Source organism: Microbacterium sp. MYb54 (genome assembly GCF_002979515.1).
Lineage (GTDB): Bacteria > Actinomycetota > Actinomycetes > Actinomycetales > Microbacteriaceae > Microbacterium.
In genome coordinates, this window is record NZ_PCPA01000012.1 from 1 (window position 1) to 57,671 (window position 57,671).

Sequence of the window (57,671 nt, forward strand, 5' to 3'; positions counted from 1 at the left end):
CACCCCGCACATCGCCGACGCCGCCCGCTCCGACTGCAGGGTCCACCCCCGCCGAGCCCGGCTGGACCGCCCCCGGCGACGACACGGCATGATCCGACGGCTCGACGAACTGTTCGTCCCCGATGGGGATGAGGCCCGACGCTGGGCCGAGGAGGAGCTCTCCAATCCGCGCTACGCCGACGCGAAGCCGACGTGGTTCGACCTTCTGGCGCGTGACGTCGGACGCTTCCTTGCCGATCTGTTCAGCTCACAGAACGGGGCGAACGTCGGTCCTTCCGCCCTCATCATCGTCACCGTCGTCATCGTGGCCGCATTGATCGTCGCCCTCATCATCTGGGGCAGACCACGCAGCTCGCGGGCGATCCGACGCGCACGCACCGACCTCCTCGGCGCGAGCGACGACCGAACCGCCGCGCAGCTGAGATCCGACTCCGAGCGGGCCGCGCGTGAAGGCGACTGGGATTCGGCGACCATCCTCCGATACCGTGCCCTCGCGCGCGGTCTGCTGGAGCGCGACCTGATCGATCCGGCCCCCGGCGCCACGGCCCAGTCGATCGCCCGTGAGGCGAGCACGGTGTTCGCAGACGAGGCCGAGGCGATGCGCCGCGCGGCCGTCTCCTTCGACGATGTCCGCTACCTCGCGCATCCTGCGACCCCCGAGAGCTACCGCGACCTCGCCGATACCGATGACCGGCTCCGTGCACGCCGCCCGGAGGCGGTGCCGGTATGACCGTGATCGAACAGGAAAGCCCAGCCCCCTCGACAGCGGAGCATCGCCCGAGCCGCGCGAAGACGATCATCGGCTGGGTGATCGTGGCCGCCCTCGTGCTGATCGTCGCGTTCATCGCCCTCCGGGTCAGTGTGACAGGGCCGGGAGATCGCGGAGCGCTCGACCCCGAAGGCCGAAACGATGCCGGCGCACTCGCGCTCGCGGAGATCCTGCGCGATCAGGGCGTCGACGTCGATGTGTACCGATCTCGGGCCGAGGCGCGCGCGGCGATCGACGAGAACACGACGCTCGTGATGGCCAACCCGTACACGCTGACCGACGAGGCCCTGGAAACCCTGATGGACCCGGCCGAGCGCGTCGTCTTCCTGTCCACGAGCACACACCTGCTGAAGCTGCTCCGAATCGGCGAGAACGCCTCAGGAACGCTCCCCTCCGTGTCCGCTCAGTGCGACGCCGCCGAGTTCGCAGACGTCGGAACGATCCGCGCGGACCGGCTCTTCACCGCCGCAGACGGCGTGAACGCCTGCTTCGGCGGCAGCGAGGGGGCCGCCGTCCTCATGGATGGTCGGACGAGCCCGCTGCACGCGGTCGTCGAAGGCACGCGGCTGTTCAGCAACGAGTACCTCGCCGAGAACGGCAATGCCGCCCTGGCGCTCGCACTGCTCGGACAGACGGACCGTGTCGTCTGGTACGTCCCGAGCTTCGACGACTCGGACATCGAGGCCGAGCCGACCGCGACTCTCGGCAGCCTCACGCCAGCGTGGGTGACCCCGGCGATCCTGCTGCTGATCGTCGCAGGGATCGCGATCTCGATCTCGCGCGGTCAGCGCTTCGGCCCACTCGTCGCCGAGACGCTGCCGGTGACCGTGCGCGCGTCGGAGACCATGCACGGACGCGCGCGTCTGACCGCCAAAGCGGCCGATGCTCCGCACGCCGCACAGGCGCTCCGCGACGGCGCGCAAAGGAGACTCGCCCGCAGGCTCGGGCTCGCTGTGCATGCCGGTGCCGACGAAGTCGCCGACGCGGCATCCGACCGGCTGCGGATCCCGCGCGGCACCCTGCAAGCGCTGCTGGCCGGGCCGCTCCCCGAAGACGATGCCGCGCTGATCGAGCTCGCCAGACGCCTCGATGAACTCGAGAAGGCCGTGGAAGCCGACACCCGCACCGCAAGGGGCGAAGAATGATCGAGCAGGACCGACCACCCATCCCAGAGAAGCCGAGGGAACACGTGACCGTTGAGAACCAACCCACCGACGACGCCGCACTTCGTCTGGCGATGCACCGCGTACGCACCGAGGTCGACAAGGCGGTGGTCGGCCAGGCCGGCACCGTCACCGGTCTGCTCGTATCGCTGCTCGCCAGAGGCCATGTGCTGCTGGAGGGCGTTCCAGGTGTCGCCAAGACGCTGGTCGTACGCTCCTTCGCGCGAGCTCTCGGCCTCGACACCAAGCGCGTCCAGTTCACGCCGGACCTGATGCCAGGCGATGTCACCGGCTCGCTCGTGTACGACGCGCGCACCGGCGAGTTCGACTTCCGCGCCGGACCCGTCTTCACGAACATCCTGCTCGCGGACGAGATCAACCGCACGCCGCCCAAGACTCAGGCGGCACTCCTGGAGGCGATGGAGGAGCGTCAGGTTTCGGCCGACGGCGTCAGCCGCCCCCTGCCCGACCCGTTCCTCGTGGCCGCGACCCAGAACCCGATCGAGCACGAGGGCACGTACACGCTGCCGGAAGCTCAACTGGACCGCTTCCTGATGAAGCTCGTCGTCGGCATGCCGGAACGCGACGCCGAGGTGTCGGTACTGCGCCGGCACGCTGAAGGCTTCTCGCCGCGCGAGCTGACGGGAGTCGAAGCCGTGGTCACCGCAGACGAGATCCGCGCAGCGCAGCAGGCAGCGGCAGCGGTCGAGGTCACCGACGACGTACTCGGATACGTCGTCGACCTCGCTCGCGCGACCCGCCAGTCCCCCTCCGTCGAACTCGGCGCCAGCCCTCGCGCCTCGACCGGTCTGCTCGCGGCCGCGAAGGCGTGGGCCTGGCTCAACTCCTCCTCCGCAGTCACTCCCGACCACGTGCAGACGATGCTGGTTCCGGTGTGGCGCCATCGCCTCCAGCTGCGACCGGACGCTCAGATGGAGGGTGTGTCCGCCGATGCCGTGCTCACCTCGGTGGTGCAGCAGACAAGGGTTCCGATCTAGGTGTTCGTCACCGGTCGACTCGCCGTCGCCCTCGCCGTCGGCATCGTCCCGCTGGTCCTCGCAGGGCTTGCGGGCTATCCGGCGTATGCGGTGCTCGGCGTCTGGATCGCCCTGTGCGTGCTCCTGGTCGCCGTCGACGTCGCTCTCGCCGCGAGTCCACGGACGGTGACGGTGAGCCGCAGAGTGCCCCAGCGCGTCCGCATCGGCGAGCAGGTGCCGGTGAGCGTCGCTGTCCACAACCACGGCACGAGAGTGCTGCATGCGGTGCTCCGCGACGCCTGGCAGCCGACGGCCGGAGCGCCGGTGGAACGACAGCACCTGCGCCTCCCCCCTGGCGAGCGTGGCCGTGTCGCGATCCCGCTCCTGCCCCGCCGACGCGGCGAGCTCGTCAGCGAGTTCGTGATGATCCGCTCGCGCGGCCCGCTCGGCATCGCCGGCAGGCAGGCACGGCATTCCGTCCGCGGAGCGATCCGCGTGCTGCCCGCGTTCTCCTCCCGCAAGCACCTGCCGTCGCGCCTGGCGAGGCTGCGCGAGCTAGATGGCAACACGAGCATCCAGGTGCGCGGTCAGGGCACCGAGTTCGATTCCCTGCGCGAGTACGTGCGCGGCGACGATGTGCGCTCGATCGACTGGCGGGCGACGGCCCGCGCCGGCACGACGATGCTGCGCACCTGGCGCCCCGAGCGCGACCGACACGTCGTCATCATCGTCGACACCGGACGCACTGCCGCGGCCAGGGTAGGAGACGGCACCCGTGTCGACGCCGCGCTCGAAGCCGCACTCCTGCTGGCAGCTCTCGCCTCCCGGGCCGGCGACCACGTGCACCTGTTGATGTACGACCGGGTCGTGCGTGCAAGGGTGACGGGTGTCGACGGCGCAGCGCTCCTGCCAGCCCTGACGGATGCCATGGCACCAGTGCATGCGCGCCTGGTGGACACCGACTGGCACGGGGCGTTCGCCGCAGTCCGCACGCTCACCACGCGGCCCTCGCTGATCGTCGTGCTCACCGCACAGGACGCCGCCGAGTCCGCCCGTGGCTTCCTCGGGGCATTCCCGAACGCCTCTCGAGCGACCACCGTGCTCGTAGGGTCGGTGACCGATGACGGTATCGCCGCCCTCGCACGCCGACGCGACTCGCGAGAAGACGTGTACCTCGCTGCCGCGGCCGAGCGGACTCTCCGTGACGCGGAGAATGTCGCCGACGCGATCCGCAGGGCCGGAGGGGAGGCGATCGCCGCCGACCCCGAAGAGCTGCCCCCGAGGATCGCCGACCGCTACCTGGAGTTGAAGGCCGCCGGTCGGCTCTGATCCCGCGCGCGCGGGCGACCCATGATCAGCCAGCGACGAGGCGAGGGGTGCCCGCCTCATACTCGACGAGATCACCGGTCGCGCCTTGTCGATACGCCCGCCCGCCGACCACCAGCATGTAGATGAGGAAGATCGCGAGGGCGGCGGCGCCGATACCGATCTTGACCGGCCATGGCAATGCCCACCCGGTGACGAACCCTTCGACGAGCCCTGCCAGGAGAAGCGCGAAGATCAACCCCATCGCGACGGTCGCGAGTGCTCGCCCCTCCTCGGCCAATGCTTCGCCGCGCGAACGTCGTCCCGGTGCGACCCAGGCCCAGAAGACGTGCAGGCCTGCGGCGGCCGCGACGAAGATGCAGGTCATCTCGAGCATGCCGTGCGGAAGGATGTAGAGCACCATGAGGTCGGCCTTGTCGTGCGCTGCCATCACTGCGCCCGAGGTCCCGAGCCCGATCGCGTTCTGCACGAGCATGTAGACCGGCCAGATCCCGGTGACGCCGAAGAGCACGCACTGCATCGCGATCCAGGCGTTGTTGGTCCAGACCATGCCCATGAACACGGCGGCGGGATTCTCCGTGTAGTAGCCGGTGAACTTCTCGTCGGCGTACTGTTCGAGCGCGGCAGGCGGGCCGAGGGTCGCCACGAGTGCGGGGTCGCTCGCGATCCAGGCAGCGGTACCGACGGCCACAGCGATGAACGAGATCGCGATGACAAGCGTCGTCCAGCGCAACCGGTATAGCGCGGCCGGAAGCTGAAGCCGGAAGAAGCGTCCGGTCTGGGTCAGAATGCTGTCGGATGCCCCGGTGAGACGAAGCCTTGCGCGAACCAGGATCGTCGACAGGTACGCTCCCTGCGGCGAGTCGCCGACCGAGGTCTTCAGCTCTGCGAGGTCTGCGGAGGCCGCGCGATACCGCACGATCAACTCGTCCACTCCGGCGCCATCGAGACGGGCGCGGCTGAGTTCGTCCAGCCGCTCCCATTCGGCGCGGCGTGCATCAGTCAGCGCATCGGCATCCACCTGATTTACTGTACTCATGTCTGTCCCGATCGACGTCTCCGACGAGGTGCTCTCCGGCGAAGCCGTCGCGATCGACGTGCAGCCCGTTGGCTTCCTGCTGCGGGCACTCGGTGCGGCGATCGACATGCTGCTCGGATACGGCGTCCTCATCCTGTGGATCTTCCTGAGCATCTGGCTCACGGACGCCGGTGTACTCGACGAAGCCACCAGCCGGATCGCCATGGTGGCATCGCTCGTCGTGAGCTTCGTCGTGCTGCCGATCACGATGGAGGTCGCGCTGAAGGGACGCAGCCTCGGCAAGCTCGCGGTCGGGGGGCGCATCGTGCGCGTGGACGGCGGCGCTGCCGGATTCCGCCACGCATTCATCCGTGCGCTTCTGGGAGTGCTCGAGATCTACATGACCTTCGGTGGCATCGCCGTGCTCACGGGCGCCTTCAATGCGCGGTCACAACGACTGGGCGACCTGGTTGCGGGGACGTACAGCCAACGCGTCCGCACGCCCGCGCTCCCCTCGCACGTCCCCGTGCTCCCGCCGGCACTCGCCGGTTGGGCGCAGATCGCCGACGTTGCCCGTCTGCCTGATCGGCTCGCGCGTCGCATCTCGCAGTTCCTTCAGAGCGCACCGCGCATGATCCCCGCCGCGCGAGCCCGCGTCGCGCACGACCTGCTCACCGAGGCGACGCCCTTCGTCTCGCCCCTGCCTCCTACGCCACCTGAGCTGACGTTGATCGGGATCACGGTGCTCCGCCGGGAGCGTGAGCGCAGGGCGCTCGAGAACGCCGATCGGCGCGCCGAGCGACTCACCGGTCGGCGCGTCGGCGTCTGAGACCGCTGACCGGAACCGACGGATCATCGACCGGCCGGCGCCTGGGCGTCATGAACGCCTCCGCGTCACTCAGTAGCGGTAGTGCTCGAGCTTGTAAGGGCCGCCGACCGGTACCCGGATGTACGCCGCCTGCGCCTCGCTGAGAGTGGTCAGCTGCACTCCCAGAGCGCCGAGGTGGAGGCGTGCGACCTTCTCATCGAGGGCCTTGGGCAGGACATGCACGCCGGTCGGGTACGCCGCGATGTTCGTGAACAGCTCCAGCTGCGCGAGCACCTGGTTGGTGAACGATGCACTCATCACGAACGACGGGTGTCCGGTGGCATTGCCGAGGTTCATCAGACGCCCCTCGCTGAGCACCAGGACACTGCGCCCGCCGGGCATGCGCCACTCGTGGACCTGCGGCTTGATCTCGACCTTCTCCACGCCTTCGAGCGCTTCGAGCCCCGCCATGTCGATCTCGTTGTCGAAGTGGCCGACGTTGGCGACGATCGCGAGATGCTTCAGCGCCTGCAGATGCTCGGTCGTCACCACGTCGCGGTTGCCGGTGCCGGTCACCACGATGTCGACCTCGCCGGCGACGTCGATCAGCCGCGCGACCTGGAACCCGTCCATGGCGGCCTGCAGAGCGCAGATCGGGTCGACCTCGCTCACGATGACCCTGGCACCCTGGCCCCGCAGCGCCTCGGCAGCGCCCTTTCCGACATCGCCGTAGCCGCACACGAACGCGACCTTGCCCCCGATGAGCACGTCGGTCGCACGGTTGAGCCCGTCGGGGAGCGAGTGACGGATGCCGTACTTGTTGTCGAACTTGCTCTTGGTCACCGAGTCGTTGACGTTGATCGCGGGGAAGAGCAGATCGCCGGTGGCGGCGAGCTCGTACAGGCGGTGCACACCGGTCGTCGTCTCCTCAGTGACGCCGATGAGGCCGGCTGCGAGCTTCGTCCAGCGATCGGGTGAAGCCGTGAGCGATCCGCGCAGGAGGTCGAGGACGATCGTGTACTCGTGCGTGTCGGCGTCGGTCGCCGTCGGCACCGCACCGGCTTTCTCGAACTCGACGCCCTTGTGCACGAGCAGGGTTGCATCTCCGCCGTCGTCGAGGATCAGGTTGGGGCCGTCGAAGCCCGCCGACGACCAGTCGAAGATGCGATCGGCGCAGGTCCAGTACTCCTCGAGCGTCTCGCCTTTCCAGGCGAAGACGGGAACACCGGCGGGCGCATCGATCGTGCCATCGGGGCCCACGACGACGGCCGCTGCTGCCTCGTCCTGCGTGGAGAAGATATTGCAGCTGGCCCACCGCACCTCGGCGCCGAGTGCCACGAGCGTCTCGATGAGGACCGCGGTCTGCACCGTCATGTGCAGGGAACCCGCGATCCTCGCTCCCCTCAGCGGCTGCGCAGTGCCGAACTCCTCGCGGAGCGCCATGAGTCCCGGCATCTCATTCTCCGCAAGTCGCAGCTGGTGACGGCCGGCTTCGGCGAGAGACAGGTCGGCGATGCGGTGCTCGAGCTCAGGCATCTTGTCATTGTTCCATCCTGTTGACGCCGACACAGCGTGTGTTCAGAAGCGAATCGCGTCGATCACTTTCACTCGCAGCGCGACGAGTGCGGGGATGAATCCCGAAACCGCGCCGACGATCACCGAGGCGATGAGTCCGACCAGCGCAGCCCGCATCGGGAACGGCGGGATGTCCTGGATCCCGTAGAACATCGAGGTGACGACCCACTCCGAACGCAGCACCGCGACGACGATCGCGATCCCGATCACACCGGCGACGGTCGTCGCGACCAGGCTCTCCAGGAACACCGAGAAGAAGACCCGCCCCGAGCTGGCACCGAAGGCTCGTCGGACACCGATCTCCCGCACGCGCTGACGCATCGCGACGAGCTGGATGTTGATCAGACTGAGCGCACCGAGTGCGAGGATCAGCGCGGCGATGCCCCCGGTGACCATCTCGAACGTGGCCTGAGCATCCAGCGCTCCCGGTTGCGCAGCCCAGTCTGATCTGTTCACGGTGACCGTCTGCCCCGCGGGCAGGCCTGCGCGCAGGTCCATCGCCAGCACGGGCGCGATCTGATCCACCTGAGTGGGACCGACCCAGATCTCGTACTGCGTGGTCGAGTCCTTCGGCAGCGCATCGACACGAGCTCGGTACGCGTCGTAGAGCAGGTCGACGCGCAGCTCCTCGTCGCCGAACCCCTGACGCGGGGTGATGCCGATGACCTGGTAGGTCCCCCCGGCCGGGCCGGTGATCGACACGGTCGGATGCTGCGTCAACGGCACTCGACCGAGACGGTCCCAGAGCGCCTCCGTGATCACCACCGGAGGCGCCATCGCTTCGATGTCCGAGTCGAGGAACCAGCGCCCCTCGAGAAGCTGCTCGCGGTGGATCTGCGAGAACGCGGGGTCCATCACCCGCGCCGGAACCTTGGTGATGCCCTCAGGCAGCTGCACATCCAGCACCACGCCCTGCGAGATCCGCGCCGTATGGCTGAACCCGAACCGTTCGGACGCGCGGCTGAAGCGCTCATCGAACTCGTCGGCGTCGACCGGTGTCCCGTCGTCGCTGCTGACGGCCACCACGACCGTGGCCGCTCGCCCACCCCACCGGTCCGACTGCTCGGCCTGGAACTGTCGCTGGTACTCCGAGATGGCGACCACAGCGGTGAGTGCGCCCACCGAGACCGCGATCCCGATCAGGCTGAGCAGTACCCGCAGCTTGTGCACGCGGATCTCCGCCCACGCGTCCGCGAGCGCGCCGAGGAATCCGGTCATGAGACGCCCTCCGGCGACGCCGAGGGCACCGAAGCTGCGAGGGTCGAAGCCTCGAAAGCACGACTGAGGTCGGCGGTCTCCAGCCGACCCGCATCCAGACGGTAGTGCCGGCGCGCGCGAGCGGCGACGTGGAGATCATGGGTGATGGTGACCAGCGCGGCATCCGTCTCGGTGGCGACCTCGTCGAGGAGGGACATGACGGATGCTCCGGTGTCGATGTCGAGCGCGCCCGTCGGCTCATCCGCGAGGATCAGGACGGGCTTGCGCACCAGAGCCCGCGCGATCGCGACACGCTGCTGCTCACCGCCGGAGAGCTTGTCGGCGATCTGCTCGACTCGATGCCCGAGGCCGACACGGCCCAGCATGTCTGCGGCGATCTGGCGCCGGTTCCAGAACATGCGTCCCTTGGCGTGGCCGAGCGGCATCATCACGTTGTCGAGCGCCGTGCGCCCCGGCAGCAGGTTGAACTGCTGGAACACGAAGCCGACGTTGTCTCCACGCAGACGATCGAGACGCCCTGACCGCATCCGGCGCACCTCACGCCCCTCGAAGGCGACCGTTCCCGAGGTGGGCGCATCCAGCATCCCGAGGATGTTGAGCAGGGTCGACTTGCCGGATCCCGAGCGTCCTACGATCGAGACGTGATCTCCTGCGCCGACCTCTAGGGTGACGCCGCGGAGGATCTCCAGCCGGGAGTCGTCGGCCAGGAGGACGCTCTTGGAGACGTCCTCGAGCGCGACGAGGCTCACCAGCTCATCCCGCTGTCACATTGCTCCACGCCAGGGGACACCTCGTAGCAGAATTCCTCGACCGGAGCGACGAACCCCGGAACGAACTGACGGATGCTGTCGCCCTCGGCCAGTCCCTCCGTCACCTCGACCATGACGCCGTCGTTCACGCCGAGCGTGACCGCCCGCTCCTCCGGGTCGGTGCCGTCCCCGGCATCCACCCAGACCTTGCCCGAACCCGCACCGCCCTGGACCGCGGTGACCGGGATCACGAGTGCATCGTCGACCTGACCGAGAGCCAGATCCATCGTCGCGGGGAGACCGGCGAAGACGGTCTGATCGGCCGGGATGGCGCAGCGCACGTTCGCTGTGCCCTCCGCGGTCACCTGCACACCCACCCCGGTGCAGGCGAACGGCGCAGGGCCTCCGGTGATCGTGACCGTCGCCTCGGTGGGAGCGTTTACGAGTCGGTACAACTGCACGGGGTCGACGGTCGCGAGCAGGTGGTAGCGCGACGGGGTGAGCTTGTAGGTCTCGGTGCCGACGGTCGTCGCCTGTCCCTTGACGATCGCGAACTCCGAGACGTCGCCTGCCTCGGGGGCCAGCACATCGATGTCCTTGCGCGGGTCGTCCTGACGGACCGTGTAGAGCTTCTGGCCCGCGGCCACCGTCGCGCCCTCCCCCACATGCACCGCGAGAACCGCGCCGTTGAGCTCGCTGCGAACGGTGTAGGCCTCGTCGCGCGCCACGTTGCCGCTGAGGCTCAGCGCGTTCACCACCTGGCCACGCTCCACCAGCACCGCGGGGTCGGTGATGCCCGATTCGGGGCTGACCACGCTCTCCGCGCGATCCGGGAAGAAGGCGATCTTGACGAGTGCGGCGGCGCACGCGCCGAACACCAGTACGAGAAGCAGGGGGAAGATCCAGCGACGCCAGACGATCACGAGTGCCTTTCCGGCCGCGCCGCCCTGGCACGCCTGCGGTCAGCGTATCCAGAGATCGAATTCTCTTCAGGCGCGCGGGACCGCGTGTCGGGGCAAACGCTGTCAGGCGCGGAGTGCCTCGTGACGCACGACGAGCCAACCGGTGGGGACCGAGAGTCGGTCCGCGTGCGGTGAGCACAGATCATGCGCCTGAGGATCGTTCGCGGCGCCGAGCGGGCCGAGCGCCGCCATCTGGTCGCCATAGTCGTAGGTGAGGGTGGCCACGGCCTCTCGCGCGCAGCCGACCTTCGAGCACAGTCGTCCGTCCATCTCCGTCAGCGTACGACGCACACCGGTCGGCACCTCGGAGGCCGCGCCGCGCGAGCCCGGTACCGCCTAGACTTTCGTCATGCCTCGTCGCCGCGCCACTCACGCCTCCGCGGCGCCTCGGCGCGGTGCACGACACGGGCGACACGGGCGTCTAGGCCGCAGCGAGGTCGTGCGTCCACCGCTGGCCCCGCTCGATGGTCGTATCGACAGGTTCGACCTCACGGTCGGCACGGCCGTCGAATTCCTCCGCGGAACCTGGCCCGAGTTGCAGGACGTCAGGTTCGAGATCGGCGCGATTCCTGGATTCGACGCGACCGAGGAGGTGCCGCGCTGGCACCTCGACCGGAAGAACCAGCGCATCGTGCTGTTCCGGCTTCCCATCGAGCGTCTTCTGCCTCCGGGTCACGACGACGCAGCCCACCGTCGGATGGCGATCGAGAGCGCGGTGTTCCGGGCGGCTGCGGAGTACGTCGGCCGTGAGCCGTGGGATCTCGGCCACGACCACTGACTCACCGCCCCTGTGAGCCCGCACGCTCGTCAGGGATAGACCGTGATGGCCTTTTCGACGCCGCCGCTCGCCTGCACCGGCAGCACAGCGAGTGCTCCCTGGGCGGTGAGCGTCACAGCTGCATGCACCGGACCGGTCGTGCGCATCCGGTAGGTCGTGTCGGGCTCCACTTCGATCCCGCCGGATTCTCCTGCCGCCACGACGACCTCCTGCGGCTTGCCACCGTCGAGGGACTCGATCGAGACCGTCGCATCCTGGCCCGAGGTGTTCGCCAGCTGCAGCCTGGCATCAGGCCCGTCGGGCACGGCGAACACGACTTCGGCATCGATCTCCGGCGCCGGCGTCACCCAGGCGAAGTCCGACCCGAGCCCGAACCCATCCTGCTGCCGGATCCCCCCGACGAGCGGGACATCGGATTCGACTTCCACGGTGTACCGGCCGGGCGCCAGGCCGCTGAGCGACACCTGGGTCGGCAGATCGGCATCGACCGGAACCGTGAACTCGTCGACCGCTGCTGTCGAGCCCTCCGCCCGCACGCGCACCTGCACCCGGGCATCAGCACCAGGAGAGAGCACCCGCAGAACGGCCATCTCCGCATCGTCGCCGACGGCGGGGAACGCCTGCACTCCGGTGAAGACGAGCTTCTGCTGCGGACCGGCGACGGCGTCCTGAAGGTCGATGCCTGCGGGGTCCAGCACGCGCACGAGCGAGGACTGGAGGACGGCTCTGACCGGGGCGCCGACCGCGCTCACCTTGACGACGGGGGCCTCGCTGCCTGCGGCGACCGACGTCAGCGCGAGCCCGACCTGCGATCTGGCCGGAACGATCACCGTGCGAGCACTCCGGGCGGTGCCGTATACCGAGAGCGTCACGGTCGAGGGGACCTCTGCCGCGTTCGTCAGGACCACGATGTCTTCGGTGCCGGTGTCGGTGCTCCCACCGACGAGCCACGAGTCCAGTCGCGGCACACCGCAGGGTAATGCGGCATATCCCGCGAGATCGTCCGCGGCGATCATGACGGATTCGACCCCGGCGATCAATGGCGTCTGGCGTCCGTCGACCTCGCCGGTGAGCACCTGGACGTCGTCGCCATCGCCCAGATCCGGTGCAGCCAGGCCCTCGGACTTCGGGGCTCCAGACGTGCCGCCGTCGGTGATGCTCGGCGTCGCCGCGGAGAGCATGTTCAGTGGAGTCGACAGATCGCGACCGAGAGCTCGAAGATCCCCGTTGCAGACGAGAACGCTGTCTCCGGGAACCGGTGTGACCTCGACTTGGGCCGGATCATGGCGGACTGTCGGCCAGGGAGCGTGAACCGCAGTCGCGACGCCGACCACGCAGGCAGCGATGACGGCGACGCCGGTGATGACTCTGGCGCCGGTCGCTGCGACCTTGAATGCGCGTGTCCCGCTCATCGGTCCTCCTCCACACCCGGCTTGGATGACTCGTCATCGTCGTTCGACCGGGCTGCGTCGATCGGCTCGGGTGCGGCATCGATCGCAGGCGAAGACTCGGCGATCGGGGCGAGAGCCTCATCGGTCAGAGCCGGCGTGTCCTGGGGATCCTCCATGGTCCCGACTGAATCCTCCTGGACGGATTCGATGTCTTCCGCGTGCCGAGGAAGAACGATCGGCTCCTCCGGCGCCCGGCCGACGATGCGCGACTGCGCCCGTGCTGCACGACGCGATGCGCGGGTCGGAATCGACAGCAGAAGTGCCGCGAGCACCGCCATCAGCTGAACAGTGACCACGAGGCGGGCGGTGCCCTGCTGGGTCGCGCTCAGCGACGGCGGATCCGCGACATCGGCCTCCAGACGCCAGAGCACGCCGCGATCGGTGGTCCCCGCATGCACGAGTCCGGCGCGCTCATCGATCGAGGCGACCGCTGCGGTGCGGAGCGCGCGAGCCTTGTCTCCTTCACCGGGCACCTGAGCGACCAGGACGTAGCTGATGCCGTTGGCCGCCAGTTCGCCAGGAGCATCGAAGTCACGGGCGGAGAGGAGGTCCACCGACAGGGTGGAGATGTCCGCCCCCTGGGGCTGACCGGCGGTGGAGATCATGGTCGATTGCGAGCCGAGAGTCTCGCTGGCGCCCCACGCCACCTCGGCTGCCAGACCCCCGTCGTTCTGCGGGGTGAGCACGAGAGTCGCGATCGGCTTATCCCCTGCAGCCTGTGCCGCGACGTACGCCGGCAGCGTGGATTCGGGACCGTTCGTGAGGACGGAACGCCCCAAGTGCATCGCGGTGAGCGCGGGAACCGCACAGACCGCCAGAGTGAGGGCCGCCGCGACCGCGGCGAACACGCGCAGCCGCGGCATCGTGAGAGCCGTGTCGAGAGTGACGAGCGCCGCACCGACCACGCCGACCCAGGCCAAGCTGAGACCGGCACCCGGCCAGATCGCCACCGGGGTCCCCTGTGCGAAGCTCACCGTGACGCCGACCGCGAGGAACGCGGTAGCCAGGCCGGCCAGTGCGACCACGAGCAGAGTGATCCCCGCGCGCCACCGCGGTGCGACGGCCGCTCCGAGAGCGAGCACCGCAACCGGAGCGCACAGCAGCGGCGCCCAGGCCGCGACCGGCTCGGGGAAGAACGTCGCCCAGCCGGCGAGATCCGCCGTCGGGAATCCGGTGGCGAGGGCCAGGCGTCCAGCGGCGTCAGCTGCCGCCTGCGGTCCGGCCCAGATCAGGCCGGGGTCGCCGAGCAGTGCGAGCGGAGTGCCGTGCGCGAGCTGCCAGAAGACAAGCGGGGCGAACAGCGCGATCGTCGGCACCGGCAGCCACAGCAAGCGACCTGCGCCTCGGAACTGAGCGGTGCCGAGCACGATACCCAGAGCGATGATCCAGAGCAGCGCGAGCGCGGGCGCCAGAGACGGAGCGCAGGCGACGACGGCGGCGAGGAGCAGTGACGCGCTTCCGGCGGCGCCCCAGGAGCGGTGCGCGACCACGGCGCTGTGGAACAGCCACGGGAGCAGAAGATGCACCAGAACGGCGGCCGGGCGTGCGTCGACGAGCGCCGTGAGGAAGGTCGGGGCGAGTGCCCAGGCCACACCGGCGAAGATCCGCAGACCCTCGCGATCAGTCACGCGGGTCGCGGCGAACCACCCGCCGAGGACCGCGAGCGGAAGAGCGAGAATCCAAAGGAGCACGATCGAAAACGATGGCCCGGCCGGCCAGAGCGATCCCAGCACAGCCACAACAGCGGCGAAGGGATCGGCGGGTCCCACGAGGTCGAGGGCTATCCCGCGCATCCCCCAGGCTGCATCGCCCCAGAGCGCGGCGACAGTCTGGCGAAGGGGCAGCAGGCCACCACCACCGAGCGCCGGCCACGCCAGCAGGCTCGTGAAGGACGCGATGCTGACGATCAGCGCCGCAAGTACTGCCCAGGCTCCGCCTCCGGAGAAGAAGCGCAGTTCGCTGACGGCGCCCCCTTCGCTGCCGTGTCCGTCATCCAGACGCCGTCGCAGGTCCGAGGATGTCACTCGCAGCGGCGCGATACTCGCCCACGTCGAGGTGCGGAACGCCCGGATCCTTGCGCGCGATCGGGCGACCGCCCCCACGCGGAGCATCGCGGCGAGCGCGGCTCCCCATTCGGGGAGGACCGCTTCCGGTCGCTTCCCGACGAGGTGGGTGATCGAACGCCAGAGCGCGAGCGGAAGCAGGCTGAGCCAGTGCAACGGCACGGCGACGGCGACGGCGTATGCGAGGCGCCGGTGCAGCTGAGCGAGACGGGTGACGTACGCTCTGCGCGACCGTCCGGTCGGCAGTGCGGCCGGGCCGCCTGGCGCAGCGGAGATCCGCGCACTCGGGGCGAGGACGACCCGGCCGCCGCCGAGCCGGGCGCGCACGCCGAGGTCGAGTCCCTCATCGGCACCGGCGAGAGCCGGATCGAGGCGCAGAGCATCGCGAACCTCTCCCCGGATGAGGATGCCACGCACATCCGAGCCGAGCGCGTCATCCGAGCGGTCGTGCTGACCCTGATCGAGTTCCCCTGCCGCGAGTTCGACGGAGCGGCCCAGCGCCGTCATGCTGACTCCGAGCGAGACGATCTCACGATCATTGTCGGTGGCTACGAGCTTGGGGGCGATGATCGCTGCAGAGGGCGAACGTTCAAGGGTCGCTCGCAGTCGTTCCAGTGCCCTCGGGTGCGGGGCGGTGTCCTGAGCGAGCAGCCAGATCGCCGATCCCTCCGACACCCGCGGCCTGGCGAGTTCGACTGCCTCGGCGAACGACGTCGTCGCGCGTGCCTCGATGATCCCCTCTACCGTGCTTGCCACTGTCTCGCTGTCGCGCACGGACGACGAATCGCCGCAGATGACCAGCGTCACGGCTTCCGCCGGTGCGGTCTGAGAGCGCACGGCTTCGAGAGTGCTGAGGAGTTGCGCGCGGGACGATGATCCAGTGCGCGCGACGATGATGGCGTGAACTCGGGCTGGCATGACGTCGTCAGCCTATGCGCGTGAAGGTCGGCACTGGAGCACTGGACGCGGCGCGCCCGCGAAGCCATACGGCCTCAGTGGACTCAGCTCGAAACAGCCGACTCAGCTCGCGCGACGCTTGAGCTTGCGGCGTTCGCGTTCGGAGAGCCCGCCCCAGATGCCGAACCGCTCGTCGTTGTTGAGCGCGTACTCGAGGCATTCGCCCCGCACGTCGCAGGTCGTGCAGATCCGCTTCGCATCCCTGGTGGATCCGCCCTTTTCAGGGAAGAACGCCTCAGGGTCTGTCTGCGAGCAGAGCGCATCGCTCTGCCAGGCGAGAGCGTTGTCGTCGTCCGTGGCGTCGGTGCGCCGCACCCCGGGGACACCGAGGTTGATCGGATCGACGAACCAGTTCTCCGGTACGTCTGAACGGTAACCCGTCATCTCGATCTCCAACCCTGTCTCCGCCCCCCGGCGGGCCGTGCTCATGACTAATTACACCCGTGTCATTCGCTCCGGTCAAGTCGCGGATCGTAAACCCTCAAGGGACTCTTTAAAGTTCTTGAGCCGCCATCGGCGTGTCGCGCTCCCCCGACAACGCTGGGCTCAGCGGCCAGGACCGGCGACGAAGACCTCGCCCACACCCGACACCGTGATCGACGACTCCGTCGCATCGGCGAAGGCCACGGCGCCGACCGCGAGTGCGAGCCTCTCGCCCTCGACCGAGGTGACGGTCACCTCGCCGGCGGTCGCGAGCACCATGGTCGGCCCGGAGACCTCGAGCGTGAGCGGTGCACCGTCGAGGACGACCCGCTCGAGCGAGAAGTCGGGCACGGGCACCGGGTAGGTCGTGACCGCTCCATCCCCGGTGGCGCGAAGCACAGGCACCTCCCCGGGAGTGGTGTCCAGAATCGCGAGCAGCTCAGGGACGTCGATGCGCTTGGGAGTGAGACCACCACGCAGCACGTTGTCGCTCGCCGCCATGATCTCGACGCCGAGCCCGGAGAGATACGCATGGAGCAGGCCGGCGCGCAGGAACACTCCCTCGCCCCGCTTCAGCACCACGTGGTTCATGAGCAGGGCGACGACGACACCCGGATCCCCCGGATAGGTCTCGGCCACTCCCGCGATCGCACCGAGGGTCGAGGTCCACTCTCCGGCGCCGGCCTGCTGAGACGCCGCCACGACTGCGGCGATGATGTCGTCGACCTCGCTCTGCGCCTCTCCCCCGAGCAGCCAGCCGATCACGCCCCGGAGCGCGTCTCCGTCGGCGCGCAGCTGCTCCTTCAGCCGTGCGACACCGTCGTTGTCGTCGAGCGCATCGAGCAGCGCGAGCGTGTCGGCGAGGGGACGTAGCCCGCTCAGCGATTCGAATCGCTCACTGAGCGCCACGAGGAGTTCCGGCTTGTGGTTGTCGTCCCGATAGTTGCGCTGCGGATCGTCGGCTTCGAGAGCGCTCTCCCGCGCCCAGCCGGCACGCGCCTGCTCGATCGTCGGGTGCACCTGGATCGAGAGCGGACGACCTGCCGCGAGGAGTTTGAGCAGGTACGGGAGCGTGCCGCCCGTGAACTGGTCGAGGGTGCCACCACCGGCGACATCGGCCGGGTCTCCGGGGTGGTCCCCGAACCAGACCTCCGCCTCCGGCGCACCGGTCGGTGTGCGCCCTTCGAGTCCGGCGAGAAGAGAGTCCGACCCCCAGGCGTAGTCGCGGGGCGTGTTCGTGAGGCTCAGCAGCATGCCACCAGCGTAGAGCCGCACTGCGGCGTTCAGCGACGCTCCGAGCGCAGAGCGGTAGCCTGAACGCGATGGCCCAGTACACGAAGCATCCGGTGTCTGCCCCGCCCACCGCGCCGGAGCGCGAGTCGACGGGGCATCTGATGCTGCGCGGCTATGTGATCCTCGTCCTCTTCGTGACGTTCGCGCATTCCGCGGTGTACAACCTGCTCGGCATCGAAGGCGCCGCGATCACGCTCGCCGTCTTCACCCTCGCCACCCTCGGCATGGGCATCCCGATGCTCGCCCGCAACCGCCCGCAGCCGTTCCGCTGGCGCCGTCTGCCCTGGACAGCTCTCGGTTACGCGGCCTTCGCACTCGTATCGGTCGCGTGGTCGCAATGGCGCGAACCGACGCTCATCACCTGGTTCCTGCTCGCATCCGTCACGGTCAACGGTCTCTTCATCGCCCACGTGCTCACCTGGCATGAGATCGTGCGGGCCCTGTCGTCGGCCTTCAAGTGGATCCTCGGGCTCTCGCTGGCGATCGAGCTCTGGGTCTCACTGGTGCTGCACGGGCCCCTGCTCCCCAACTTCGTCGCCCTCCCCGACGGCAAGATCGACCCGCAGTGGTACTGGGTGCGCGACAACCTGTTCGATGGCGGCCGCATCCAGGGCATCGTCGGAAACGCGAACCTCCTGGCGATCATCTCCCTCTTCGCGATCATCACCTTCGGAGTGCTGTTCGCCGCCAGGGCGCGCTGGCGCACCACTCTCGCCCTGTGGATGCTCCTCGCCGCCTACTTCCTGTTCCGTACGGCATCGGCGACCGCACTCGCGTGCGCAGCAGCGGTCGCCGTGGTCCTCGCAGTCGCCCTGCTGATGCGGCGAGCGCGCACGCCCGGCGCACGCACCCGCATCTACGTGGTCGCGATCGGGGGCACCGTGATCGCGGCTCTCGGGGTCTGGCTACTTCGCGAACCGTTGCTCGGCCTCCTCGGCCGCAGCTCCGACCTCACCGGGCGTTCGGACAAGATCTGGACGAAGGTCCTGGCGCGCGCCGGTGAGCATCCGATCTTCGGCAACGGGTTCTCGAGTCCGTGGATCCCGACCGATCCCGCCTTCGACGAGTGGATCACCGATCACGGCATCACCGTGTTCCACGCCCACAACATGTGGCTGGACGTGCTGCTCCAGCTCGGCGTGGTCGGGGTCGTGCTGATGGCCGTCGTGTACGGCACTCTGCTGTGGCGCTCCTGGTTCTTCGCCGTCGACCGACCCCGATGGGACCTCGACGGCGAGCGGCCGTTCTCGCCGCTCACCCTGCTTCCCAGCCTGTTCACAGTGGTCCTGCTCGTGCAGGGCTTCTCCGAGTCGACGCCGATCATGCTCTGGGGCTGGATGCTGGTGGTGCTCCTGTCGTTCAAACTCAAATCCGTACCGCTGGTCGGCGTCGGTGAGCGCGACCTCCTGTTCGAGCGCGGAGCCCGGCAGCGGCGGGTGCCGTGACGACGGTAGGCCCGATGGTCCGCCTGCTCGGATCGGTGGAGCTCGCTCGGGCATTCACCCTCGCCGTGCTCGCCGCGGTGTTCGGTTCGTATGCGATCCGGCAGATGACATCGTCCGTCACTCTGGCGGCGATCATCACTCTCCTGTGTCTGCTCGGCGCTGCGATCCTCTGGGTGCGCCGGGAAGAGCTCTCGCTGCTTCGGATCGCCCCGTCATCGCTGCTCGCCTTCCTCGCGTGGGCGCTCGTGAGCGTGATCTGGACCACCGACAAGTCCGACACCCTGTCCGGCTGGATGTCGCTGTTCGGCTACGCGTTCCTTGCCATCACCATCGGTCACATACGTGACACACTGCAGACCGTTCGAGCGATCGGAGACACCCTCCGTGTGCTCCTGGCTGCCTCACTCGGCGTGGAGATCCTGTCCGGCATCCTGCTCGACCTGCCGTTCACCTTCCTGGGGATCCAGGGGAACCTCGCAGCAGGCGGTCCGATCCAGGGCATCTTCGGCAGTCGGAACATGCTCGGCTTCATCGCCGTCATCGCGCTGATCACGTTCGTGATCGAATGGCGCACGCAGTCGGTCAAAGCCCCTCTCGCGGTCGTCTCGATCGGGCTGGCCGCGTTCCTCGCGGTACTCTCCGCCTCACCGACGGTAGTCGTTCTCGCCGGCGCCGTCGGTGTCGTCACGGTGGCGCTCACGATCGTGCGCCACGCACCGCCGGAACGGCGCGCACTCGTGCAATGGATGCTCGGCATCGTCGTCGCCCTCGCGCTCTCGGCAGCGTTCGCGCTGCGCCACCAGATCATCGCCATGCTCGATGCGGGCTCCGACTTCTCCCTCCGGGGGTCGCTCTGGAACACGATCCTCGACTTCGTCGCCGTGAAGCCGGTGCAGGGCTGGGGGTGGTTCGGCGACTGGGCGCGCGGCGAGTACCCGTTCACGTACATCAACTTCCAGCTCGACGACCGCCACCAGAGCGCGCTCAACGCTTTCTTCGACGTGCTGCTGCAACTCGGTGCGGCAGGGCTCGTGCTGTTCCTGCTTCTCGGCGGTGTCGCACTGATCCGCTCGTGGCTGGTGGCGAGCATGCGACGATCGGTCGTCTATGCCTGGACGCCGATCATGCTCGTGACGTTGGCCGTCGACTCGATGTTCGAGAGCTTCACGCTCGTGGGCGCCGGCTGGTTCATGCTCGTGCTGTGCGCACTGCGAGCCGGTCAGTCGCGCTCCTGGCGCGAGAACATCGACGCGGCACAAACGGGTGCGATCCCGACGTTGCGTCCGCAGGAGTGACCGACCGTCCGCAGAACCGTGCAGGATCCGCGCCGGCAGCTCAGCGCAGTGAGCTCAGTCTCTCCGCCCAGGTGATCGCGTCACGCACACCGTCGTCGACGGAGCGTTCGGCACGCCAGCCCAGCAGTCCGGCCGCGCGGCCGACGATGGCGAAGGCACCGGCCTGGTCTCCGGGGCGGCGAGCAGTCTCGATCACCGGGAGCGTCTCGCCGGTAACGCGCTCGAACGCCGCGACGAGCTCGCGGACCGTCACGCCGTCTCCCGTACCGATGTTGACCACCTGATAGGGCTCGTCGGGCGTTGCAACCTCGTCGAACCGCTGCACGGCCGCGACATGTGCGAGCGCGAGGTCCCAGACATGGATGTAGTCGCGGAGACCGGAGCCGTCGCGAGTCGGCCAGTCGGTGCCTGTTATCGAGAAGGGCTCACCCGCGGCGTAGGCCTGCATGATCTTCCCGAGTGCATGCGTGGGCACCGGATTCTGCAACCCGGTGCGCAGCTTCGGGTCGGCGCCGATGGGGTTGAAGTAGCGGAGCGCGATCGCCCGGAAATCTCCGTTCGATGCCGAGTCCTTCAGGATCTGCTCGACCATCGCCTTCGTCGTGGCGTACGGGCTGGCAGGCTCCAGGGGGCTGCTCTCGTCGGCGCCCTCTCCGCTCGCCCCCGCGTACACGGCGGCCGACGAGCTGAACACGACGCGGGAGATGCCCGCATCACGCAGCCGCTGCAGCAGCAGGACGGTCTTGCCGACATTGGTTTCGTAGTAACCGAGTGGGTCGGTCACCGATTCGGAGACGACGATTCTGGCGGCGCAGTGCACGACCGCGTCGATGTCCGGGTGGTCTTCCAGCAGACGGTCGAGGACGGCAGCGTCGGCTATGTCGCCGACGTAGAGATCGCGCCCTTCGCCGAACGCGCGAAGGCCCGTCGAGAGGTCGTCGAGGAGCACGACCTCGATGCCCGCCTCGATGCACGCGGTAGCGACCGTGGATCCGATGTACCCGGCGCCGCCGGTGATCAATACCTTCATCGCTGCCAGTCTAGCCATCGGGCATCGGCACCCGAGGTGAGCCTCTCCGCAGATCCGAAGGTCGCCCACGGTAGGCTACTCTCTGCTCGTCGTGCCCGGCGCTGTCCTTCGATAGGACCCGCGGCACCAACATCGGAGAACACCCCAGTGGCATACGTCTTGCAGAACGTCGTCTTCCCGGGTGGCGGCGACCCCGATGTGCTTCCGCTCTACGTCGACCTCGATTCGTGGCCCGTGACCGATGATGCCCCGGCTCGAGACGCCGGTCATCTGAGATCAGAGGACATCCTCGGACGCCACGCGGCACGGATTCCGGCAGGGGGCGCCGTTTCCCTCGGCACGTACTTCAACGGATTCCCCGCTGCCTACTGGCAGCACTGGACGAGTGTCCGCAACGTCGACCTCACCGTCCGCTCCACGGGCCCCGCCACGATACGGGTGCACCGCTCGAACTCCGGCGGCGTCTCCCAGCAGGTCGCCACACGCCAGGTGGACGGCGCGGCGACGACCACCTTCGAACTCGAGCTCGCGCACTACGACGACGGCGGCTGGATCTGGTTCGATGTCATCGCCGGAGATGCGCCGGCTGTCCTCGAGGGCGGAGAGTGGACGACCGCGCAGGCCCCGGTCCGCACGGGCAGAGCATCGCTGGGCATCACGACGTTCGACAAGCCCGACTACTGCGTGGAGACGCTGCGAACGCTTGCAGCGTCTCCAGAGGTGATGTCGTTGGTCGACCGCATCTTCGTCGTCGACCAGGGCAGCAGCCTGGTCACCGCACATGAAGGCTACGAGGCGGTCGCTGAGCGCCTCGGCGACGCCCTCGAAGTGATCCGACAGGACAATCTCGGCGGCTCCGGCGGGTTCGCCCGCGCGATGCAGGAAGCCCTGCGTCGCCCCGAGAGCGAGTTCGTTCAGCTGCTCGACGATGACGTCCGGCTGGAACCCGAGTCGCTGCGCCGCTCCATCGTGTTCGCCCAGTACTCGACGGAACCGCTGCTCGTCGGCGGTCATATGTTCGATCTGCTCCAGCGCTGCACTCTGCACGGCTGGGCCGAAGTGGTCGACGAGGTGCCCTTCGCCTGGGGCGACAGACACCCGGATGAGATGCCGCACGACTTCGCTGTCGACAGCCTCCGTCGCTCGCCGTTGCTGCATGAGCGCATGGATGCCGACTACAACGGCTGGTGGATGTGCCTCATCCCGCTGCAGGCGATCCGCACCGTCGGGCTCGCACTGCCGGCCTTCATCAAATGGGACGACGCCGAGTTCTGTCTTCGCGCCGGAGAAGCGGGCTTCCCCACGGTCTCGATGCCCGGGGTGGCGCTGTGGCATGTGTCGTGGGTGAACAAGGACGACATGATCGACTGGCAGGCCTACTTCCATGCCAGGAATCGGATCGTCGCCGCACTCCTGCACTCGAACGCCCCCCGTGGCGGTCGCCTGCTCGTGCACAGCCGCCGGGTCGACCTCAAGCATCTGATGATGATGCAGTACTACCCCGTGGCACTGCGGGCGAAGGCTCTGCAGGACGTGCTCTCCGGACCGACGCACCTGCAGCGAGATCTTGCGACGTCGATGCCCGCTGCACGCGCGCTCGCCTCCGACTTCCCGGAGACCGTCGTGCACCGTGACGACTCGACCATCCGGTCCCGGACCGGGCGCCGACTGTACGCCCAGGCTCCGTCGAGCCCCACCGGGATGAGGTTGCGGTGGCTGACGCTGTCCACGCTCGTCTCGAACTGGGTCCGTCGGCCGGCATCGGAGAACGTCGCTCGACCGGAAGCGGAGTTCCGCAAGAACGACGCCCTCTGGTGGCGGCTCGGCGCCGTCGACAGCGCGCTCGTGGATACTGCGGACTCTTCGGGGAAGAACCTGTACATCCGTGACCGGCAGAAACACCGGCGGATGCTGCGCGAATCGGCCCGGTTGCACGCCGAGCTGCGCCGCCGCTGGCCCGAACTGCAGAAGCACTACCGTGACGCGCTACCCGAGCTCGTCTCACCATCGTCCTGGCAGCAGATCTTCGAGGAGAAGGCATGACCGCGGCACCCGCTGCATTCGACCCGAGCACGGCGACGATCGTCATCGTCACGTACAACCGATCGCATCTTCTCACCGGGTTGCTCACGAGCATCACCGCGATGGATCCGAAGCCCGGTCGCATCGTGATCATCGACAACGCCTCTGTCGACGACACCACCGACGTGGTGGAGTCGTTCCGGGAAGACATCGGCACCGAGATCGTCTACCGGCGACTGGAGACCAACACCGGTGGTTCCGGCGGCTTCAGCGAAGGAATGCGCACGGCCTACGATCTCGGCGCCGAGTGGATCTGGATGATGGATGACGACGTCGAGGTGCTCCCCGACGGACTCGCCAGGATGGGATTCTGGACTCCGCGCTTCAAGAGCATCCAGGGGCGACGCTACGACTACGACGGCAGCGAGTTCTACTGGCAGTACCGAATCGCCGAGCGCATGGGCATCCCGATCCCGTTCGCGCCCTCCGGATTCGACACCTCCGGATACAAGGAGATGAACAGCGGATGCTTCGAGGGCATGTTCATCCACCGCTCGGTCGTGAAGCAGATCGGTCTCCCCGATCCCCGCTTCTTCATCTACTGGGATGACCAGATGTACGGTTGGCTCGCCTCCCGCAGGACCACGGCCGTGATCGTCGACGAGTTCGCGCTGCGCCGCACTCGAGAGATCAAGCAGTGGGACATGGGAATCCGCCATATGAACGCTTCCAGCAACGCGTACCGGTTCTACATCATGCGCAATCGCGCATACATCAAGAACTACTACCGCGTCCACGGTGTCTACAACCCGGTACTGTTCGGTCTCGGGACGGCGATGACCTTCGGCAAGGAGCTCATCCGCCTCGTGTTCGTGGAGCGCACCGTGCGGGGAACCAGCAACCTCTTCCGCGGGCTCAAGGAAGGCGGTCGACTGGGCCGCGATCGTTCCTGGCAGCCGATGCCTCCTCTGGAAGGATGAGGCTATGACCGATGAACCGCAGCCGGAACTCCGCTGGGCACCCCTCGAGCCGAAGCCGCGCAATCGCGGACGAGTGTGGTTGATCATCGGACTCTCCGTCCTCGCCCTGCTCGTCGTCGCGGCGCTGCTGTTCTTCCTCCTTCCCAGGGATGGGACACCGGCGCCGGGCGCTTCGACGTCTCCGACTGCCACGACGACGCCTACGCAGACGCCGTCCGCGCTTCCGTCCGCGTCCCCGGATCCCACGGCACCGGTCGACACTCCCCCACCCGTGGAGGACCCGTCTCTTCCCGCGTTCCGCGACCGCGTGGGCGTGTGGCTGGAATCGGCGCCGGTCGGGCTGGACATCGTCTCCGAAGGCGAAGGAGACCTCGAATCCGTTCTGAACGCGATGCAGGAGGACGCGCAGCGCCTGGCAGAGTCGCTGCCGCCGTCGTCGATCGCTCAGGAGTGGAGCACGACGACGAGCGAGTACTTGAGCCGACTGGACTCACTGCGCTCCGCCGTGACCTCGGGTTCAGGCGTCGACGGAGCCGTCGATGCCGCCAGAACCACGGCGAACGACCTTCGACGCATCGCAGGCTTCTAGGCGGGAGACGACCGCGACCTCTAGTCGGATTCCGCTTCGAGTCGACGGAGGCGCTCCTCGTAGTGCGAAGCGAGCTCGAGGCGGATACGGGCGCGCTCATGTTCCGCTTGCGCCCGCACGAGGGCGTCTTCGGGGTCTGCGCCCGTGAGATCGAGCTGGTTCCTCAGCCACTCGAACCGTTGCTCCAGTGCAGCGACCTGCGGCGCGATGCGGTCGAACTCGGAACGAAGGTACGAGAAGTCCGCTTGGTTCCCGCCCAAGCGAGCCTCGTAGTCTCGTTGGGCGCGTTCCATGGTCGCCGATGCCTCTTCGATGCGGGCATCCATCCGGGCATCCACTCGGGTCGCGACGGCAGCATCGAAGCGCCGACGGAATCGGTTCAGCATTGTGTCCTCAATCATTCGGGTGATTGGCGATGGTCGGGTATTCAGATCAACGGTGGTAGGAGATGCGACCGGAATCGATCCAGCTGCGCACGAGCAGGGACTCGAGGTCGATACGATGCTCGGCACCGACTGCGGACGGATCGCCGTAGGCGTGGTTCCAAGCCGTCTGATCCGGCGCGTCGACGAACGAGAATCCGGTGGCATCGATCTCGGCATTCGGGAAGAGCCTCGTCGCGATCCACAGCATCACGGTGCCGGTCGTCGCCCACTGCCCGCCTGCGCGGGGGTCGGCGCCCATCGCCTCGCCCAGCGGGAGCACGACCTCGCGGTTGGGCATGGTGACGATCCCGAGGTCGGCGGGCCAGAACTCGGGAAGTTTGGGATTCTCCCAGAGGAGACGCCCCGGCTCGACCATGAGGTACAAACGATCCGTGTAGTCAGCGAAGAACCAGGGCGTTGGCCGCACCCCTCGGTTGAAGACGACGACGTCCACCCTGCGTCCGACGGCGGCAGGCCCGTCGATATCGTCCATGCGGAACCCGTTGACGCGGATGACCAGGTCGGCGGAATCGATCAGCTCTGCACGCTCGGTCGACGCATCCAGCGGCTGATTTCCCACGACCGCGACCCGGCCGATGCCGTCCGCCGAGCCGAAGGATGCCACGAGCGGACGAAGACGATCGTAGAAAGCGGCCTCGCCAGCCGTCGCTTGCTCGTCCGTGACGAGCTTCATTACGCGCCCCATAGATCCTCAGCCTAGGGCAATATGCCGGACGTACTGGAATAACGTTTTTGGCCGAGGAGCGAAGCATCATCCCTGTGCGAACCGCTGCACGCCGAGGCGATGCGTTCGCCTCCTCGAGTTCGGTCGCGTCTAGAGTTGTCGGCGTGACTTCTGCGCAGACCATCGACCTCTCTTCCGCGACGATCGGCACCGGCTCCCCCGTGTTCGCCATCGCCGAGATGTCGGGAAACCACAACGGAGACATCGATCGCGCGCTCGCGATCGTGGATGCCGTGTCCTCCACCGGGGCCAAAGCACTGAAGATCCAGACGTACACGGCGGACACTCTCACGATCGACTCCGACCGTCCCGCGTTCCGGGTGGCCGGCGACCACGACCTCTGGGGTGGCCGCAATCTCTACTCGCTCTATCAGGAGGCACACACACCCTGGGAATGGCACGCGGAGATCTTCGACCGGGCAAGATCACACGGCCTCATCCCGTTCTCCACTCCATTCGATCCGAGCTCGGTCGCCTTCCTCGAAGATCTCGGCGTCGAGCTCTACAAGACGGCGTCGGCGGAGATCATCGATCTGCCGCTGCTGCGCGAGGTCGCCCGCACGGGCAAACCGATGATCGTCTCCACCGGGATGGCGACGCTCTCGGAGATCGACGCGGCGGTGACGGCGGTCCGAGACGCCGGCAATACCCAGCTGGTGCTCCTGGCCTGCACCGCGGCATATCCTGCCGTGCCGGAGGAAGCACGACTCGGCAACATCCGCACGCTCCGCGAGGCCTTCGACGTGCCGATCGGCCTGTCGGATCACACCCTCGGCATCGGGGTCGCCGTCGCTGCGGCGACGCTCGGCGCCGTCGTGATCGAAAAGCACGTGACCCTGGATCGGGGCGACGGGGGCGTCGACGCGGACTTCTCACTCAGCCCGAGCGAGTTCGCCGCGCTGGTCTCGGCCTCCGAGCAGGCCCGAGTCGCCGCAGCCAGCGGAACGGCCTTCGGGCCGACGCCTCAGGAGCAGGCCGTACTCGCACTGCGCCGTTCTCTTTACGTGACCGCCGATGTCCGCGCCGGAGACATCGTCAGCACCGCGAACGTCCGCTCGATCCGGCCCGCGGGAGGACTCGCCCCGGACGACTTCGCCCTGGTCGAGGGGCGCCGCTTCACCCACGATGCGGATCGGGGAACCCCCCTGTCCTGGGATCTGCTGTAGTCAGCGGACCGGGGCGAGACGCCATCTCGCAAACGTCGCGAAGCCTCCGGAATCTACCGGCAGATGCGGCAGGTAGCCTGCCCTCTGGAACAACCTCAGCGACGCCGTGTTCTCGGTGTGCACCGAGGCGATGAGCCGACTCGGCGCGTCAAGGATCAGCGCTCCCTCGGACGCGGCGAGCACAGCGGACGCCAAGCCTTGCCCGCGATGCGATGGCGCCATCGTGATCGACACCTCCCAATCCGTCTCCGAGCGCCGATCCCACCGCGCCGTCGCGACCGGATCCCCGTCGGATTCGACGATCAGCAGGCGTCGATCGCGGTCGAGGAGCGCGCCGCCGAGCCATGCGACATGCGAAGTCCATTCGAGTGGACCGGTCGAGCGCGAGTTGGCGCGAGTGCTCTCGTCGTTGCGCCAGTCGAAGAGCATCGGGGCATCGTCAGCCGTCGCGCTCCGCACGGCCATCGGGCGCGAGGCGCGAGGCGCGTCCTGCCTGGTGTCGACGAGCTGCTCCCAGGAGGCGACGATCCTCCAGGTCCCGAGACCGTCCACCGCATTCCTCAGTGCGGTTGCCTGCGCCGCGAGCTCAGCACGGTCGTGCAGGACGGACTCGAGGGCGATGACCCGTGCCTCCAGATCGGCGTGCGGCGGCTCGCCGAGCGCTGTGGCCAGCCCCTGTGACACCACCTGCTCGTACCCCAGCCGCTGGTTGTCCACCGCACACAGGAGGCCCATGGGAAGTCCCATGCATGCGAAATCCCAGACGGATGTGCCGGCCGCGGTCACCACGAAGTCATGCTCGCGGGCGATCGCGGGCAAGTCGTCGGTGAATCCGATGACACGAGTCTCGTGGGAGGAATCCGCTGCGGCGGCACGTACCTCGTCACGGTCGCGTGGATCCACCACCGTCACTCTGAGCGGATGACGGAAACCGTCCAGCGCTCGCGTGACGCGAGCCGTGAGGCCCTGCGGATCGGAACCCCCCATCACCACGAGCACACGCGGCGAGCTCGTCGTGCGGAGCGGGGCATCACGCCGACGGAGGACCTGATCGCGCACCACTGCGACGTCGAGGCCGACGAGCGCGTTCCGGCTGAGCTCCACGCGTTCGAAGGTCCTCTCCGCCCCGAGGTTCGCGTCGATGGAGAGGTCGGCTGCCCGCGCGCCGTACGGACCATCCTGCATGTTGCTGACGAGCACCTTGGACGACGAGAGGTCAGGAGCGTCCAAATAGCTGTCCAGGTGCACGACGTCCGCGTCGCTCGCCGCATCAGCGAGCGAATCGAGCAGCGCAGCCCCCTGAGAGGAATCGAGCGCGAGGTCGGGCTCCATCCGCCGCGCGATGCTCATCCCGACCTCGTCGATGTCGCCGATGACGGATACCGACCAGCCACGGCGGTGGGCGGCGCCGCCCAGCGCGAGAGTGCGCATGAGGTGGCCCATGCCGTACTCGCCTCCCGCATTGCAGTGGAGGACGGCTCGTCGCTGATTCATGGCTCGCCCTTCATAGCCTGCTTCAGGGCACGCTCGTCCCCACCCGATAGGATAGGCCGGGCGTGATTCAACCCGAGAATCCACGCCAACGACGACGCTGAGGGAGACAGAGTGTCGGTTCTCGAGGGCTCGAGCATCCTCATCACAGGCGGCACCGGATCGTTCGGCAAGGCATTCATCCGCCATGCCCTGACGCACCTCAACCCGCGCCGCCTCGTCATCTTCTCGCGCGACGAACTCAAGCAGTACGAGGTCAGGCAGCAGTTCGGCGACGATCCGCGTCTGCGCTGGTTCATCGGCGACATCCGCGATGAGCGACGTCTCGTGCGCGCACTGCATGGCGTCGACTACGTCGTCCATGCCGCCGCTCTCAAGCAGGTGGACACGGCGGAATACAACCCGTTCGAGTTCGTCAAGACCAACGTGCTCGGCAGTCAGAACGTCATCGAGGCTTCCATCGATGCCGGCGTCAAGCGCGTCGTCGCGCTGTCGACCGACAAGGCCTCCAGCCCGATCAACCTGTACGGCGCGACCAAGCTCACCGCAGACAAGCTCTTCATCACCGGCAACCACTACGCCGCAGCCTACGACACGCGCTTCGCTGTCGTGCGGTATGGGAATGTCATGGGCTCTCGTGGTTCGGTAATCCCCTTCTTCGAAAAGCTCGGCGCAGAGGGCAAACCCCTGCCGATCACCGATCTGCGGTGCACGAGGTTCTTCATCACACTGCCTCAGGCGGTCGAGATGGTCGTCGACACCTTCGAGCTCATGCAGGGTGGTGAGCTGCTGGTTCCCCGCATCCCGTCGATGAAGGTCACCGACCTCGCACACGCCGTCGTTCCGGGTGCCGAACTCGTCGATGTGGGTCTGCGACCAGGCGAGAAGCTGCACGAAGAGATGATCAGCCCCGAAGAAGGGCGCCGCGCAGTGGTCGTCGCGGACGGGAAGTACTTCATCATCCAACCCGATCTCGCCTCGTGGGGCTACCGGGTCCCGCAGGGGGCAGTGCCGGTGCCTGAGGGGTTCGCATACCGGTCCGACAGCAACGACCGGTGGTACTCGCAGTCGGAGATCGCGTCGATCATCAAAGCGGGGATCTGACGATGCTCCCCTATGGGCGCCAGTCCATCTCCGAGGACGACATCCAGGCGGTGGTCGACGTGCTCCGCGGCGATTGGCTCACCACCGGTCCGTTGGTCTCAGCTTTCGAAGCGAAGCTCGGCGAGATCACCGGCGGGCACCGCGCGGTGACGGCGACCTCGGGCACCGCGGCACTGCACATGGCCTATGCGGCGGCGGGTATCTCCTCAGGTGACGTCGTGATCTCGACACCCATGACGTTCATCGCGACGACGTCGACAGCGTCCATGCTCGGCGCGAGAATCGTCTTCGCCGATGTGGAAGAGGACACGGCGCTCATCGATCCCGATGCCGTCGACGCTCTCATCGACGAACGCACCCGGGTCATCGCGGCGGTGGACTACGCCGGCCACCCGGCCGACTACGACCGACTCTCCGACACAGCATCGCGCGTCGGCGCCCTCGTCTTGGATGATGCGGCGCACTCGATAGGAAGCACCTACAAGGGCCGACCGGTCGGCGACCTCGCCGACCTCACGACGCTGTCGTTCTTCCCGACGAAGAACCTCACCACCGGCGAGGGCGGCGCGCTCGTCGCCAAAGATCCACAGCTGGCGCAGCGCGCATACGAGTTCCACAACATCGGTCTCGTGCGAGACGCCGCACGCTTCCAGGTCCCCGGCGAAGGGGCTTGGCATCAGGAAGTCCACGAGTTCGGTGTGAACTATCGACTGACCGACATCGCCTGTGCGCTCGGGCTTTCACAGCTCTCCCGACTCGACGCTTTCAAGCGTCGGCGCGCGGAGATCACGCGGCGCTACGACGACGCACTCGCCGACGTCGACGGCGTGCGGACGCCCATCCAACGAGAAGACGTCGACGCGATGCGTCACCTCTATCCGGTGCGTATCCTCGACGGCCGCCGCCGCGAGGTCTTCGACCGCATGCGTGAGCTCGGTGTGGGCGTACAGGTCAATTACATGCCCGTGTACTGGCATCCGGTGTACGCGGACGCGGGCTACCGACGCGGCATGTGCCCGAATGCGGAGGCGTTCTACAGCGAGGAGCTCTCGCTGCCCATCCATCCCGAGCTGACCGACTCACAGGTCGACCAGGTCGTCGACGCTCTCACCGAGGCGCTCCATTGACGCGTGTCGGCATCATCACGCAGGCACGGATGACCAGTACGCGTCTGCCCGGGAAGGTTCTGCTCCCGGCAGGCGGGCGCTCGCTGCTCGACCATCACATCGACCGACTGCAGAGACTCGGCCTGCCGCTGATCGTCGCCACGACGACGAACGCCGCCGATGACCCGATCGCCGCTCTCGCCCTGACACGCGGCACCGGGGTCTTCCGCGGCAGCGAGTCGGACGTGCTGAGCCGCTTCGCGGGCGCGGCTCGCGAAGCGCGGCTCGACACCGTCGTCCGTGTGACCTCTGACTGCCCCCTCATCGATCCGGCAGTGATCGAAGAGGGAATCCGCCGCTACATCGAGCTGGACGACCCCTCGGCACACGTGTCCAACGTGCTCGAGCGCACATACCCCCGAGGCTTCGATTTCGAGGTGTTCTCCGCCGCAGCGCTCCGGGAGGCCGACGAGCGGTCCTCAGATCCGGTGGACCGCGAGCACGTCACCCCATATCTCTACCGCAACCGCAGCGGGCACGCTGCCCTGCACGCCGTCACGCGTTCTCCCGATGCGTCCCGATACCGTCTGACGGTCGACACGCCTGAGGACCTCGTCGTGGTACGTGCGCTCATCGAGCAGCATGGCGCCGCAGCGCTCGATGCCAGCGGGATCATCGATCTCCTCGAGGAGCATCCCGAACTGGTCGCGATCAACGCGCACGTCGAGCAGAAGAAACTCGGAGCGTAACGTCCGGGTCGGGCGTGCTTAGCGCGCGTTGTAGTCGTCGTTGTAACGGTCGAGGACCTCGGAGATCGGTGCGTCCAGCACCAGTGCTCCCTTGTCGAGATAGAGACCCCTGGTGCAGAAGCGACGCAGGTCGCGTTCGTTGTGGCTGACGAAGAAGAGCGTGCGCCCGTCGGCGAGAAGCTCGTCGATTCGCCGGTAGCACTTCTCGCGGAAGGCCTTGTCACCCACGGCGAGCACCTCGTCGACGAGAAGGATCGGCTCATCGAGCTGCGAGACGACCGCGAACGCGAGCCGTACCTTCATCCCATTCGACAGGTGCTTGTAAGGGGTGTCCTCGAAGCCGGCGAGCTCGGCGAAGGCGATGATGCCGTCATACCGTCGCGATACCTCGTCGCGCGACATCCCATGGAGGCCGGCGGTGAGCCGCACGTTCTCTCGGACGGTGAGATCACCGACGAATCCGCCCGTGATCTCGATGAGCGGGGCGACGCCGCCGTTGACCGTCACGGTGCCCTCGTCGGGAAGCAGCACCTTCGCGACCAGTCGGAGGAGCGTCGATTTCCCCTGACCGTTGCGCCCCACGACCCCGATCGACTCCCCGGCCTGTACCGAGAAGGAGACGTCGCGGAGCGCCCAGAACTCCCCCGGTCTGGATCGGCGCGGCGCTCCGCCGAAGAGATCCTTGAGGGTCCGGCTCCCCCGCCGGTTTCGGCGGAAGCTCACGCCGAGTCCCCGCACTTCGATGGCCGAGGTCATCACAGCTCCTTCAGCACGGGTCGTTCCAGCTTCCGGAAGGTCCACATCCCCAGCGCGAGCACCAGCAGGCTCATCGCGATGCTGATCGTCAAGGTGAATGTGTTCCATTGGTCGGGGAAGAACGGCATGCGGTAGAGCATGAAGATCCCCGCAAGAGGGTTGAACGCGCCGAGCGTCTGGAAGATCCCGGGGAGGTCGGTCACGTTGTAGATGATCGGGGTGGCATAGAACATCGCACGCAGGATCAGAGCCGTCGTGCGCTCCAGGTCGACGAAGAGCACGCAGAGCGGAGCGACCAGCAGCCCGAGGCCGACGAGGAGGATCGTCTGCAGCAGGACCGCGAGCGGGAGCCAGAGGACACCCCAGCCGATCTGTACTGTCCTTTCCGGATCGACCTCCACCAACAGGTTGACGACGATGAACAGCACGAGCACGGGCAGAGAGAACAAGAACTCGATGCCCTTGCTGAGCACGATGCGGTTTACCCAGATCGATCGCGGGATGGCGGTCGAGCGCACCAACCGCGAGTCCTTCTTGAACGCCTTCGTGAAGTCCGAGACAGAACTGTTGAACCACACCCACGGCAGCAGCGCGCTGATCAGGAAGATGATGTAGGGCTCTTCACCGACATCTCGTTTGAACACCTGCGTGAAGACGAACCAGTAGATCATGCTCATGACGAGCGGATCGAGCACCGACCAGAGGTACCCCAGGATGCTCGTGGAGTAGCGGACCTTGAGATCGCGCGCCGACAACAGCCACAGCGAATGAAGATATCGCCGCGGCGTTCCCGGCGCCCCGACAGCAGCGTGACTCACAGTGCCGAGTCTAGGCGAGCTCGTTGTTCCACATAGACAGCGCCGAGCCGATCGCCATGTGCATATCCAGGTACTGATAGGTGCCGAGGCGTCCGCCGAAATGCACGTCCGCCTCCCCCTTCGTCAGGTCGCGATACGCCAGCAGTCCCTCGCGGTCGCCCGGGGTGTTCACCGGGTAGTACGGCTCATCCTCACGCTCGGCGAAGCGCGAGAACTCCCGCATGATGACCGTCTTCTCCTGTGCGTAGATGTCCTTGCGCTCAGGGTGGAAGTGCTTGAACTCGTGGATGCGCGTGTAGGGGACGTCCATGTCGGGGTAGTTCATGACGCTCGTGCCCTGGAAGTCGCCGACGCTGAGGACCTCCTGCTCGAAGTCCAGTGTCCGCCAGCTGAGCGCACCCTCTGTGTAGTCGAAGTACCGGTCGACAGGACCGGTGTAGACGACGGGAACCTGGCCCACGGTCGCCTTCTTGTTCAGCGGCTGCGTGTCGTCGAAGTAGTCGACGTTCAGCTTCACCTCGATGTTGGGGTGATCGGCCATCCGCTCCAGCCACGCGGTGTAGCCGTCGGTGGGGAGCCCCTCCCAGGTGTCGTTGAAGTAGCGGTTGTCGTACGTGTAGCGCACGGGGAGACGGCTGATGATGTCGCCGGAGAGCTTCCGCGGGTCGGTCTGCCACTGCTTGGCGGTGTAGTCACGGAAGAACGCCTCGAACAGCGGGCGACCGACGAGGGCGATGCCCTTCTCCTCGAAGTTCGCCGCGGTCTTCGAGTCGAACTCCCCCGCCTGCTCCTTGACGAGTGCCCGCGCCTGGTCTGGCGTGTATGCCGACTGGAAGAACTGGTTGATCGTGCCGAGGTTCACCGGCATCGGGAAGACCGTGCCCTTGTGCGTGGTGTACACGCGGTGGACGTAGTTCGTGAAGCTCGTGAAGCGGTTGACGTAGTCCCACACCGTCGCGTTCGAGGTGTGGAACAGGTGCGCGCCGTATCGGTGCACCTCGATGCCCGTCTCGGGTTCTGCCTCGCTGTATGCGTTGCCGCCGATGTGGTGGCGACGGTCGATGACCGTGACCTTGCGGCCGGCGTTGGCGGCGCGTTCTGCGATGGTGAGGCCGAAGAAGCCCGATCCGACGACGAGGAGATCCATTTTGCTGCTTTCTGCCCGATGAGGCTCAGATGCGCGCGATCGAGCGCGCGATACACGGCGTCAACTCTACCGGGGCACGCCAGGCGAACCCTGTCAGTCACGCCCGGACGGCAGCACGCCGCCGGCCGCCATCATGGACTGCAGCATCGGCGCGAGCGTGCGTCCGTAAGCATCGGAGAGATGGTTGTCATCGATGTACACGGCGATGTTGCCGATCGCTCCGCTGCAGATGGAATCGGGACACATCCACGGGCGGAAATCCACGGCGGTGATACCTTCGCGCTCTGCGAACGTGTGCAGCGCGACACCCTCATCGAATCCCACCTCGGCGACATCGCAGCTCGCGTTCGAGTCGACGACACAGGCGTACATGTCGAAGTCGAATCGCGGATTGTCGCGCACCGCGATGATCTGGATCCCGTTGTCGAGCAGCACCGATGCGATGTCCTCTATCCCCTCGACCAGCACTTCCGGTGAGGTCGGGCTGGCACGCGTCACCACCAGGTAGACGGCATCGGGCTGCAGACGCAGGGCGTAGTCGAGCGCTGCGGCCCTCCATTCGTCGCAGGCTGCATCGGAGGTCGACGGCGACAGAGCTCCGATCGCCAACGAGCACCCGCCTCTGAGCAACGCGATCAGCTCCCAACTCTCTCCTTCTGCGGAGGCCCTGAGCGGTGCCATCAGCTGCTGCGCATGCGAGTCGCCCATCACGAGCACCCGGCGTGTGTCCGGCTCAGCGGCGCGCGCGGTCTGTGTGCAGGTGCCGTCCAGTGGCGCTTCGACGGGAACCAGGTCACCACTGCATTCCTGCCCCAGGTAGACCCACTCAGCATCCAACGCCGTCGGGTCAGGGATCAGCGGCAGCTCCACGCCCGAGAGGTCGATCGGAGAATCGATCTGGGCTGCGCCCGGATACCCGCGGCTTTCGCCTGCTACGACGGCATTCGTGCGCTGAGCGATGGTGAGCTGCCACGCACCGAGGGGCACGGCGACCACCAGTACCGCGATCGCCAGGACACCGACGCCGAGTCGTCGGGATCGGTCGAGTGCCGTGGCTTCTCGGATCGGTCGTTCGACGAGTCCGGAGAGCAGACGAGCGAGCACGAAGGACACTCCGACGATGCCGAGCCCTGCCAGCACCCCCGGGTCGGACCGGTCGCTCAGAACCATCCAGGTGACGAGCACCGGCCAGTGAACGAGATAAAGAGCGTACGCGTCACGGGAGACGTATCGGAGTGGCCGAGATGCGAGGAACGCAGCCGGCCCACCGGGCGGGCGCTCTCGTCCGGCGACGATGACGAGGCCCGCGCACACGACCGGCCACAGTGCCAGGTAGCCGGGGAATCCTCCTTGCACATCGATGACGAGGCCGCAGAAGACGATTCCGAGCACGCCTGTCCAGCCAAGCACGGCGGCACCACGGGCCGGAACGCGCAGGTACGGCAAAGCCAGCGCCACGAGCGAGCCGGCAGCGAACTCCCACAGCCGAGTGCGCGTGTCGAAGTAGGCGAAGTCCTGCGAGCGAGCCGTCTCCAGGATTGAGAAGGCCAGCGACACGAGGAACACAGCGCCGAATGTCGCGAAAAGTGCCGGAACGATCAGATGACGACGTCGCCGGAGGACGAACCACACCGCACCGATGATCACTGGCCACAGGACGAAGACCTGGCCTTGCACCGACAATGACCAGAAGTGCTGGAACGGGCTCGGTATCTGCGATGCTCGCGCGTAATAGTCGACTTCGGCGAATGCGAGTGTCCAGTTCTCGACGTAGAAAAGACTCGACCACGCCTCCCGCCAGACGCGTGGCCACTCGGTCTGAGGATAGGCGACGAGCGCCACGCCGAGAATGCCGACGATCGTGATCGCCGCGGCGGGAAGGAGCCGCCGAAACCGTCGGAGCCAGAACGAGCCCAGCTGCAGCGGTCGGGCTTCCTGCATCCGACCCACGAAGGAGCCGGTGAGGAAGAATGCGGACACCATCAAGAAGACGTCCACTCCACCGGAGACGCGGCCCAGCCACACATGGTAGACGACGACGAGAAGGATGGCGAGCGCACGGAGACCATCGATGTCGGTCCGACGGGCAGACAGGCTCGTCGAGGCGGAGGCGGAGGCGGGGCCGCGGGGCGGAGACAGGGACGACAGTTTCATGGCAGAGAGGGCACGTCGGCGCTGAGGAGCTGCCGTCAGATCGGGTAGACCGTAGCCGCAGCCAGCCTAACGTGGACTCGGGACCGCTCGCTCACTCCGGTGCTCACGCCTCGGGCGAGGCCGCTGCCGGTTCGAGATGCTCGACGTTGCTCGCGCGGAGCAGGACGGTGGTGCGGTAGATCGCCACGAGCACCGCCGATGCCGCGATCACGCCGACGATACCTATGAGGCCCCAGAGCAGCACCGCAGGGATCATGAGCGGAAGACTGATGACTGCAGCCACCACCGACGACTTCGCGAGCTCCCGTTCCTTGTGCAGGGCGACGAGCCCGGCGAGCCCGACGATCTGCGCCACGCACTCACCGGCGAAGCCGATGCCCGCGATCACAGCGATCTCGAACGGGATGATCGCCTGTCCGACCGTCAGGGGAATCGAGATGGGCGTCGCCAGGAACGCGAAGCAGGCGCCGCCGACCAGGCCGACTCCGAGACCGACCCACAGCGATCCTCGCGCCCGAATGCGCGCCTGACGGGGGCCGGCCTCCGGCACCCAGCCCTGGATGGCTTGCAGGATAGGGGCGAGCACGAGCACGCCGTACCGATAGAGCTTGTCGACGGCCGCGAAGATCGGAAGAACCGGCTTCATGTACACGTCGACGAGCACCACGGGCAGCATCGTCGAGAGGTTCCCGAACAGCACAGTGGCAAGCCCGGGGATCTGCGCTCGCATCGTCGACCCGAGTTCACGCACTCGGGTCCGGGTCAGACGTGCGCCGTCACCTCGACGCAGAGCGAAGAGAAGTCCCCCGGCGACACCGGCGACCGTCGCGATCGCGACCGCGTAGAGGTACGAGTTCAACGACGGGACGATCATCACCGCCACGAGCGCCGCGACCTGGCCGAGGACCGCGGGCAGCGCATCGAAGACGAGCATCGCGACAGGGCGATTGGTTCCGATGAAATACCAGGCCGCCCCGATGCCGGGCACGGAGTACGCGATGGTGGCGAGGATCGCCGCAAGCGGGTCTGCACCGAGCGCAACGCCGAGGATGACCGCGAACGGGCCGACGATGAGAAAGAGCAGTACCCGCGCCACGACCGAATCGGCAAGGAACTGCCTTCTTCGCGTGGCGGGCAGGGCAGAAACGGTGCTGGGACCGGTCGCTCCCCAGCCGAAGGCGATGAAGATCGATGCGAACTGGCCGATGATCTGCAGGACGAACAGACGTGCCCATTCGTCTGTCCCGATCGTGCTGATGAGGAGAGGAATGGAGACGATGCCGACGACGGTGGCCGCAACGATCGAGACCGAGAAGAGCGCACTCCGCCGCAACAGATCGTGTCGGAGCAGCGCTCCCACCTTGCTCACGCTCGGCGACCGAGCCTGCTGAGCAGGTCTTGCCGGATGCGACCGAGCGTCCCACGCCGACCATCGCGCCAACCGGCACGGACGGCCCGCAGCTGCGAAATCCTGTCGGGAGCGAGAACGCTCCCCCACCACACCATCTCCGCCATCTTGCGGTTCCGGCGCCGCATCCATGCTCGATGGTCCGCACCATAGTGGCGCGACAGCCAGACGCTGTTGCGGACCATGTAATAGGTCCGCCACGGGGCGTGATAGAGGACGTGTCGCTGCTTGCCGAACAGGATCAACGGTCGACCGAACACCGAGAGCGGTACAGCCTCGCCCAACGCATGCTCCATGGCGAGATCCTCGTCGACGATGAACTGATAACCAGCCTCGCGGGCCCGCACGGTGAATTCCGAATCCACCGCGTCGATGAACAGATCCGCGCGGAACTCGCCTATCGCCTCGAACGCGCTGGTCGGGATCAGCTGTCCGGACTGGATGGGGTCGAACGGTCCGCCCCCTGGATCGCCCAGCACTGGCGCGCCTCCGACGATGCCCGGAACCGCGGCCGCAACATCGACACCGCGCAACTCTGCCGCGTCGAGGCGGCTCAGCAGCCGCTCCACGTGGTCCTCGGCCAGACTGGAGTCCTGATCCAGGGTCAGGATGTGCGTCGCCCCGAGGGCTCGCGCTCGCTCGATCGCGACATTGAGCGCGGTCGCGATGCCGCGATTCTCCTCGGCGGAGATGGTCTCGGTGCGTTCGGGGAATGACATGGTCTCGACCGACCTCGACCCGTCGTCGACGACGACGACGGAATCGACCTGGCGCAGGATCCCCTCGATCGTGCTCGGCAGATTCTCGGGTGCACGGAACACCGGAATCACGGCGACTATGCGGTGCGGCATCGAGTGCTCCTGTACGGGTCGGAAGGGAACCGGAATGGCGGTCGTCCGCAGCAACGGTGATTCGATCCTACCGAGGTCGACTGGACTCCCCTCTCAGCGAGACGGGCTCCCTGGCGGGTCGAGAGCGCTATTCGTCGGACAGCAGGCCGTCGATCGCGCCCGAGATCTCGGGGGCGAGCATCCGCACGTATTCGAGATTCAGATGATCGGCGTCGTAGTACACAGGGATGCCACCCACGACCGCATAGCACCGCTCCGCATCGCAGAACCGATCCGTCAGGTCCAGCACGGCGATCGAGTCCGAGCGCTCGGCGGCACCGGCCATCGACACGGGGTCCGTCGGCTGCGCCTCGCCTCGTGGTCGCGCGCAGGTCTCGGGATCTCCAGCGTTCAACAGCACACAGTCGACGTCCCGCACCTCACCGTTGTAGGGCGGATCAGCGAGGGCGAGGACATCGATCCCCTCGTCTGCCCATGCTGTCCAGTAGTCGATCAACCCGTCGCTCATCTGCTCGAGGGGAGGATCGCCGCTGCCATCATCCACCAGATCCTGACGGGCTGCCATCGCCGTGATCACCAGGTCGGGTTTCGCCGCACGGATGGTCGCGGAGAGGTCTTCGGACCAGGTGTTGCATCGATCAGCTTCGGCGGGCCCCCAGGGACCCCGGAATCCGAGGAAGGCGACGTCGGCGACCGGACATCCGCCGAGATAGCTGGTCGTGACGATCCAGTTCCTCTCCCTGGCGATGTCGAAGATCGCGCCCTGCCATTGCTGCGCGTGCGAGTCACCCACCAGCCAGACACGCTGGGGGTTCGCCGCACCGCCCGAGAAGTCGCACTCGAGCGTCGTCTGCTTCTCACCGTAGGTCAGGATCGGCAGGAAGGTACCGCATTCGGGTGGTGTGAAGAAGTACTCGTTCTTCGTGGTCATCACCGAATAGTCCGCCGCCCCGAACGGATCCGTGCAGTCCGCCCCGGGTGCGAGCGCCAGCGGGCCCTCGCACGAGGAGGCGACCACCTGTGCGGGCGGACGGTCGGCCTCCACTCTCGTCTGGTACCAGGTGAGCACCCCAGCGACGAGGGCCGCGATGAGGAGCATCCCGGCGAGCATCAGCAGCAGCGCTCTCCGTGTGGAGGTGCGCCAGAAGCTCCAGGTCTGTCCCTTGTCTTCGACGAAGCGCTTCGTCAACGCGGCGAGGACGACGGAGATCAGCAACACACAGACTTTGGATACCGTGCTGGCTTCTCCGCCTATGACGAAGGGAGCCGCGACGATGAGCGGCCAATGCCACAGATACAGCGAGTACGAGATCCCGCCCACCCACTGGACGGGGCGCAGGGCGGTGACGTTCGCGTGCCACAGCTTCGCATGAGAGTTGCCCGCGACGATCACGGCCGCCGTCCCGAGCACGGGGACCAGAGCCGCGTATCCGGGGAACGGAGTCGTGTGATCGAACGCGAGCGCGGAGAAGGCGATGAGCGCGAAACCGAGGATGCTCACGACGTTGGCAGTGATGCGCGAGAGCCGGACGCGTGTGCCGAGCAGAGCCACCGCACCACCCACCGCGAACTCCCAACCTCGCGTGAAGGTCGCGAAGTACGCCTGGGAGGGAGCGAGGACCGTATAGACGACACTCGCCCCCAGAGACAGAATCCCCACTGTCGCGACAACGACGATGAGTGCCTTCGAACCATGTCCTTGCCACCCGCGACGGGTGGAATCACGGCCGAGGCGTGCAGAGATCGCCACCGCCGCGAGCAACAGCAGCGGCCACACGATGTAGAACTGCTCTTCGACGGAGAGAGACCAGTAGTGCTGCACCATACTCGCTGCGTCGTTGAGCGCCGAGTAGTTGACCGACATCGCCGCGAGGTACCAGTTCTCGACGTAGCCGGCGCTCGCTGCGATCTCCCAGGCGTTGCGAGCCCAGCGCGGGTACGGCAGGAAAGCGATCAACAGGACCAGCGACGTCGCGAGCACGACGAACGCTGCCGGCAGCAGACGGCGGATGCGGCGCGCGTAGAACGCGCCGAGACGAACCCCTCCGGTTCGCGTCATCTCCCCCACGAGGTGTCCCGTGATGAGGAACCCCGAGATCACGAAGAAGACGTCGACGCCTACGTACCCGCCGGTGATCCGCACCGGCCAGAGGTGGTTCAGGACGACGAGTCCGATGGCGACCGCGCGAAGCGCCTGGATATCGGTCCGGAAGACGCGCTCGCGACGGCTGGCGGAGGTCGGTGTCGCCGTCCGCAGTGGTGCGCTCACGAACCGAGATACTCCCTCAGCAGATCGTCACCGGCCCGAGGAACGAAGCCTGTCTCGCGTACCCGGGTCAGATCGAGTTCACTGTTGTGCGGTCGTGGTGCGACCGGACCGGATGCCGAAGCGAAGTACTGCTCGGTCGAGACCCCTGTCACGCGCGACGGATCGTGACCCGTCAGCTCATACACGCGGCGCGCGACGTCCGCCCACGTCACGCTCTCGCCTGCCGAGGTCAGGTTGTACACGCCAGGTGCAGGACGCACGGCAAGCAGGTGCCGGATCAGTGCCGCGATCTGCGAAGCGAAGGTCAGGCGACCGTGCTGGTCGTCGACGACCGTCGGTTCGACGCCCTTCGCTGCGAGCGCGGCCATGGTGCGCACGAAGTTGTTACCGGCGCCGATCACCCAGGAGGTTCGAACGATGTAGTGCGACGGTGCCGTCGCCACGGCGAGGTCACCGGCGGCCTTCGACTGCCCGTACACACCCAGCGGGCAGAGAGCATCGTCTTCGCGATACGCGCGATCAGCCGATCCGTCGAAGACGTAGTCGCTCGAGACGTGTACGAGCGTGATCCCGTTCGCGGCTGCGATGCGAGCCAGTGCTGCAGGACCGGCGGCGTTGATCGCCCAGGCGTCGCGTCGGCCCTCCGGTGTTTCGGCCCGATCGACCGCAGTGTAGGCGGCAGCGTTGATGATCGTGTCGTAGTCCCGCCAGCGGCGGGCGGAATCCAGGTCGGCGGTGCCGAGGTCGAACTCGGCCCTAGTGGTCCACTCGACGTTCGTCGCCGCGTCGAACTCTTCGCGCAGCGCGGAGCCGAGCTGGCCGGCCGCACCGATCACCAGGATTCGACGGGGGGCGACGGGCGATACGTCTCCGAGACGCGGGTGCTCCCGGTCCTTCGCCGATACCTCCGCTTCCGAGAGCGGGATCGGCCAGGCGATGGCCGCGGTCTCATCGGCGAGGTTGAGGAACGAGTACGAGGCGTCCGGCGACCAATGGTCGTTCACGAGGTAGGTGTACGCGGTGTCGGGCTCGAGCGTCTGGTACGAGTTTCCGACTCCGCGCGGCACGAAGATCGCCTTCGACGGATCGAGTTCCGCGGTGAAGACGGCGCCGAAAGTGGGGCCCTCGCGGAGGTCGACCCAGGCACCGAAGATCCGCCCCGTCGCCACCGAGACCCACTTGTCCCACGGTTCGGCGTGGATGCCTCGGGTGGTGCCGACCGCGTCGTTGAAGGAGACGTTGTTCTGGACCGGTCCGAAATCCGGCAGACCGAGCGCAGTCATCTTCTCGCGCTGCCAGTTCTCCTTGAACCAGCCCCGGGAATCGCCGTGCACGGGAAGGTCGAAGATCACCAGTCCGGGAATGGCGGTCTCGGCCAGTCCCAGTACCTTGCCGAACTCGATGTCGCTCACGACGCTTACTGTCCCTTCGTCGCGTAGAACGCTTCGGTCTGATCCTTCGACGGAGCCCACCACGCTTCGTTCTCGCGATACCACTGGATGGTCGCCGCGAGGCCCGACTCGAAGTCGGCGTACTCGGGAACCCAGCCGAGCTCTGTGCGGAGCTTGGTCGAGTCGATCGCGTATCGCAGGTCGTGGCCTGCGCGATCGGTCACGTGGTCGTAGGCATCGCGGGGCTGACCCATCTCCTCGAGAATCAGCTCGACGACCTCCTTGTTGTTGCGCTCGCCGTCGGCTCCGATGAGGTAGGTCTCGCCGATCCGCCCCTTCTCGAGGATGGTGAGCACGGCAGAGGAGTGGTCGTTCGCGTGGATCCAGTCGCGCACGTTCTCCCCCGCACCGTAGAGCTTGGGACGAATGCCGCGGATCACGTTCGTGATCTGCCGCGGGATGAACTTCTCGACGTGCTGATACGGACCGTAGTTGTTCGAGCAGTTCGAGATCGTCGCCTGCACACCGAACGAGCGAACCCACGCCCGTACCAGCAGATCGCTGCCTGCCTTGGTCGACGAGTACGGCGACGAGGGGTTGTACGGCGTCTGCTCGGTGAACCGCTCCGGATCGTCGAGTTCGAGATCTCCGTAGACCTCGTCCGTCGAGATGTGGTGGAACCGCGTCTCATGACGACGCGCAGCTTCGAGCAGCGTGTACGTGCCGATGATGTTCGTGTCGAGGAAGGGACGCGGGCTGTGCAGCGAGTTATCGTTGTGCGACTCGGCGGCGTAGTGGACCACCGCATCGGCATCGGCCGTGAGCCGGTCGACCAGCTCTGCATCGGTGATGTCGCCGTGCACGAACCGCACCCGGTCCTCCGGGAGGCCGGCGAGGGATGCTCGGTTGCCCGCGTAGGTGAGCGCGTCCAGCACGGTCACGGTGTGGTCGGTGTTGGCCACCGCATAGTGCACGAAGTTGGATCCGATGAAGCCGGCGCCGCCGGTGACGAGGATGTTCGACATCAACGACCTCTTTCCAGGGTCTCGATCAGGTAGGTGCCGTATCCGGACTTCACGAGCTTCTCCGCACGCCTGCGAAGCTCCTCGTCCGTCAGGAAGCCCTGACGCCACGCGACCTCTTCGGGAACGCCGATACGCAGACCGGTGCGTCGTTCCATCGTGCGGACGTAGTCTCCGGCATCCGACATCTGGTCGAATGTTCCGGTGTCGAGCCATGCCGTGCCTCGCGGCAGCACCTCAACTTGAAGACGCCCGCGCTCGAGATAAGCGCGATTGACATCGGTGATCTCGTACTCACCGCGGGCGCTCGGCTCGAGTGAACGGGCGATCTCGACGACGTCGTTGTCGTAGAAGTACAGGCCGGGCACCGCGTAGTTGCTCTTCGGCACCTGCGGCTTCTCCTCGAGCGACACCGCCCGACCGTCCGCATCGAACTCGACGACCCCGTATGCGCTCGGCTCGGCGACCCAGTAGGCGAAGACGGCGCCTCCGTCCACATCCGTGTACCGCTTGAGCTGGGTCCCGAGTCCTGGACCGTAGAGAAGGTTGTCACCGAGGACGAGGGCGACCTTGTCGTCACCGATGAAGTCGGCCCCGATCACGAAGGCCTGCGCCAGCCCGTCCGGCGACGCCTGCTGCGCGAAGGTCAGATTGACCCCGAACTGCGAACCGTCGCCCAGAAGCCGCTCGAACTGCTCGGCATCATGTGGCGTGGTGATGATCAGAATGTCGCGGATGCCAGCCAGCATCAGAGTCGACAACGGGTAGTAGACCATCGGCTTGTCGTACACCGGGATGAGCTGCTTGGAGATGCCGATCGTGATCGGGTGCAGTCGAGTTCCGGAGCCGCCAGCGAGAATAATGCCTTTCACCCCCATATCGTGCCACATCCCGGCTGGGAGTTGCGGCAGGTCGATATGCTTGCGTCACTTCAACCACACTGGCATCATCTGTATCTTTCCGCCACACTAGGCAAGTGACCAGCTCAGTCTCCCCACGCCTGCGCGCGCTCGTCGCGAGCGCCTCCGCAGTCGTCTTTGCTGCCTCCCTTCTGATCGCGAGTCCGGCGAGCGCTGCCGCCGGGGGTGATCCCGCCAGTGCCGCCGTGGCACCCACGCAATCCGCGCCCGTAGCGACCGACATCGTCAAGACCGCGGACCTGTCCCTCTTCCGGCCGGGGAATATCATCGCCGACGCGGTGTTCTTCAACGCCGCGACGATGAACGCTGGACAGATCGACTCGTTCCTGCGGAGCAAGGGCCCCACCTGCCGTGCGGGCTTCGTCTGCCTCAAGGACTACCGGCAGAACACGCCGAATCGTTCCGCCGACGCCTACTGCAACGGCTACGCCGGTGCCGGCAACGAATCGGCGGCGACCATCATCGACAAGGTCTCCAAGTCGTGCGGCATCAACCCCCAGGTGCTCATCGTGATGCTCCAGAAGGAGCAGAGCCTGGTCACCTACCCCAACCCATCCCCGGGTCGCTACAACATCGCGATGGGTCAGGGATGCCCCGACGGTGCCGCGTGCGACCCTGCGTACAGCGGATTCTTCTACCAGGTCTATTACGCGGCACGGCAGATGAAGATCTACGCCGAGGGCCGCTGGTTCACGTACTACGCTCCCGGTCGCACATGGAACATCCTGTTCAACCCGGAGCCGAAGTTCAACTGCGGGTCCGCACCGGTGTACATCGAGAACATCGCGACGGCGGCGCTGTACTACTACACGCCGTATCAGCCGAACCGCGCTGCGCTCAACGCCGGGTACGGCTCGGGCGACGCATGCTCCGCCTACGGCAATCGGAACTTCTACCAGTACTTCACCGACTGGTTCGGCAGCACGCAGCGGAGCACTTCCGTGATCGTGCGCGGTGACGGCCCCGAGGTGTATCTGTTGTCCGGCGGATACCGCTTCCACATCAGGACGGCTGATGACCTGCGGGCGTTCTCCGCCAAGCTCGGCGCCGTGAGCCAGGTGCCCGCCTCCTACCTCAAGACCATTCCTCTGGGTTCGCAGATCTCGCGCTACGTGCACGACGCCCGCGAGGGGATCCTCTACCTGATCGACCCCGACGGTACTCGCCACCGGTTCGGCAGCGAGAAGCAGATCCTCGATTTCGGGTATGCGTTCAACTCATACGTGAACCTCGAGCCCGCCCTGATCGACGCGTTCCCCCGCGGTGACGATGTGGGAAACCTCTTCCACGTCGGGATCGACAGCCAGATCTTCTACCTCGACAACGGTCAGAAGCGGTATGTCCCGAGTGTCGAGACCTGGCGCTTCCTGTCCGGTGGCGGGCTCGGATACGTCGCCTCGATGGATCCCGCCCCCGCCGCGAAGTTCCCTCAGGGCCGCGTTGTCCTGACGCCTCGTTCGATGGTGCGCGAAGTCGACAAGCCCGCGGTGTATCTGGCGACGGCTGGCACGACACTCATCCACACGCCCAGCCTCGACCTCGGGGCCGCCTTCGGCACGTCGGCCTCGGTGACCGTGCTTCCTGCTGGAGCGCTGAGCGGATACACGCCGGCAGCGACGCCTCTGTCTCCATTCGTCACGTGCGACGGCGCGCCGAACATCATCACCACGAAGGGCCTGCAACGAATCTCCGGGGCCGTGCCGGCCACCCGATTCAACGTCACCGCGCTCAGCGCCGCTGACTGCGCGACCTTCACGCCGAACAACACGCCACTCGCTCAGCCGTTCTTCATCCGCACCGATGAGAGAGGAGAGGTATATCGCCTCCTCGACGGACAGCTGCAGTACATCTCGTCGTACTCCGACCTGCTCGCCCTCTCCGGCGGCACGATCCGTCTCGCCCCGTGGAAGGACAGCACGGTCGGCGTCCTCGGAGTCACGAAACCCCTGATCCCCGCAGGAACGGTCGTGCAGTTCCCCGGAGACGGCCGAGCATTCTTGTGGAACGGGTCGCAGCTCGCGCACATCACGACCTATGCGGCGCTGCTGAAGCTCGGCGGCGGCAAGGCGCCGACCATCGCGAACATCCCCGGGAGGCTCGCAGCAGTGATGCCTGTCGGCGCTCCGATCGCCTAGCGTCGCCGTCCGGGCCGGCTTGGTAGGCTGAGGCATCATGCCAGAAACCACGCTGATCATCGTCCCTGCCTGGAACGAAGCGCAGAATATCCCGACGACGGTTCGCGAGATCTCAGTGGCATGCCCGGCCTACGACGTACTGGTCATCGACGACGGCTCCACCGATGCCACCGGCACCGTCGCCGAAGCCGCCGGAGCACGCGTGGTCCGGCTCCCCTTCAACCTCGGTGTCGGCGGCGCAATGCGCGCGGGGTTCCTGTACGCATCGCGGCACGGGTACAGCCGCGTCATCCAGGTCGATGCCGACGGCCAGCACAACCCGCAGGACATCGAACGGGTGCTCGACGGGCTCGACCACGCAGACATCTCCATCGGTGCGCGCTTCGCCGAGGTCGGCGACTACGTCGCACGTGGGCCCCGGAGATGGGCGATGCGAGTCCTCGCGAGAACGGTCTCTCGTGTCTCCGGCGCGGCGCTGACGGACGTGACCAGCGGATTCCGAGCAGGAAACCGCCGGGCAATCGCCCAGTACCTCACCTACTACCCCGCGGAGTACCTCGGCGACACGCTCGATTCGCTCGTCGCAGCCGTGCACGCGGGCTTGACAGTTACTCAGGTCCCGGTCGCGATGCGCCCTCGCCTGCACGGCAAACCCAGCCAGGGACCGATATCAGCCTCTGTCTATCTGCTGCGGTCGGTCTTCGCCCTGACGCTGGCGATCGTCCGACGTCCGAGCCGACGCTCCACCGTTTCGTCCCCCGTCGTGGCCGCGTAGGAAGGCGCCTCATGGTTGTTCTCGGAGCGCTCGTACTCTCCCTCATCCTGCTGTCCTTCATACTGTGGATGCTGCTGACACGTCGCCTCAGGGAGAAGTACGCGGTACTCTGGCTCCTCATCGGAGTCGCAGCTCTCGTGGCATCCGTGTTCCCGCAACTCCTGTTCTGGCTCACCGGAGTCCTGGGCGTCGAGCTTCCCGCGAACCTCTTCTTCCTGCTCGCGATCCTGCTGCTACTCGGCGTCGCCCTCCACCTGTCGTGGGAGCTGTCGACGTCCGAGGAGGAGATCAGAGTTCTCGCCGAGGAAGCGGGCCTCGCCGAGACGCACATCGCCGAAGTGCAGCAGCGGCTGACGGCGCTCGAGTCCCGGCTCGATGAACTGGGCAAAGGGCCGCAGGTCTGATCGCTAACGTCCGGCGGGAGCGCTTCGCCTCGTCGCCGACCGCAAGAGTCGACGAGCCCGAGCGAGATCCCCGCCGAGGGCGGCGCGGAGCATCTCACTCGCGGCGTTGAGTCTCGAGATGCTGCGGCGCCGGCCGATCCGGGCCGCTCTTGCCCATCCACGAGCCTGCATGCGTGCGGCGTACGCATCGAAGAACGCAGCTTCCTGCTCGAACCGGCTCCCCGACGCAGCGGTGACCGACGACACCGATTGCAGGTGCCGGCGATAGTCGAAGACGACATCGTGAGTCACCAGCATCGATCCGTCTGCCAGCGCGATATCGAGCAGAAGACCGAGGTCGAGCGCGACCGCCCACTGATCATCGAAGCGGTGCGAACGGGCCACCTCGCTCTTCCAGGCGATCGATGGGAAGTACGCCCAGTCCGCCCGGATGAGGCTCTCCGCCATGCGCTGGGCTCTGAGTACGCTGCCGCCCTCCCCCACGCGTGGGCGCACCCAGCGCTTCACTCGATCGGCGAGCGGAAGGACCGACTTCCCTGACTCGTCGATGACGTTCACCCCGGGCTGGAAGACATCGACATCAGGGGCGTTCTCGATGAGTCGTGACAGGACGCGGACGTAATCGGGGTGCATCCGATCGTCATCCCCCATCATCACGAAGTAGGGCGACTCGACGAGATCGAGACAGCGGTTGAAGTTCTTCGCCAGACCCAGATTCTGCTCGTTCCTGACATACACGACCCGGGGATCGCCGAGGGCTTCCAGCCGCTCACGAATCGAATCACCGGGGTAAGCGTCATCCACGCACACGAGCCGCCAGGAACCACTCGTCTGATCGAGGACAGACTGGATGGCCGCCCACGCCGAATCCGGGTGGCTGTAGTACGGCAGCATGACGTCGATCATCACATCGTCGCGCTCAGTCATCGATCTTCCCGGTGCGTCCCGCTCGCGCGTCCCGCCATCCGTTCCAGGCCTCACGAGCGGGAACGTTTCCCGTTCGACGCCATGCCACGATCAGTTCCTCTGCCGCACGCCTGCCGACCGCGAACGTGCTGCGCACCCGCCCCAGTCCGGCCTTGCGCGCGAACAATGCCATGTTCCGCACGCCGAGCCGCAGCGGGTGCGCTCCCGGCTCCTGTGCCGCCCGCACATCGAGCACGACAGTCCGCCATCCGTGCTGCTTGAGCGCCCATCCGGTGTCGACGTCCTCGAAGTACAGGAAGTACATCTCCTCCATGCCCCCGATCTCGCGCAGCGCCTGCGTCCGATACATCACAACGGCACCGTCGACCCAGTCGACGTCACGAAGCCCCGAAGCGGGAACCGAGACATGATGGTAGGCGCGACCACCCTTCGTCAGCACCCCACCCGCCGAGAACACGACCTCCGGCCGTGACACCCAGTACAGCGTCGGCGCCACCGCACCCACATCGGACATGTGCTCGAGCGCGTTCAGCATCCGGGCGCTGAGATTCTGTTCGAACCAGGCATCGTGGGTGAGGACCAGAAGGTTCTCGATCCCCTGTTGCTCACACACCTCGAGAGCGAGGTTGACGGCCGCCCCATACCCGGGGTTGTCGCCGCGCCGGATCAGCACGGGAGTCCGACCGCCCACATCGCTGAGCACGTCTTCGGGAAGGTCACCTCCGTTGTCCACGATGATGACCTGGGCACAGGGAATCACCTGAGAATCCAGTCGCGCGAGCACCTCCCTGACGAGGTCAGGGCGGCGGTAGCCGATGATCAGCGCCGCATAGTCGCTCATTCGCGTGGTTCCTCCTTCAGTCGCCTGAAGGCGACCACGCCTAGGCTAGCTAATATGTCCAGATCGTCCGATTCGCCCGCTCTTCCGTCACTGGTCAGCGTCTCGAAGTATCTTCCCTTCGAGGGTATCCGTCATGCCGGAGGCCAATACGCACTGCAGCACTATCGGGCACTCCGCGATGTGTTCGGGATCCGCATCATCGCGCCATCGACTCGATTGAATCGCGACGCGGCGGAGACTGCGCCCGACCTTGACTACCAGCTGCTGCAGAGTCGCAGTCCGCTGTCGAAGGACACGCTCAAGCCCCTGGCCGACCTCCAGTCGGTGGTCGCGGGGAGCAGCGCGCATCCGTGGTTCCGGCACGCCCTGAAGAGGGACGCCGATGCGCGGACTTCGCTGGCCGCAGCCGACATCATCGAGTACCAGTGGTCGGAGATGTCCAGCCTCAGCCGAGTAGTACGGCGCCTCGCGCCGGAGGCGAAGACCGTCGTCATCGCGCACGACGTCATCTCGCAGCGCTGGGCACGAGCAGCGGGGCAGGCGACGAACCCGCTCAGACGCCTCGCTTTCTCCGCTGCCGCACGCGCGAGCAGACGCCGGGAGCGTCGTTCGTTCGGCGACGTGGATGCGGTGATCACCTTCAGCGAGAAGGATGCGATTCTGGTGCGCGAGCTGGCGAGCTCCGCGGTCCCTGTGGTCGTCCATCCCGGTTTCCCCGTTCCGCCCGAGCATCCTCAGGCGAGCCCGACGACCTCCAGGACGGTGCTCTTCACCGGAGCGATGAACAGGCCGGACAACGACGAAGCGGCACGTTGGTTCCTGGCCGCCGTCTGGCCGCGCGTGATCGAGGCTGTGCCCGATGCACGGTTCCGGATCGCCGGGGCGCATCCCAGTTCAGCTCTTCACGCCGCAGCCTCCGGCTCCATCGGCGTGGAGGTCACCGGTGCAGTCGACTCGTTCGATGCCGTGTATGCGAGCGCGGATGTCTGCGTCGTTCCGCTGCGCAACGGCGCCGGAGTGAAGTTCAAGACGATCGAGGCCATGCTGTGGGGCATCCCGACCGTGGCTACCGAGGTCGGCGCAGAAGGTATCGAGGCAGCGAACATGCTCCATGCCGTCGTCGACGACGCTGAGGGGTTCGCCGACGCGGTGATCAGCGCCCTGCACGGAGACGGGGATCGAACCGCAGCGGCGGCGAGGACCTGGGCCGTTTCGGTCTACGGCCTGGAAGCGTTCCAAGATCGACTCAGAAGCGTCTACACCGGAATCTTGGGCCCGCAGCCTGAGCGGGGAGTCAGTCGCAGCCGGTGATCTCGTAGAGCACGGCATCGCCTTCGGAGTCGATCATCGTGAGGAGGTCGGAGCGCGCCAGTCGTTCCAGACCACGGTACGCGTGCTCGGCTCCGTGGATCTCCTGCGTGCCGAAGTCGAGGACGTAATCGACTCCCGACCTTTCGACGGCCTCGCAGACTTCCCCCGCCGATCCGCTTCGCGAGAGCTCGTCCATGATCTCCTGCTCATCGGGACTCACTCCCATGAGGATGTGCGGCATCACCACCTCGCGGTCGGCGAAGGCATATGCCATGCCGGTGCCCGTCCACGGGGAACCGATGATCAACGCGTCCTCCGGAACCTCGTCGGCGAGCCGCTCGAGCAGGTCCCGCTCGTCCGTCGAGACGAGCGGAGACGTCTCGGTGTACGCATAAGCTGCCGAGGCGGTCTGCATCGCCTGGGCCATGGCCAACGCCTGGCCCCCGACGAGCACGACGGCGACCGCGACGGATCCGACGACCACCGAACGCCGCACGGGCGATTGCCGCATCACGGCGCGTACCTTTGCCACCACCGCGGCGGTTCCGACCGCCGCGATCGGAATCGCGATGATCGGCAGGAGCGCCGCGAGACGCGGCGCATTGTTGTACCACGCAGCCGTGATCAGATCGCGCAGCGGGTGGAACGACAGCGCGCTGGCGACGACGTAGAGCGTGATGACGGCGAGCATGAGCACCAGCGCGACGATATCGCTGCGCCGGCGCCGTCTCACCGCCACGATCACCCCGACGATGAAGAGCACGGCGACCAGCAACGGTATGAGCTCATACCGCGGTGAGAGCGTGAGCGCCTGTCCGAGAGCCTGACTGATCGTCTGCTCGGTCGGCCAACCTCGCGCCTCAGCCGGTGGACGGAGCACGCGCCAGGCGGCGATACTGGCAACGGCCAGCACCCCGAAGGCGATCGATGTGAAGATCAGCCGACGACGCTCGGGCCGGGTGCGAAGGAATCCGATGAAGGCGATGGACACCACGATCATGCCGAGCAAGATCCAGGCGACGAGTGCACCGGGATGCGCCACCGCGATGCCGGGAATCAGTCCCAGGATCACGAGGACGAGCGTCGCGTTCGGAATCACGTCGCTGTCGCCATCGAGTCGGACGAGTTGGATGACTGCGGCCAACCCTGCGGGCACGAGGCTGACGCCGAGCAGATACGGGTACAGCACGCCGTAGTCGATCATCATCAGGGGGAAGGCCGGGAGAAGGCCGCTCAGGAGCACGGCGCTCAGGACGACCGAGAGGCGCTTTCCGAACAGGACCACCGTGAGAAGCACGACGGTTGCCGGCCACACGACAGCCGCCGTCGCGATCGCCACCGCATTCGTCGCGACCATGATCGTCGCTCCGGTGAGCTGCACGACGAGCGCGACGACCGCGTGCCATGCCGCCGGATAGAAGGCTGTGACGCCGGGAGCACTGGTCATCCCGCCGACACTCATCGGAGAGGCGTTCTCGGTGTCGAGAATATAGCGCGCGGCATTCAGGTGGAAGACGTTGTCGAAGGTCTGCGAGATGTTCTCCGGCGACCCCACGACGAGCGCGATCTGGATCCCGAACACGATTGCAGCGAGTGCGAACGCTCCCACAACGGCTGCGGTGCGACGCGAGCGGATGCGGACGATTCGAGCCGCTCTCGGTTCGCGTCCGAACCGCGCAACGACGAGCGCGATGGCCGCGAGAGCCAGGGTGGCGATGAGCACCGGCAGCACGGACCACGGAATTCCCAGCAGGCCCGCGCCGAGTGAGGCCAGGACGATGGCGCTCACCGAGGCCGGAGCTGCAACTCCCCATGCCCAGAGTCCGCGCAGCGACAGCGCTCGCGCGATGACATACCCCGGGAGGACGAGGACTGCTGCCGAGACGAGGATGACAGGTATCGCCTCGAGCCAGCTCACGCCTGGGCCGCCTCGGGGTACTGCACCTTCGGGTTGAAAGTGATCCCTCGAAGCCACTTGCCGAGAAGTCGGGCACGCAGGTCCAGCGGGACGCGTCCACGATGCAGGCTCACGAACAGACGCGCACCGAATTCGAAGTAGTGCAGGATTCCCCGGTGGTGCAGCTGCCACGACGCCTCGTTGCGCACACCGTACGCGAACTTCCACAGGCTCTTCCGGTCGACCATCGCGAAGTTCACACCGCGGTTGTCTCCCATGTCGTGAACCACGGAGCTGTCGAGCACCTGAACCCCGGGGCAACGTCCCGTGAGGCGCAGCGTGTACTCGCGGTCATCGAACCAGATGAAGTACTCCGCGTACGGGAACCCGAACTCGGCGATCGCCCAACGCGGGATAAGCACAGACACGAACGAGCATGCCGTGACCATCACGTTCTGCTGCCCCTTGACCAGGAGCCGGCCCCAGTCCCATGTGGGAACAGGATTGTTCATCTCACAGATGCTGCCATCGGTGAACTCGACCACCGAGCAGGCGAACGGCACGTCAGGACCGAGTTCCGCCACGGCATCGCCGAATCCGGCGATCAGTGCGGCGAGTGCGTCGGGCTTCGGGTAGCAGTCGTCGTCCATGATCCAGACGTGGTCGGCCCCCGAGCCGTATCCGCGCCGCATCCCCTCGGTGAAACCTCCGGCTCCACCTGAGTTCGTCGCCATCGTGATGACCTCGACCGGAACCGCCAGATCGAGGCCGGTCAGATAGTCGGCAGTGCCGTCTGTGGAGGCGTTGTCGATAACGAAGAGCGTCTCCACCGCGTGAGTCTGCGCCGCGATAGAGGCCAGCACTGTCTTCAGCTTCTCCAGCCGGTTGAATGTGACGACGACTGCTGCGACGCTCACCACGAGCTCACCTCTTCCTTGAACCACGAACTCGCGGACTGCTGCGACAGCAGCTTCTTCTCTGCTTTGCGCTCCTTGCGCCAGAGGGATTCCCTGGCGGTCTCGTCCCCGATGAGCGGCGCGACGGCGTCGGCGAGACGCCGTGCAGCGCTGTGCGAGAAGCGCGGTACCAGAGCCGCCGGCGGGACGATGTCGCGCTGCGCACCCACATCCGTCGAGACCACCGGCACGCCGTGGGCGATCGCCTCGAGCGTAGTGAGTGTGAGACCTTCGTTGTGGGACGACACCACCAGGACATGTGCTTCGTCGAGAGTTTCAGCGACCGGCGTCTGGGATGTGCGTCGGACGATGTCGGCCGTCATCTCAGCGGTTTCGATGATGTCGTCGACCCAGCCGGCGAGCTCGCCGTCGCCGTGGAGGATGACCCGAACCTTGTAACCTTGGCGCTTGAGGCGATGAGCCATGGCGACGAAGACTTCGGGAGCCTTCTGCCGCGCCAGTCGACCGATGAACGCGACGGTGAAGACGTCCCCTTCGACCCGGGACCGGAAGATCGCGTCCTTAGGCTTCACCGTGAGGCCGCCGAGCGGAGCCATCACCACGCGCTCAGCCGACACCCCCTGAACCTCGGTCATCCAGCGGGCGAGACTCGGCGAGATGACATGGTGCTTCGTCATCGAGTTGGCTGCGATCGCGCTGCTCAAAGGGTAACCGCCACCCCTGTACTCCACGATGTGGGTGCTGTCGATGATCGGGATGTCCGGACGCGAAGCAGCGATCCACGCGACGCGATCGTAGAGCCACTGGTTGTGGTGGATCACGACGCCGCGCACGTCGAAGGTACGCAGCAGAGCCCGCAGAAGCTGCTCGACGCCGGGTGTCTGCGACTCGACCGTGGGCTCCGAGAACGGGATGAGCAGCGCGCCATCGAGCTCGGGCCGCGTGATCCACGGCTGATGGGAGTCCCGGTTCGTCAGCACGATCGGCAGGAATCCGGCCTCGCGCACGAGCTTCACCGTCTCGAACGCCCAGAGTTCAGCACCACCCAGCTGGAACCAGTGCAGGCCGATGATCACGGCCTTCTGCGCGTCCTGAGGGGCCGGTGCCGCCGGGACGATGACGTCGTCTTCGTGGAGCCCTCCCGCGAGGAACTCGGACTCGTAACGACGGCGCTTCACGGCGGTGTTCAGCTGGCGTTGGAAGCGAAGCAGGGACAGATCGCGGAGATCGTCGTAGAAGAGGGGCGCGCGCGCCTTCACCTGCCGAGCCACGCGGCCGATCAGATCCTGACGCGGCGCCTGATAGGGGTCGGATTCCAGGACGACGTCACCCGACACGTGCAGGTGGCGCACAGACGAAGCCGAGAGCGCCGTCGACGCGGCTTCGGAAGGATGCTCCCTGCGCGTTTCCGGCGCGACAGTGCTGACAGCGTCGAAGGAGCTCAGGCGGCGACGGTTGAAACGCGACATCCCGTCGAAGGTGCTGTCATCGGTCAGCCGCGGCGGCGTCTCCCGAGTGCCGTCGTAGAGATGCACACGGAGAGCCCTCTCGGGTGCCATCAGCGCGTGGAAGTTCAGGGCCCCGACCAGCAGGCGACGCTCCCGCAACGAGAGATCCGTTCCCGTGCCCTCATCCGAGAAGCGGAAGAGGGCCGGTTGATCGAGAGCTTGCAGAAGTGTCACGAGTAACGGTTGCTTTCGGATCGACGGACGCACAGACCTCGGCGAGCTTATCAGCGACGCCACGCCCCACCCTGGGCCTCCCCTGAGCCATGAACCGGTCGTGATCGTCAGGTCGGCATTGCCAGGTACTGCACAGAGTCACTCGTATGATTGCTTTCGGTGCGCGCGAGACGGTCGGCGCATACGGAAGGTGGATTCGCGGTGCAACAGGCTCGCACGCTCGATGCGCAGAGGATGACGACTCCCGGCGCGAATCGAGGGCTTCTCGAAGTCTTCCGACAGCGCTATCTCCTCTCGCTCATCGTGCGGAAGGAAGTGCAGATCAGATACCGAGGTTCGATCTTCGGTTGGCTCTGGTCCTATGTGAAGCCGCTCGTCCAGTTCGTCGTCTTCTTCGTCGCCATCGGTGTGTTCCTCGGGCTGAACGACCGGGTGGAGTTCTTCCCGATCTATCTGCTCTCGGGCATCACCGTCGTGACGTTCTTCAACGAGGCCTTCTCGAACGGCACACGCTCCCTCGTGGACAATGCCGCCCTCATCAAGAAGATCTACCTCCCTCGCGAGATGTTCCCGATCGCGAGCATGATGATCGCCGCGGTGAACACCGTCCCGCAGATCATCGTCGTGGTGGGGATCTCCCTCTTCTTCGGATGGGCCCCCTCCCTCGCCTCCGTCGCCGCCATCGTGCTCGCGCTGGTGATCATCGCTGTCCTGGCGAGCGGGCTCGGGCTCTTCTTCGGCGCGATCAACGTCACGTTCCGCGACGCGCAGAGTTTCGTCGAGATCATCGTGATGGTCGCGATCTGGGCGTCGCCGGTGATGTACGAGTGGACGCAGGTCGCCCGTGTCGCACCGGAGTGGCTCTTCGTCCTCTACCGGCTGAACCCGATCACCGCCGCGGTCGAGCTGTTCCACTACGGCATCTGGTTCCCCCTCGGCCCCGGCGATGCCTCTCCCCTCCCCGATCTCTGGATGTACGGACTGATCGCTCTCGTGACATCCCTCGCCGCGCTGGTCATCGGCCAGCTCGTCTTCCGCCGACTGGAGGGCCGCTTTGCCCAAGATCTCTGAGCCCCAGACGCAGACCCTGCCGCGCGTCGTCATCGACGACGTCCACAAGACCTTCAAGCTCCGCCACACGCACTCCATCAAGGAGACCGCACTCGCGGCGATCCGTCGCAAGCCCCTCACGACGAACTTCCATGCCCTCGACGGCGTCTCGTTCTCGATCGGCGAAGGCGAGTCCGTCGCGCTGCTCGGATTCAACGGATCCGGCAAGTCCACCATGCTCAAGCTGATCTCCGGTGTTCTCGAGCCCGACAGCGGCGCTGCGCTCACGCGGGGCCGCGTCGCCGGACTCATCGAAGTCGGCGCCGGATTCCACCCGGACCTCTCCGGCCGGGAGAACATCTTCCTCAACGCCGCGATCCTCGGTATGACCAAGAAGGAGACCGAGGCTCGCTACGACGAGATCGTCGCCTTCAGCGAGATCGAGAAGTTCATCGACACCGAGGTGAAGCACTACTCCTCCGGTATGTTCCTGCGTCTGGCGTTCTCCGTGGCGATCCACACCGAGATGGATGTGCTCCTCATCGACGAGATCCTCTCGGTCGGCGACGAGCCCTTCCAGAAGAAGTGCCTGGCCCGTGTCCGCGAACTCCACGCGAAGGGCAAGACCCTCGTCGTCGTCAGCCACGACTTGAACATGGTCTCGAACCTGTGCGAGCGGGGCATCCTGCTCCAGGGCGGAAAGATCCGCTTCGACGGCCCGAGCAAGGACGCCGTCGAGTTGATGCGGGCTTAGGTCACAAGTCGGCGTGCAGGCCCCAGAGGCGCTCCGCGGAGCTGGCCCAGGAGAAGGCCCGAGAGCGATCTGCCGCGAGCACGCGGAGTCGGCTCGCGGCCCCCGCGGTCGCTTCGGCGACGGCGTCTGAGATAGCGGCGGCGGGAACCAGCATCCCGCCGTCAGCGAGGACGTCACGGTGGGAGCCGCTGTCCACCGCGACGACGGGGATGCCGAGAGCCATCGCTTCGACCGCGCGCCACGGCCAACCGGCTACCGCACCCGTCGCGACGTAGGCGGAGGCTCCATCGAGGACCGCGGCACGATCCTCGATAGACAACGCGCCCCGCACATGCGCACGTCGCTCGGGCAGACCGGCGGCAGAGGCAGCCTCGGCGTAGCGGGGCTCTGCGCCATCGGGGGCGTCGAGGACCACGGCGTCGACGCCTGCTGCCATCGCACCCCGGAAGCCCTCTGCCAGGCTCGTAGAAGACCCGGTGAGCACCACATACTCGCCCGGAAGAGAGAGCGCAGCGCGACGCTCGATGGCATCGTGCGGTGCGGCGAACTCCTGCGGCGCGGCACC

At 66.7% G+C, this 57,671-nt stretch carries 51 protein-coding genes (1 of these 51 running past the window's edge); 21 read left to right on the forward strand and 30 right to left on the reverse strand.

Going from position 1 to position 57,671, the window contains the following annotated elements; genetic code table 11:
* The first annotated feature begins 88 nt into the window (after positions 1-88).
* From CQ040_RS13390 to CQ040_RS13405, 4 genes are all read left to right on the forward strand, one after another.
* A complete protein-coding gene (locus tag CQ040_RS13390; RefSeq protein ID WP_028503715.1) occupies positions 89-730 on the forward strand; it encodes a DUF4129 domain-containing protein in 642 nt (213 codons plus the stop codon).
* Positions 727-1,914, forward strand: a complete 1,188-nt coding sequence (locus tag CQ040_RS13395) for a DUF4350 domain-containing protein (RefSeq protein ID WP_105526854.1) — start codon at positions 727-729, stop codon at positions 1,912-1,914. The genes CQ040_RS13390 and CQ040_RS13395 overlap by 4 nt, the downstream gene beginning before the upstream one ends.
* A gap of 92 nt (positions 1,915-2,006) precedes the next feature.
* Complete coding sequence (locus CQ040_RS13400; protein ID WP_258131373.1) at positions 2,007-2,930, forward strand: MoxR family ATPase; 924 nt, start codon at positions 2,007-2,009, stop codon at positions 2,928-2,930.
* Entirely contained in the window at positions 2,931-4,238 is a 1,308-nt protein-coding gene (locus CQ040_RS13405) for a DUF58 domain-containing protein (protein ID WP_105526855.1), read from the forward strand.
* A gap of 25 nt (positions 4,239-4,263) precedes the next feature.
* Here CQ040_RS13405 and CQ040_RS13410 read toward each other — a convergent pair whose 3' ends face one another.
* On the reverse strand, positions 4,264-5,256 hold the full coding sequence (locus CQ040_RS13410; RefSeq protein ID WP_028503711.1) for a stage II sporulation protein M: 993 nt from the start codon (positions 5,254-5,256) through the stop codon (positions 4,264-4,266).
* A gap of 16 nt (positions 5,257-5,272) precedes the next feature.
* On the opposite strand from CQ040_RS13410, the gene CQ040_RS13415 reads away from it, so the two are divergent.
* Complete coding sequence (locus CQ040_RS13415) at positions 5,273-6,082, forward strand: RDD family protein (protein WP_105526856.1); 810 nt, start codon at positions 5,273-5,275, stop codon at positions 6,080-6,082.
* Between the two features lie 69 nt (positions 6,083-6,151).
* On the opposite strand, the gene ahcY is transcribed toward CQ040_RS13415, so the two are convergent.
* The 5 genes from ahcY to CQ040_RS13440 form a co-directional block, all read right to left on the reverse strand.
* A complete protein-coding gene (ahcY, locus tag CQ040_RS13420; RefSeq protein ID WP_105526857.1) occupies positions 6,152-7,597 on the reverse strand; it encodes an adenosylhomocysteinase in 1,446 nt (481 codons plus the stop codon).
* A 42-nt stretch (positions 7,598-7,639) separates the two neighbouring features.
* Positions 7,640-8,854, reverse strand: a complete 1,215-nt coding sequence (locus tag CQ040_RS13425; protein ID WP_105526858.1) for an ABC transporter permease — start codon at positions 8,852-8,854, stop codon at positions 7,640-7,642.
* Positions 8,851-9,603: an ABC transporter ATP-binding protein gene (locus tag CQ040_RS13430; protein WP_036274599.1), complete on the reverse strand. Its 753-nt coding sequence runs from the start codon at positions 9,601-9,603 to the stop codon at positions 8,851-8,853. The genes CQ040_RS13425 and CQ040_RS13430 overlap by 4 nt, the downstream gene beginning before the upstream one ends.
* Positions 9,600-10,526, reverse strand: coding sequence for an efflux RND transporter periplasmic adaptor subunit (locus CQ040_RS13435; protein ID WP_105526859.1), 927 nt, complete (start codon positions 10,524-10,526; stop codon positions 9,600-9,602). The genes CQ040_RS13430 and CQ040_RS13435 overlap by 4 nt, the downstream gene beginning before the upstream one ends.
* A 102-nt stretch (positions 10,527-10,628) precedes the next feature.
* Positions 10,629-10,835 (reverse strand): DUF3499 family protein, encoded by a 207-nt coding sequence (locus tag CQ040_RS13440; RefSeq protein ID WP_028503704.1) that lies wholly within the window; start codon positions 10,833-10,835, stop codon positions 10,629-10,631.
* Between the two features lie 79 nt (positions 10,836-10,914).
* Here CQ040_RS13440 and CQ040_RS13445 point away from each other — a divergent pair, with 79 nt between their 5' ends.
* Positions 10,915-11,343, forward strand: a complete 429-nt coding sequence (locus tag CQ040_RS13445; RefSeq protein WP_258131355.1) for a metallopeptidase family protein — start codon at positions 10,915-10,917, stop codon at positions 11,341-11,343.
* Positions 11,344-11,372: 29 nt separating this feature from the next.
* Here the strand turns inward: CQ040_RS13445 and CQ040_RS13450 are convergent, their stop codons facing one another.
* From CQ040_RS13450 to manA, 4 genes are all read right to left on the reverse strand, one after another.
* Positions 11,373-12,755, reverse strand: a complete 1,383-nt coding sequence (locus CQ040_RS13450) for a DUF5719 family protein (RefSeq protein ID WP_105526861.1) — start codon at positions 12,753-12,755, stop codon at positions 11,373-11,375.
* A complete protein-coding gene (locus CQ040_RS13455) occupies positions 12,752-15,775 on the reverse strand; it encodes a glycosyltransferase (protein WP_105526862.1) in 3,024 nt (1,007 codons plus the stop codon). Before CQ040_RS13455 ends, CQ040_RS13450 begins: the two co-directional genes overlap by 4 nt.
* A 102-nt stretch (positions 15,776-15,877) precedes the next feature.
* Complete coding sequence (locus CQ040_RS13460) at positions 15,878-16,198, reverse strand: WhiB family transcriptional regulator (RefSeq protein ID WP_081663178.1); 321 nt, start codon at positions 16,196-16,198, stop codon at positions 15,878-15,880.
* 162 nt (positions 16,199-16,360) lie between these two features.
* Entirely contained in the window at positions 16,361-17,491 is a 1,131-nt protein-coding gene (gene manA, locus CQ040_RS13465) for a mannose-6-phosphate isomerase, class I (protein ID WP_105526863.1), read from the reverse strand.
* A 68-nt stretch (positions 17,492-17,559) separates the two neighbouring features.
* Between manA and CQ040_RS13470 the strand changes: the two genes are divergently transcribed.
* Both CQ040_RS13470 and CQ040_RS13475 read left to right on the forward strand, forming a co-directional pair.
* Positions 17,560-18,975 (forward strand): O-antigen ligase family protein, encoded by a 1,416-nt coding sequence (locus CQ040_RS13470; protein WP_105526864.1) that lies wholly within the window; start codon positions 17,560-17,562, stop codon positions 18,973-18,975.
* Positions 18,976-18,989: 14 nt separating this feature from the next.
* The gene (locus CQ040_RS13475) at positions 18,990-20,270 is read left to right on the forward strand and encodes an O-antigen ligase family protein (RefSeq protein WP_258131357.1); all 1,281 of its coding nucleotides are present in this window, start codon (positions 18,990-18,992) and stop codon (positions 20,268-20,270) included.
* Between the two features lie 40 nt (positions 20,271-20,310).
* Here CQ040_RS13475 and galE read toward each other — a convergent pair whose 3' ends face one another.
* Positions 20,311-21,300: a UDP-glucose 4-epimerase GalE gene (gene galE, locus CQ040_RS13480; protein WP_105526866.1), complete on the reverse strand. Its 990-nt coding sequence runs from the start codon at positions 21,298-21,300 to the stop codon at positions 20,311-20,313.
* Positions 21,301-21,447: 147 nt separating this feature from the next.
* Between galE and CQ040_RS13485 the strand changes: the two genes are divergently transcribed.
* Genes CQ040_RS13485 through CQ040_RS13495 form a run of 3 tightly spaced genes read left to right on the forward strand, consistent with a single transcriptional unit; the run spans position 21,448 to position 24,891 of the window.
* Complete coding sequence (locus CQ040_RS13485; RefSeq protein WP_105526867.1) at positions 21,448-23,343, forward strand: glycosyltransferase; 1,896 nt, start codon at positions 21,448-21,450, stop codon at positions 23,341-23,343.
* A complete protein-coding gene (locus CQ040_RS13490; protein ID WP_105526868.1) occupies positions 23,340-24,302 on the forward strand; it encodes a glycosyltransferase in 963 nt (320 codons plus the stop codon). Before CQ040_RS13485 ends, CQ040_RS13490 begins: the two co-directional genes overlap by 4 nt.
* A gap of 4 nt (positions 24,303-24,306) precedes the next feature.
* On the forward strand, positions 24,307-24,891 hold the full coding sequence (locus CQ040_RS13495; RefSeq protein WP_105526869.1) for a hypothetical protein: 585 nt from the start codon (positions 24,307-24,309) through the stop codon (positions 24,889-24,891).
* 20 nt (positions 24,892-24,911) lie between these two features.
* Here the strand turns inward: CQ040_RS13495 and CQ040_RS13500 are convergent, their stop codons facing one another.
* Positions 24,912-25,292 (reverse strand): hypothetical protein, encoded by a 381-nt coding sequence (locus CQ040_RS13500; protein WP_146113886.1) that lies wholly within the window; start codon positions 25,290-25,292, stop codon positions 24,912-24,914.
* Positions 25,293-25,323: 31 nt separating this feature from the next.
* Positions 25,324-26,010: a glycosyltransferase family 29 protein gene (locus CQ040_RS13505; protein ID WP_219844714.1), complete on the reverse strand. Its 687-nt coding sequence runs from the start codon at positions 26,008-26,010 to the stop codon at positions 25,324-25,326.
* A 155-nt stretch (positions 26,011-26,165) separates the two neighbouring features.
* Here CQ040_RS13505 and pseI point away from each other — a divergent pair, with 155 nt between their 5' ends.
* Entirely contained in the window at positions 26,166-27,227 is a 1,062-nt protein-coding gene (gene pseI / locus CQ040_RS13510) for a pseudaminic acid synthase (protein WP_258131359.1), read from the forward strand.
* Here the strand turns inward: pseI and CQ040_RS13515 are convergent, their stop codons facing one another.
* Positions 27,228-28,721, reverse strand: coding sequence for a bifunctional UDP-2,4-diacetamido-2,4,6-trideoxy-beta-L-altropyranose hydrolase/GNAT family N-acetyltransferase (locus tag CQ040_RS13515; protein ID WP_181156927.1), 1,494 nt, complete (start codon positions 28,719-28,721; stop codon positions 27,228-27,230).
* 111 nt (positions 28,722-28,832) lie between these two features.
* Here CQ040_RS13515 and pseB point away from each other — a divergent pair, with 111 nt between their 5' ends.
* From pseB to CQ040_RS13530, 3 genes are read left to right on the forward strand one after another with little or no spacing between them, the layout of a single operon-like run.
* Entirely contained in the window at positions 28,833-29,822 is a 990-nt protein-coding gene (gene pseB, locus CQ040_RS13520; RefSeq protein WP_105526871.1) for a UDP-N-acetylglucosamine 4,6-dehydratase (inverting), read from the forward strand.
* 2 nt (positions 29,823-29,824) lie between these two features.
* On the forward strand, positions 29,825-30,949 hold the full coding sequence (locus CQ040_RS13525) for a DegT/DnrJ/EryC1/StrS aminotransferase family protein (RefSeq protein ID WP_105526872.1): 1,125 nt from the start codon (positions 29,825-29,827) through the stop codon (positions 30,947-30,949).
* Positions 30,835-31,677: a glycosyltransferase family protein gene (locus tag CQ040_RS13530; protein WP_258131360.1), complete on the forward strand. Its 843-nt coding sequence runs from the start codon at positions 30,835-30,837 to the stop codon at positions 31,675-31,677. Before CQ040_RS13525 ends, CQ040_RS13530 begins: the two co-directional genes overlap by 115 nt.
* 18 nt (positions 31,678-31,695) lie before the next feature.
* On the opposite strand, the gene CQ040_RS13535 is transcribed toward CQ040_RS13530, so the two are convergent.
* From CQ040_RS13535 to rfbA, 10 genes are all read right to left on the reverse strand, one after another.
* Complete coding sequence (locus CQ040_RS13535) at positions 31,696-32,433, reverse strand: ABC transporter ATP-binding protein (RefSeq protein ID WP_105526874.1); 738 nt, start codon at positions 32,431-32,433, stop codon at positions 31,696-31,698.
* The gene (locus CQ040_RS13540; protein ID WP_028503685.1) at positions 32,433-33,251 is read right to left on the reverse strand and encodes an ABC transporter permease; all 819 of its coding nucleotides are present in this window, start codon (positions 33,249-33,251) and stop codon (positions 32,433-32,435) included. The genes CQ040_RS13535 and CQ040_RS13540 overlap by 1 nt, the downstream gene beginning before the upstream one ends.
* 10 nt (positions 33,252-33,261) lie before the next feature.
* On the reverse strand, positions 33,262-34,398 hold the full coding sequence (gene glf / locus CQ040_RS13545) for a UDP-galactopyranose mutase (protein ID WP_105526875.1): 1,137 nt from the start codon (positions 34,396-34,398) through the stop codon (positions 33,262-33,264).
* 93 nt (positions 34,399-34,491) lie between these two features.
* The gene (locus CQ040_RS13550) at positions 34,492-36,552 is read right to left on the reverse strand and encodes an acyltransferase family protein (protein WP_105526876.1); all 2,061 of its coding nucleotides are present in this window, start codon (positions 36,550-36,552) and stop codon (positions 34,492-34,494) included.
* A 103-nt stretch (positions 36,553-36,655) separates the two neighbouring features.
* Positions 36,656-37,921: a lipopolysaccharide biosynthesis protein gene (locus tag CQ040_RS13555; protein ID WP_105526877.1), complete on the reverse strand. Its 1,266-nt coding sequence runs from the start codon at positions 37,919-37,921 to the stop codon at positions 36,656-36,658.
* Positions 37,918-38,811 (reverse strand): glycosyltransferase, encoded by an 894-nt coding sequence (locus CQ040_RS13560; RefSeq protein WP_105526878.1) that lies wholly within the window; start codon positions 38,809-38,811, stop codon positions 37,918-37,920. The genes CQ040_RS13555 and CQ040_RS13560 overlap by 4 nt, the downstream gene beginning before the upstream one ends.
* A gap of 127 nt (positions 38,812-38,938) precedes the next feature.
* A complete protein-coding gene (locus CQ040_RS13565; protein WP_105526879.1) occupies positions 38,939-41,080 on the reverse strand; it encodes an acyltransferase family protein in 2,142 nt (713 codons plus the stop codon).
* Entirely contained in the window at positions 41,077-42,492 is a 1,416-nt protein-coding gene (locus CQ040_RS13570) for a bifunctional dTDP-4-dehydrorhamnose 3,5-epimerase family protein/NAD(P)-dependent oxidoreductase (protein WP_258131361.1), read from the reverse strand. The genes CQ040_RS13565 and CQ040_RS13570 overlap by 4 nt, the downstream gene beginning before the upstream one ends.
* A gap of 5 nt (positions 42,493-42,497) precedes the next feature.
* The gene (gene rfbB, locus CQ040_RS13575; RefSeq protein ID WP_105526880.1) at positions 42,498-43,496 is read right to left on the reverse strand and encodes a dTDP-glucose 4,6-dehydratase; all 999 of its coding nucleotides are present in this window, start codon (positions 43,494-43,496) and stop codon (positions 42,498-42,500) included.
* On the reverse strand, positions 43,496-44,365 hold the full coding sequence (gene rfbA / locus CQ040_RS13580) for a glucose-1-phosphate thymidylyltransferase RfbA (protein WP_105526881.1): 870 nt from the start codon (positions 44,363-44,365) through the stop codon (positions 43,496-43,498). The genes rfbB and rfbA overlap by 1 nt, the downstream gene beginning before the upstream one ends.
* A 104-nt stretch (positions 44,366-44,469) precedes the next feature.
* Here rfbA and CQ040_RS13585 point away from each other — a divergent pair, with 104 nt between their 5' ends.
* The 3 genes from CQ040_RS13585 to CQ040_RS13595 are packed head-to-tail and all read left to right on the forward strand — an operon-like array spanning position 44,470 to position 47,727.
* Complete coding sequence (locus CQ040_RS13585) at positions 44,470-46,548, forward strand: hypothetical protein (protein ID WP_105526882.1); 2,079 nt, start codon at positions 44,470-44,472, stop codon at positions 46,546-46,548.
* Between the two features lie 37 nt (positions 46,549-46,585).
* On the forward strand, positions 46,586-47,323 hold the full coding sequence (locus CQ040_RS13590; RefSeq protein WP_105526883.1) for a glycosyltransferase family 2 protein: 738 nt from the start codon (positions 46,586-46,588) through the stop codon (positions 47,321-47,323).
* Positions 47,324-47,334: 11 nt separating this feature from the next.
* Entirely contained in the window at positions 47,335-47,727 is a 393-nt protein-coding gene (locus tag CQ040_RS13595; protein WP_105526884.1) for a DUF2304 domain-containing protein, read from the forward strand.
* Between the two features lie 3 nt (positions 47,728-47,730).
* Here the strand turns inward: CQ040_RS13595 and CQ040_RS13600 are convergent, their stop codons facing one another.
* Positions 47,731-48,654, reverse strand: a complete 924-nt coding sequence (locus tag CQ040_RS13600) for a glycosyltransferase family 2 protein (RefSeq protein WP_105526885.1) — start codon at positions 48,652-48,654, stop codon at positions 47,731-47,733.
* Entirely contained in the window at positions 48,647-49,495 is an 849-nt protein-coding gene (locus CQ040_RS13605) for a glycosyltransferase family 2 protein (RefSeq protein ID WP_105526886.1), read from the reverse strand. The genes CQ040_RS13600 and CQ040_RS13605 overlap by 8 nt, the downstream gene beginning before the upstream one ends.
* 54 nt (positions 49,496-49,549) lie before the next feature.
* Between CQ040_RS13605 and CQ040_RS13610 the strand changes: the two genes are divergently transcribed.
* The gene (locus tag CQ040_RS13610) at positions 49,550-50,806 is read left to right on the forward strand and encodes a glycosyltransferase family 4 protein (protein WP_105526887.1); all 1,257 of its coding nucleotides are present in this window, start codon (positions 49,550-49,552) and stop codon (positions 50,804-50,806) included.
* Here the strand turns inward: CQ040_RS13610 and CQ040_RS13615 are convergent.
* The 3 genes from CQ040_RS13615 to CQ040_RS13625 are packed head-to-tail and all read right to left on the reverse strand — an operon-like array spanning position 50,790 to position 55,302.
* Positions 50,790-52,724, reverse strand: a complete 1,935-nt coding sequence (locus CQ040_RS13615) for a DUF6541 family protein (protein ID WP_105526888.1) — start codon at positions 52,722-52,724, stop codon at positions 50,790-50,792. The two genes, CQ040_RS13610 and CQ040_RS13615, sit on opposite strands and share 17 nt — an antisense overlap.
* Positions 52,721-53,620 (reverse strand): glycosyltransferase family 2 protein, encoded by a 900-nt coding sequence (locus CQ040_RS13620; protein ID WP_258131363.1) that lies wholly within the window; start codon positions 53,618-53,620, stop codon positions 52,721-52,723. The genes CQ040_RS13615 and CQ040_RS13620 overlap by 4 nt, the downstream gene beginning before the upstream one ends.
* The gene (locus CQ040_RS13625; RefSeq protein ID WP_105526890.1) at positions 53,617-55,302 is read right to left on the reverse strand and encodes a glycosyltransferase; all 1,686 of its coding nucleotides are present in this window, start codon (positions 55,300-55,302) and stop codon (positions 53,617-53,619) included. The genes CQ040_RS13620 and CQ040_RS13625 overlap by 4 nt, the downstream gene beginning before the upstream one ends.
* Positions 55,303-55,536: 234 nt before the next feature.
* On the opposite strand from CQ040_RS13625, the gene CQ040_RS13630 reads away from it, so the two are divergent.
* Positions 55,537-56,373 carry an ABC transporter permease gene (locus tag CQ040_RS13630; RefSeq protein WP_105526953.1) on the forward strand — a complete coding sequence of 279 codons (837 nt, stop codon included), beginning with the start codon at positions 55,537-55,539 and terminating at the stop codon, positions 56,371-56,373.
* A complete protein-coding gene (locus tag CQ040_RS13635) occupies positions 56,357-57,106 on the forward strand; it encodes an ABC transporter ATP-binding protein (protein WP_051251252.1) in 750 nt (249 codons plus the stop codon). The genes CQ040_RS13630 and CQ040_RS13635 overlap by 17 nt, the downstream gene beginning before the upstream one ends.
* A 1-nt stretch (position 57,107) precedes the next feature.
* Here CQ040_RS13635 and CQ040_RS13640 read toward each other — a convergent pair whose 3' ends face one another.
* Positions 57,108-57,671, reverse strand: the 3' portion of a protein-coding gene (locus CQ040_RS13640) for a glycosyltransferase (protein ID WP_105526891.1). Its footprint extends 510 nt past the window's final position; the window shows 564 of its 1,074 coding nt (coding positions 511-1,074); the start codon falls outside the window, past its right edge; its stop codon occupies positions 57,108-57,110.

Excerpts from the sequence above, each read along its gene's own strand:
- CQ040_RS13390 (WP_028503715.1), top strand. The coding sequence starts at position 89 with ATGATCCGACGGCTCGACGAACTGTTCGTCCCCGATGGGGATGAGGCC.
- CQ040_RS13395 (WP_105526854.1), top strand. The coding sequence starts at position 727 with ATGACCGTGATCGAACAGGAAAGCCCAGCCCCCTCGACAGCGGAGCAT.
- CQ040_RS13400 (WP_258131373.1), top strand. The coding sequence starts at position 2,007 with ATGCACCGCGTACGCACCGAGGTCGACAAGGCGGTGGTCGGCCAGGCC.
- CQ040_RS13415 (WP_105526856.1), top strand. The coding sequence starts at position 5,273 with ATGTCTGTCCCGATCGACGTCTCCGACGAGGTGCTCTCCGGCGAAGCC.
- ahcY (WP_105526857.1), bottom strand. The coding sequence starts at position 7,597 with ATGCCTGAGCTCGAGCACCGCATCGCCGACCTGTCTCTCGCCGAAGCC.
- CQ040_RS13425 (WP_105526858.1), bottom strand. The coding sequence starts at position 8,854 with ATGACCGGATTCCTCGGCGCGCTCGCGGACGCGTGGGCGGAGATCCGC.
- CQ040_RS13440 (WP_028503704.1), bottom strand. The coding sequence starts at position 10,835 with ATGGACGGACGACTGTGCTCGAAGGTCGGCTGCGCGCGAGAGGCCGTG.
- CQ040_RS13445 (WP_258131355.1), top strand. The coding sequence starts at position 10,915 with ATGCCTCGTCGCCGCGCCACTCACGCCTCCGCGGCGCCTCGGCGCGGT.
- CQ040_RS13450 (WP_105526861.1), bottom strand. The coding sequence starts at position 12,755 with ATGAGCGGGACACGCGCATTCAAGGTCGCAGCGACCGGCGCCAGAGTC.
- CQ040_RS13455 (WP_105526862.1), bottom strand. The coding sequence starts at position 15,775 with ATGCCAGCCCGAGTTCACGCCATCATCGTCGCGCGCACTGGATCATCG.
- CQ040_RS13460 (WP_081663178.1), bottom strand. The coding sequence starts at position 16,198 with ATGACGGGTTACCGTTCAGACGTACCGGAGAACTGGTTCGTCGATCCG.
- manA (WP_105526863.1), bottom strand. The coding sequence starts at position 17,491 with ATGCTGCTGAGCCTCACGAACACGCCCCGCGACTACGCCTGGGGGTCG.
- CQ040_RS13470 (WP_105526864.1), top strand. The coding sequence starts at position 17,560 with ATGGCCCAGTACACGAAGCATCCGGTGTCTGCCCCGCCCACCGCGCCG.
- CQ040_RS13475 (WP_258131357.1), top strand. The coding sequence starts at position 18,990 with ATGGTCCGCCTGCTCGGATCGGTGGAGCTCGCTCGGGCATTCACCCTC.
- galE (WP_105526866.1), bottom strand. The coding sequence starts at position 21,300 with ATGAAGGTATTGATCACCGGCGGCGCCGGGTACATCGGATCCACGGTC.
- CQ040_RS13490 (WP_105526868.1), top strand. The coding sequence starts at position 23,340 with ATGACCGCGGCACCCGCTGCATTCGACCCGAGCACGGCGACGATCGTC.
- CQ040_RS13495 (WP_105526869.1), top strand. The coding sequence starts at position 24,307 with ATGACCGATGAACCGCAGCCGGAACTCCGCTGGGCACCCCTCGAGCCG.
- CQ040_RS13500 (WP_146113886.1), bottom strand. The coding sequence starts at position 25,292 with ATGATTGAGGACACAATGCTGAACCGATTCCGTCGGCGCTTCGATGCT.
- CQ040_RS13505 (WP_219844714.1), bottom strand. The coding sequence starts at position 26,010 with ATGAAGCTCGTCACGGACGAGCAAGCGACGGCTGGCGAGGCCGCTTTC.
- CQ040_RS13515 (WP_181156927.1), bottom strand. The coding sequence starts at position 28,721 with ATGAATCAGCGACGAGCCGTCCTCCACTGCAATGCGGGAGGCGAGTAC.
- CQ040_RS13525 (WP_105526872.1), top strand. The coding sequence starts at position 29,825 with ATGCTCCCCTATGGGCGCCAGTCCATCTCCGAGGACGACATCCAGGCG.
- CQ040_RS13535 (WP_105526874.1), bottom strand. The coding sequence starts at position 32,433 with ATGACCTCGGCCATCGAAGTGCGGGGACTCGGCGTGAGCTTCCGCCGA.
- glf (WP_105526875.1), bottom strand. The coding sequence starts at position 34,398 with ATGGATCTCCTCGTCGTCGGATCGGGCTTCTTCGGCCTCACCATCGCA.
- CQ040_RS13550 (WP_105526876.1), bottom strand. The coding sequence starts at position 36,552 with ATGAAACTGTCGTCCCTGTCTCCGCCCCGCGGCCCCGCCTCCGCCTCC.
- CQ040_RS13560 (WP_105526878.1), bottom strand. The coding sequence starts at position 38,811 with ATGCCGCACCGCATAGTCGCCGTGATTCCGGTGTTCCGTGCACCCGAG.
- rfbB (WP_105526880.1), bottom strand. The coding sequence starts at position 43,496 with ATGTCGAACATCCTCGTCACCGGCGGCGCCGGCTTCATCGGATCCAAC.
- CQ040_RS13590 (WP_105526883.1), top strand. The coding sequence starts at position 46,586 with ATGCCAGAAACCACGCTGATCATCGTCCCTGCCTGGAACGAAGCGCAG.
- CQ040_RS13595 (WP_105526884.1), top strand. The coding sequence starts at position 47,335 with ATGGTTGTTCTCGGAGCGCTCGTACTCTCCCTCATCCTGCTGTCCTTC.
- CQ040_RS13600 (WP_105526885.1), bottom strand. The coding sequence starts at position 48,654 with ATGACTGAGCGCGACGATGTGATGATCGACGTCATGCTGCCGTACTAC.
- CQ040_RS13605 (WP_105526886.1), bottom strand. The coding sequence starts at position 49,495 with ATGAGCGACTATGCGGCGCTGATCATCGGCTACCGCCGCCCTGACCTC.
- CQ040_RS13610 (WP_105526887.1), top strand. The coding sequence starts at position 49,550 with ATGTCCAGATCGTCCGATTCGCCCGCTCTTCCGTCACTGGTCAGCGTC.
- CQ040_RS13630 (WP_105526953.1), top strand. The coding sequence starts at position 55,537 with ATGACGACTCCCGGCGCGAATCGAGGGCTTCTCGAAGTCTTCCGACAG.